This is a genomic window from Rhizobium leucaenae USDA 9039, from assembly GCF_000426285.1.
GTDB lineage: Bacteria > Pseudomonadota > Alphaproteobacteria > Rhizobiales > Rhizobiaceae > Rhizobium > Rhizobium leucaenae.
This window is the reverse complement of the sequence record NZ_AUFB01000010.1, coordinates 169,634-214,708: the sequence shown is the minus strand read 5'-3', so window position 1 is coordinate 214,708 and position 45,075 is coordinate 169,634. Positions and strand designations below refer to the sequence as shown.

The window sequence follows — 45,075 nt, the reverse complement described above, 5'->3', positions numbered from 1 at the left end:
CGACATGATCATCGGTGTCGACATCAACCCGGACCGCAAGGCCTGGGGTGAGAAGTTCGGCATGACCCACTTCGTCAATCCGAAGGAGGTCGGCGATGACATCGTTCCCTATCTCGTCAATATGACGAAGCGGCACGGCGATCTGATCGGCGGGGCCGACTACACCTTCGACTGCACCGGCAACACCAAGGTCATGCGCCAGGCGCTCGAGGCCTCGCATCGCGGCTGGGGCAAGTCTGTTATCATCGGGGTGGCCGGCGCTGGCCAGGAGATCTCGACGCGTCCCTTCCAGCTCGTCACTGGCCGCAACTGGATGGGCACCGCCTTCGGTGGCGCCCGCGGCCGCACCGACGTCCCGAAGATCGTCGACTGGTACATGGAAGGCAAGATCCAGATCGATCCGATGATCACCCACACCATGCCGCTCGAAGACATCAACAAGGGCTTCGAACTCATGCACAAGGGCGAGTCGATCCGCGGCGTGGTGGTCTACTAAGGCGTTCGCCAATCGAGCCCTTCGCCAATCGAGCCGGTACGGGAGAATCTTGCACGACTTTGAATGGCACACGGCCTTTTTACAAATCGATCTCGATTTGGGGCCGTGGGCAACTAAGGAGGAGGAAGCTGAACATGCCAAGTCAGGTATCGATACACCCGGCGCTCGACGGCGGAGTGAAGGCGGGACAGGCGAATTTCAGCGGTGGGACGCTCGTCTGCGCCTGCACCGATCGCCCCGTCAAAGTCGCCATCACCGGCGGGATTGCTCATAACCACGCCTGCGGCTGCACGAAATGCTGGAAGCCGAACGGCTCAGCCTTTTCGATCGTCGCCGTCACACCGCATGAAAACGTCAAGGTTCTGGAAAACGGCGACAAGCTCGCGGTGGTGGATCCAGACGCCTTGATCCAGCGGCACGCCTGCAAAGCATGTGGCGTGCACATGTACGGCCCGGTGGAACGGGACCATGCCTTCAAGGGCCTGGATTTCATTCATCCCGAACGTTTTCAGGAGAGTGGCTGGCCCGAACCCACCTTCGCTGCATTCGTTTCATCGATCATCGAGTCGGGAACGCCGCCATCTGCCATGCCCTCCGTTCGCAGCCGGCTGAAAGAGCTTCGTCTTGAGCCCTACGACTGCCTGAACCCGACGCTTATGGACGCCCTCGCAACCTGGGTGGCGAAAAAAGCGGGCACATTAAGGGAATAGGTCTGGCCCCTGATGGCGGACTTCGATAAACCGCGACTGCGCGTTCGGCCGGATGCGCAGCGCTCTCCAATGAAGCAGCTTCTGCTCCCATGATCTACGTCGATGCCGATGCCTGTCCGGTCAAGCCGGAAATTTTGAAAGTGGCCGAGCGCCACGGCATCGAGGTAACGCTCGTCGCCAATTCAGGCCTCAGGCCCTCACGCGATCCGATGGTGAAGAACGTCATCGTCTCCAACGCTTTTGATGCCGCCGATAATTGGATCGCCGAACATGCGGGTCCCGGCGATATCGTCGTAACCGCCGATGTGCCGCTCGCCGGGCGCTGCGTCGCCGGCGGCGCGCTGGTGACCGGACCGACCGGCCGTATTTTCGACAACACCAATATCGGCATGGTCACCGCAATGCGCGATCTCGGCGCACATCTGCGTGAGACCGGCGAAAGCAAAGGCTACAACGCCGCTTTCTCGCCACGCGACCGCTCCGCCTTTCTCGAAACCTTCGATCGCCTTTGCCGGCGTGCCAAAGCTCAAAATCCGCCTGGAGGCCAGCCTTGAACATCATTTCCCAGAACACCGCTTTCGGCGGCATGCAGGGCGTCTTTTCGCATGAGTCGCAGGCCTGCCAGTGCGAGATGACCTTCGCGGTCTTCGTGCCGCCGCAGGCGATCAAGGAGCCCTGCCCGGTCGTCTGGTATCTCTCAGGCCTCACCTGCACGCATGCCAATGTGATGGAAAAAGGCGAATATCGCCGCATGGCGGCCGAACTTGGCCTGATCATTGTCTGCCCGGACACCAGCCCGCGCGGCAATGATATTCCCGATGAATTGACCAGCTGGCAGATGGGTAAAGGCGCGGGCTTCTATCTCGACGCCACCGAAGAGCCATGGGCCGAGAACTACCGGATGTACACCTACATCACCGAGGAGCTGCCGGCCCTCGTCAGCCAGCAGTTCCGCATGGATATGAGCCGGCAAGGCATCTTCGGCCATTCCATGGGGGGCCACGGTGCGATGACGATTGCGCTGAAGAATCCGGAACGCTTTAAGAGCTGCTCCGCCTTCGCGCCGATCGTGCAGCCCTCGACCGCCGACTGGTCGGCGCCGGCTCTTGAGAAATATCTCGGCGCCGACAAGGCCGCCTGGCGCAAATACGACGCCTGCGCGCTGGTCGAGGACGGCGCTCGCTTTCCCGAGTTTCTGATCGATCAGGGCAAAGCCGATGGTTTCCTCGAAAACGGTCTGCGTCCGTGGCTGTTCGAAGAGGCGATCAAAGGCACCGGCATCGGCCTGACGCTGCGCATGCACGAGCGCTACGACCACTCCTATTATTTCATTTCCAGCTTCATGGACGATCACTTGAAGTGGCATGCAGAACGGCTGGCATGAAACGGGTGGCATAGCAGCCATGCGCTCCCCAACTTGAAAGCGCGTTTCAACTGAGGCATATATTTCCCCGCGCAGACGACTGCGGCGGTCGGCACTGGATTGCCGCCCGTAACACCGCGGGGACGGCCTCGCTCTTACAAGGGAGCGTAACATGGCTTGGTTCCTGCTTTTTCTCGCAGGTCTATTTGAAATCGGTTGGGCCATCGGCCTGAAATATACCGATGGCTTCACACGGCCGATTCCAACGGGTCTCACCGTCGTCTCTATGGTGACCAGCGTCGTGCTGCTTGGCGTGGCCGTGAAAACCCTACCGATGGGCACGGCCTACGCTGTCTGGACCGGTATCGGCACGGTCGGCACTGTTATGCTCGGCATCTGTCTGCTGGGCGACCCGGCTACCTTTGTTCGCCTGTTCTGTATCGGCCTGATCGTCGCAGGCATTGCCGGGCTCAAGCTCGTCGCCTGAGTCTCAGGTTGCGTCACTGGCGCTGGCGGTTGTCCAGCGCCCAGAGGCCAGATCCCGCAAACACCAGGAATAGGAAGATGAAACAGAATAAGATCGGGCCGTCGCCCTCGTTGTTGGCTGGAAAGAAGCCCATTTGTGCATGCACCGTGAAATAGGCGAAGGCCATTTCACCGCTGAGGATGAAGGCAATGGGCCGGGTGAAGAGCCCGACCAGAATCAGAATGCTGCCGACCAGTTCGATCAACCCCGCCACGAAAAACAATGTCGAGATTTCAAAGGCTGCGGGAGGGAAATCGAAGAGCTTTTGCGTGGCGTGCTCGAGGAACAACAGCGCGGTCACGATTCTAAGGACCGCAAGAGCGGCAGGCTGATACTGCGACAGGCGCTCGAAAGCCGGCATGAAAATCTCCGTTTGAAACGAGAAGGCGGCCGTACCTCTAGGGAACATGGTCGCTTTCCGCTGATATCGGAGTCAACACGCGAACAGCGAAATTATTCGCCGGGCTTGGATATCGATCCGAGCCCGGCGATTGCATTTATTTGCTGCGATTGTCGACGGCCAGAAGGCCCGGGCCTGCGAAGACCAGGAACAGGAAGACGAAGCAGAACAGAATTGCCCCATCGCCGCCATTGTTGACCGGAAAGAAGTCCTTCGGCTGATGCGCCATGAAATAAGCGACCGCCATATTGCCGCTCAGAATGAACGCAACAGGGCGCGTGAAGAAACCGAGGAGAATTGCAAGGCCGCCGAAGGCTTCCAGAATGCCCTGAACCAACATCAGTGTGGGCAGCGGACCATCAGCATGACCACCAGCAGGGAAACCGAAAAGCTTCTGCATCCCGTGTTCCATAAACAGCAGGCCGATTATGACGCGCAGCAAGGTCAAGGCATAGGGCTGATATTGGTTCAAGCGTTCGTAAAGTGTCATCTTTTACTCCAGTTTAGCTTCTTGGAGTCACCATTAGTTTGTATGTAGGCGAAGGTGAAGACACGGCTTCTGACGCGCGATCAATTTTCCGTGTAGAATCCGTGGCTTGTTGTCACATGCTTAAAGGGGAATATTATCGTGCTTCTTCCAGGGATTGGTCAGATCCTTGTTGCGCAGCATTCTGAGCCCCTGTGCCAGCCGCCGACGGGTCGAATGCGGCATGATCACTTCGTCGATATAACCGCGTTCGGCGGCGACGAAGGGTGACAGGAAACGATCCTCATACATCTTCGTATGCGCCGCGATCTTGTCGGGATCGGCAATATCCTTGCGGAAGATGATCTCGACCGCGCCCTTGGCACCCATGACGGCGATCTGCGCTGTCGGCCAGGCATAGTTCAGGTCGCCGCGAAGATGTTTCGACGCCATGACGTCATAGGCGCCGCCGAAGGCCTTGCGGGTGATGACGGTGAGTTTCGGCACGGTGGCTTCGGCATAGGCAAAGAGCAGCTTGGCGCCATGCTTGATCAGCCCACCATATTCCTGCGCGGTTCCCGGCAGAAAGCCGGGTACGTCGACGAAGGTGACGATCGGGATATTGAAGCAATCGCAGAAGCGCACGAAACGTGCCGCCTTGCGCGAGGCGTCGCTGTCGAGCACGCCCGCCAGCACCATCGGCTGATTGGCGACGAATCCGACCGTCGCACCCTCGATGCGGCCGAAGCCACAGACGATGTTCTTGGCGAAACTGGCTTGGATCTCGAAGAAATCGCCCTCATCCGCCACCTTCAGGATCAGCTCCTTGATGTCGTAGGGCTTATTGGCATTGGCCGGGATCAGCGTGTCGAGCGAGGCATCGGGATCTGTGACCGATTGGAAGCACTCGATCTCCGGAAGATCAGCGGTATTCGACTGAGGCAGGAAATCGATGAGCCGGCGCACCTGCAGCAGCGTGTCGATGTCGTTGTCGTAGGCGGCATCAGCGATCGAGGATTTCGTCGTGTGCACCGAGGCGCCGCCGAGCTGCTCCGACGTCACCGTTTCGTTGGTGACGGTCTTCACCACGTCCGGGCCAGTGACGAACATGTAGGACGTATCGCGCACCATGAAGATGAAGTCGGTCATAGCCGGCGAATAGACGTCCCCGCCGGCACAGGGCCCCATGATGATCGAGATCTGCGGAATGACGCCGGAGGAGAGCACGTTGCGCTGGAATACCTCGGCATAACCGCCGAGCGCCGCCACGCCCTCCTGGATGCGCGCACCGCCGGCATCATAGATGCCGATGATGGGGGCGCGGTTTTTCAGCGCCATATCCTGGACCTTCATGATCTTCTCGGCATGCGCTTCCGAAAGCGAGCCGCCGAAGACAGTGAAATCCTTGGCGAACAGGAAAACGGTGCGGCCGTTGACGGTGCCCCAGCCGGTGACCACGCCGTCGCCGGCGATCTTGGTCTTGTCCATGCCGAAATCGATCGAGCGGTGCTCGACGAACATGTCGAACTCTTCGAAGGAGCCTTCATCGAGGAAGATTTCGATACGTTCGCGCGCCGTCAGCTTGCCGCGCGCATGCTGCGCATCGATACGCGCCCGCCCGCCTCCGAGCCTCGCAATCTCACGGCGACGTTCCAATTCCTGCAGGATCTCTTTCATGATGGCCCTCTTCTCCGCTTATCCGGCTTAGCATGGCCTAGCCACAGTTTGAAGCCGCCGGCTCAGTGCACCAGCGGCGGCGTCTTCAGCACGAAGATGGAGCGGATGCGGGCGGCGATATCCTCGGCCGTCAGATTGTCTGCCGCAATCGGGTCTGGAGTAAAATTCGATGTATCGAAGGAGGCGATGGCAAGCACGGCGCCAGTATCGACCGAAGCCGCATCGATATTAATCTTGGCCGTGTTTCGGTCGTGGTTGAAACTCCCTGCCTTGCGAACGTCCGTCAGGCGGATGGTGAGCGCCACCTTCGGCAAGGATGTATCGCGGGTCGTCACGGCGATGGCAGCATTGACGCGTTCGTTGAGGCCTGAAATCAGCGCAGGAGAAATAGGCGGCACCGCCTGATCGGCAACGACAGTCGCACTGCGTATGTCATAGGCGGGGATCGACGGCTTCGGCGTGAGCGACCAGCTCGAGCATGCCGCCAGTGCCAAACATCCCGCGAGCGCCGATACCGCACCCGACCTCAACGATAACATGATTCGCGTCCCGAAATTCCCAACCCGTGAGATGCAGATTTCGATATAACGGACTGGAAATCAACAATATTCAACTACGAAGCGCGGAAAAAACATCCGTGGCCGCCTGAAACTCTTCGAAGCGCTGGGCGCGGCGCTGTTCGGCCTCGTCGTCGCGGCCCCAATGTTCGATCGTCCAATCCTCGTCGAGATGGGCGAGCGACCAGATATCGGCGAGCGGCAGCCGGCCTTCGGCGAAAGCGAGTGCCAGGATCGCCGAGCCCGTCAACGTCGTGATCGTGTGCAGGCTGGCGAGTTCCAGTGGCGTGCCGTATTTGCGCAGTGTCACGGCAAAGGCGGCGATCGCCTCGCGCGGCTGCTCCTGATGCATGACGCCCTCGGCCAGAATGAAACGGGCACCAAGTTCGTGGGCGGCCCAGTCGATCAGCGGGTTCCACCGCTCCGATTGCCGTTCCACCAGACGCTCCGGCCCATCGGCGCGATAGCAAAGCAGGTCAGTTGAGGAAAAGCGCAGGATGTCTTCGAATACCGCCTGGCTGTCTGTCGCTACACCGTCGAGCGCCGTGTTGACCAATCGCGTCACCGGCATGGTGGCGGGATCGATGACCTCAACCTGCCGCGTCCACTCGGCTGCGACCAGCCTTGCCAGCGCCTCGGTCGGCACGGCGAGCGATCGGCGTGCCGGCGTCTTCACCACCTTGCCGTCGAGCTCGATCACATGGCCGTCTTCGCTCTCGCCGATGCTCACATCCTTGTAGAAGCGCTTCGGCAGCGGCTTCTTCATCTGGATCTGTGCCCTGCGGATCGGGTCGGGATGGCTTAGGCCTTCGGAAAGGTCGTTCAACAGGTCGCGCATGGCGTCACCTCACAGAATATGGCTCAACAGGTCGTTCGGATGATGGGCGATCGTGTCGGCGCCTGCCGTCAACAACTCTTCCACCGAGGCGTACCCCCAGGCCACACCGATAGCGGTCGCACCCGCCGATTTCGCCATCTGCATATCGTAGACCGCATCGCCGATCACGATCGTATCATGCGGGTCCATGCCCGTTTCGCTGCAGCATTCCGTGACCATCGCGGGATGCGGCTTGGAAGGGCAGTCATCGGCGGTGCGTGAGACCACGAAATAGGGCGCAAAGCCATTCACTTCAAGAATATGCGTCAAGCCGCGGCGGGACTTGCCGGTGACGGCACCGATCAGCAATTCATCGTGGACGGCGAGCGTTTCGATCAATGGTTTAATGCCGTCGAAAAGCGGCGTCTGCATATCTGCCTCGTCGCGCACGCCTGTAAAGATCGACTTGTAGTGCGCCGTCATCGCGATCGCCTCCTCATCGACATGGGGCTTGCCCTGCATGCGTGCAATGGCGATATCCAAAGTCAGGCCGATGACCGATTTGGTGGAGGCGACATCGGGACGCTTGTAGCCGAAATCGACGAAAGTGCGCGCCATGACTTCATGGATCAGCCGCGCGCTGTCCACCAGCGTTCCGTCGCAATCGAAGAGCACCAGCTTCATTCGTCGTCAGGCTCCCCTGCCGATGCCTCATCAAAGCCGAGGAGATTCCAGGTCTGCACCATATGCGGCGGCAGCGGCGCGGTGATGCGCAGACGCCCGCCATTCGGATGCGGGATATCGATATGGCGGGCATGCAGATGCAACCGCTTCTGAACGCCGCCTGGAAAATCCCAATTCGGGTCATCCTCGAAATATTTGGGATCGCCGATGATCGGGTGGCCGATATGCAGCGCGTGAACGCGGAGCTGGTGCGTGCGGCCTGTATAGGGCTCCATTTCCAGCCAGGCGAGGCGCTGGGCGGCGGTTTCGACGACGCGGTAATAGGAGACCGCGTGATCGGCGCCCTCCTCGCCATGCTTGGCGATGCGCATCCGGTCGCCATCGGCGGTCGCTTCCTTCACCAGCCAGGTCGAGATCTTGTCCTCGTGCTTGCGCGGCACGCCCTTCACCAGCGACCAATAGGTCTTCTTGGTGTCGCGCTCGCGGAAGGCGGCTGTCAGCTTCTGCGCGGCACCGCGGGTGCGGGCGACCACGAGGACGCCGGAAGTGTCGCGGTCGAGACGATGCACGAGGCGCGGCTTCTCGCCCTTCTGGCTCGTCCAGGCCTCCAGCATCTTGTCGATATGGCGACTGACGCCGGAGCCGCCCTGCACGGCAAGGCCGGCCGGCTTATTCAGCACATAAACCTTGTCGTCCTCATGCAGCAGCATGCGCGCCAGAAGCTCGGCATCGCCGGAATGCTTCAGCTCCTTGCCGGCGATGGGGCCGCTCTTTGTGGCCTTTGCATCGACATCCAGCGGCGGCACGCGCACCATCTGACCCGGCTGCACGCGCGCATCCGTCTTCACGCGGCCGCCGTCGACGCGTACCTGGCCGGACCGCATCAGCTTCTGCAACTGCCCAAAGCCGAGCCCTGGAAAATGTACCTTGAACCAGCGGTCGAGGCGCATGCCGGCCTCGTCGGGCTCGACCTTGATATGCTCAATCCCGGCCATTCGTCTTCTTTCAAGAACCGCGGCATGATTCCAAAGCGCGAAACGGTTTCGGACAAGATCATGCCAAATCAAACGACTGGAGCAGCCTTGCCCCAGGGCCAAGTCATCCCGGCCTTTTGAGGTGGCTTTAGAGCATTTCGACGAAAAGTGGAAACCGGAATTATCTACAGCGGGAATTTTGTGTCAGCTGTGCGCCCGGCGCCCCGCAAACCTCATTTTGCGTTCGGCGCCACCACCGGCAGGTTGATATCGACCATACCCGCCTTATCGAACATCAGCATCACCGGCACCGTGCCGCCTTGCTTGAATGGCGTCTTCACCTGCTTGAACATCATGTGCAGGCTGTTTGGCGAAAGCGTCACGGTCGCGCCGGCGGGAATGGCGATGCCTTCCTTGATTTCCCGCATCTTCATCACCTCGCCTTGCATCTTCATCTCGTGCAGCTCCACCTTCCCGGCGGCAGAAGAGCTCACGGACGTCAATTTGTCGTCGCTGCTGCCGCCATTGTAGATGGTGATATAGCCGCCGCCGACGGGCTGACCCGGCAGCATGGCGCGGACATAACCGCCGCTGATGTCGAGATCACCGAGTTTGGCCGTCGCCGAACCCGCAGGCGCTTTGCCCGCATCCATGTGCATCCCGGGCATTTTGCTCATGTCGTCGCTTTGCTGGGCCGTGGCGGCCGCAGCGGAGATGGAAAGTGCGGTTGCCGAAATCAGCAATGCGGCGGCGAATCTGCGGTTCATCATTGTCTCCTGCCCGGCTCCTCGATTGACCTCATGGGATAGCCTCCCGAAGCGGGATTGCAAAGTCCCCGCATCGATCGGTCGCGCATATCTGTATTTGCTCAAACAAAGGACACGACAAAAATTTGTTTCAGGGCGACATTTGCCCCTTGCCATCTTTGGCGACTACCAGATAATGGCAGTCAATCTTGTTGGGAGAATCCGGCGCAAGCCGGTGCCGAAGGAGCAACCGCCCCGGAAACTCTCAGGCCAAAGGACCAACAAGGGGCAGACGGAACTCTGGAGAGAAGCGCGCAAGCGCTCGCCGAAGGGATAACAATCTCAGGCAAACCGACAGAGGGGGCTCATCGTAAGGCGCAGCCGCGCCGAAATTTTGAGCTCTGCGCTTTCAGCTAAGCGCAAACCCCGGAGGCGTCATTTGGACGAGACCGCTGCCCTCAAGAAAACACCCCTTCATGCCCTGCATCTGGCGCTCGGTGCCCGCATGGTGCCGTTCGCCGGCTATGACATGCCGGTGCAATATCCCGCAGGTGTGCTCAAGGAGCATCTCTGGACCCGCGCATCGGCCGGCGTGTTCGACGTCTCCCATATGGGGCAGGTCACGATCCGCGCCCGTTCCGGCAAGTATGAAGATGCCGCACTGGCGCTGGAAAGCCTTGTGCCGGTCGATATTGTCGGGCTAGCCGAAGGTCGTCAGCGCTACGGTTTCTTCACCGATGATAAGGGTGGCATTCTCGACGATCTGATGATTACCCACATGGACGATTATCTCTTCGTCGTCGTCAATGCCGCCTGCAAGGATGCAGATCTCAAGCATCTTCAAGACCATATCGGTGATAGCTGCGAAGTCACTTTACTTGATCGCGCCCTCATCGCACTGCAGGGACCGCGTGCGGTCTCCGTCCTCGCCGAGCTCTGGGCGGATCTCGCCCACATGAAGTTCATGGATGTCCGCCATTGCCGCCTGCATGACGTTTCTTGTCTCGTCTCCCGCTCCGGCTATAGCGGCGAAGACGGCTTTGAGATTTCCGTGCCGGCCAACAAAGCCGAGGATATTGCTCAGCGGCTGCTCGAACACCCCGATGTCCAGCCGATCGGCCTCGGCGCCCGCGATTCCCTGCGTCTCGAAGCCGGGCTTTGCCTTTATGGCAACGACATCGACCAGACGACGACGCCGGTGGAAGCAGCGCTCGAATGGGCAGTCCAGAAAGCCCGTAAAGCCGGCGGTGTCCGCGCTGGTGGTTTTCCCGGCGCCGACCGCGTCCTTTCCGAGTTCGACAATGGCGCGTCGCGCCGCCGCGTCGGTCTGAGGCCGGAAGGCAAGGCGCCGGTGCGCGGCCACGCCAAGCTGTATGCCGATGCCGAAGGCAAGACCGAGATCGGCGAAGTCACCTCCGGCGGTTTCGGTCCGAGCGTCGAAGGGCCCGTTGCCATGGGTTACGTGCCCGTTGGTTTCGCTAAGCCGGGGACGCAGGTCTATGCCGAGGTTCGTGGCAAATACCTGCCCGTTACCGTCTCTACCCTGCCCTTCGTCACTCCCACTTACAAACGCTGAAAACGTCATATTCCAGAGAGGATCCCCCATGCTGAAATTCACCGAAGAACATGAGTGGCTCAACATTGAAGGCGATGTCGCGACCGTCGGGATTACGGCGCATGCCGCCGAACAGCTCGGCGACCTCGTTTTCGTGGAATTGCCTGAAGTCGGCGCCAGCTTCTCCAAGGGAGACGATGCGGCGACCGTCGAATCCGTCAAGGCGGCCTCGGAAGTCTATTGTCCGCTCGATGGCGAGATCACCGAGATCAATGAAGCCATTACCGCCGATCCCGCGCTCGTCAATTCCGACCCGATGGGTGCCGGCTGGTTCTTCAAGCTGAAGCTTAAGAATATTGCCGATGTTAATGGTTTGCTGGATGAATCCGGCTACAAGGAGCTCATCGCGTAATGAATACGCCTACGGAATTCACATTCACCGACTACCAGCCCTACGATTTCGCCAATCGCCGCCATATCGGGCCGTCTCCGTCGGAAATGGCGGACATGCTGAAGGTGATCGGCTATGACAGCCTTGACGGGCTGATCGATGCGACGCTGCCGCCCTCCATTCGCCAGAAGGCTCCGCTCGCCTGGGGCGCGCCGATGACGGAACGCGAAGCGCTCGATAAGCTGCGCGACACCGCCAACAAGAACAAGGTGCTCGTCTCGCTGATCGGCCAGGGCTATTATGGCACGATCACTCCTCCGGTCATCCAGCGCAATATTCTTGAAAATCCGGCCTGGTACACAGCCTATACGCCCTACCAGCCGGAAATCAGCCAGGGCCGCCTCGAGGCGCTGCTGAACTATCAGACGATGATCTGCGATCTGACTGGCCTCGATGTTGCCAACGCTTCGCTGCTCGATGAAGCGACCGCTGCCGCCGAAGGCATGGCAATGGCCGAGCGTGTGGCGAAATCAAAGGCCAAGGCCTTCTTCGTCGATGCGGATTGTCATCCACAGACCATCGCATTGATCAAGACCCGCGCCGAACCTCTCCGCTGGACCGTTATCGTCGGCAATCCCTTCACCGATCTCGATCCTGTCGATGTCTTCGGCGCCATTTTCCAGTATCCGGGTACGCATGGTCACATCCAGGACTTTACCGGCCTGATCTCAAGGCTTCATCAGACCGGCGCCATCGCCGTCGTCGCCGCCGATCCGCTGGCGCTGACGCTGCTGAAGTCGCCGGGCGAAATGGGCGCGGATATCGCCATCGGCTCATCGCAGCGCTTCGGCGTGCCGGTCGGCTATGGCGGTCCGCATGCCGCCTACATGGCCGTCAAGGATGCCTATAAGCGCTCAATGCCTGGTCGCCTGGTCGGCGTTTCGGTCGATGCCCGCGGCAACCGCGCCTACCGCCTGTCCTTGCAAACTCGCGAACAGCATATTCGCCGCGAAAAGGCGACATCGAACATCTGCACCGCGCAGGTGCTGCTCGCCGTCATGGCGTCCATGTATGCTGTCTTCCACGGTCCGCAGGGGATCAAGGCCATTGCTCAGCAGGTGCATCAGAAGGCCGTATTGATGGCAAAGGGGCTGGAAAAGCTCGGTTACAAGATCGAACCGGAGACCTTCTTCGATACGATCACTGTCGAGGTCGGCCATATGCAGGGCCTGATCCTGCGCGCCGCTGTCGCCGAAGGCGTCAATCTGCGCAAGGTCGGCGAAACCAAGATCGGCATGAGTCTCGACGAGCGCTCGCGTCCGGCAACACTCGAAGCGGTCTGGCGGGCCTTCGGCGGCAACTTCCGCCTCGCCGACTTTGAATCCGGCTATCGTCTGCCGAAGAATCTGTTGCGCACCAGCGAATATCTGACGCATCCGATCTTCCACATGAACCGCGCCGAAAGCGAGATGACCCGCTATATCCGCCGGCTGTCCGACCGCGATCTGGCGCTCGACCGCTCCATGATTCCGCTCGGCTCCTGCACGATGAAACTTAATGCAACGGCTGAGATGTTGCCGATAAGCTGGCCTGAATTCTCGGATATTCATCCTTTCGTCCCGGCCGACCAGGCGCTCGGTTATCGCGAGATGATCGACGATCTGACGGAAAAGCTTTGCGCTGTGACGGGTTACGACGCCTTCTCTATGCAGCCGAATTCCGGCGCCCAGGGCGAATATGCCGGCCTGCTCACCATTCGCAACTACCACATCGCCAATGGCCAGGGCCACCGCGACATCTGCCTGATCCCGACTTCGGCGCACGGCACCAATCCGGCCTCCGCGCAGATGGCCGGCATGAAGGTGGTCGTCGTCAAAGTCAGCGATGACGGCGATATCGACATGGCGGATTTCCGCGCCAAGGCGGAGCAATACGCCGCCAACCTCTCCTGCTGTATGATCACCTACCCGTCGACGCACGGCGTTTTCGAAGAGACGGTGAAGGAGATTTGCGATCTTGTGCATATGCACGGTGGCCAGGTCTACTTGGATGGTGCCAATATGAACGCCATGGTCGGCCTCTCCCGTCCCGGCGACATCGGTTCCGATGTCAGCCACCTCAACCTGCACAAGACCTTCTGCATTCCTCACGGCGGCGGCGGTCCGGGCATGGGTCCCATCGGCGTCAAGGCGCATCTGGCGGCACACCTGCCCGGGCATCCGGAGACGGACGGTCGCAGTGGCGCGGTGTCTGCGGCGGCTTTCGGATCGGCTTCAATCCTGCCGATCTCCTGGAGCTACTGCCTGATGATGGGCGGTGAAGGGCTGACGCAGGCGACCAAGGTTGCGATTCTAAACGCCAACTACATCGCTGCGCGGCTGAACGGTGCTTACGACGTGCTCTACAAGTCGAAGACCGGCCGTGTGGCACATGAATGCATCATCGACACGCGTCCGCTGGTCGACAGCGCCGGCGTCACGGTCGATGACGTCGCCAAGCGCCTGATCGATTGCGGGTTCCACGCTCCGACCATGAGCTGGCCTGTTGCCGGCACGCTGATGATCGAGCCGACCGAATCGGAAACCAAGGCCGAACTCGACCGGTTCTGCGAGGCGATGCTGGCGATCCGCGAGGAAGCCCGCGCCATCGAAGAAGGCCGGATGGACAAGACCGACAACCCGCTGAAAAACGCGCCGCACACGGTCGAAGATCTCGTCGGCGAGTGGAACCGGCCCTATTCCCGCGAACAGGCCTGCTTCCCGCCGGGCGCCTTCCGGGTCGACAAATACTGGTCGCCCGTCAACCGTGTCGATAATGTTTACGGCGATCGGAACCTCATCTGCACCTGCCCGCCGGTGGAGGCCTACGCCGAAGCTGCGGAGTGAAAGTCTTTTCAAAAAAGTGAAGCGGCTCAGCCGCTTCCCTTGTGGCCGACATAAATCTATCGCGAAAAATCACTATGACAGCGCCGCGTGTCCGATCGGACGCGCGGCGTTTTTGACAATGTATGTCGCGTAAAAGTGTGCGGCGGTTTTGCGAAAACGACATGCACAAACAGGGAGCTAAAGCGCGGGAGCGAATCTGAAAGATCGCGACGAGCTTTAGCGCGACGAAAGACGGCGCTGGAAGTCGAATAGATGCCGGAACGGCCAGAATCTCATTTCATTGCCGGACGGGAAGGATTTTCTTCTCCGCCGATGCCCGGCCTGCCCGTCCTGATCATTGCAGGCGAACACGATCAGCGCCGGGAAGAAGCTGACGTCGTGCTCGTAAAAAATCAATTTGAGAACTGCCACGCGGATGTCAGCGCCTATGTGCTGCCCACGGGCCATGGCTTACATGAAAGCGAGCCCGCCCTCGTCCGCGACTGGCTTATACGGAAAGGCATATAGGATGGATGAGGAAAGCCCCATCAGCATGGACGCCACAGACGACTATATCGCCGCTGCTTTCGAAACCGACGATCCCTCTTCCATCGCCAAGGCACTCGGCGCAGTGGCACGAACGCGCAACATGAGCAAGCTTGCCAAGGACGTCGGCATGAACCGCTCGGCCCTCTATCGCGCACTCAGTGGCGATGGAAATCCGGAATTTGCGACGATTCTGAGGGTCGTGAGGGCGCTGGGCCTGAAATTGACGCCGGTGCCGGTGGTCGAACGGAAATCGGACGCCGCCTGATACCGAGGCGGCGCAAGGATTGTTCAGACAGCCGGAGCGGCCTGACGCTGTGCCGCCAAAGCCGCGAGATCGGCGGCCTTCAATTCGACGGATTCACCGCAGCCGCAGGCCGACGTCTGGTTGGGATTTGTGAAGGTGAAACCGGAGCGCAGCGTGGTGGTCTCAAAACCCATTTCGGTGCCAAGCAGATAAAGCACGGCCGACGGCTCGACCCAGACTTTGGCACCGTTGTGCTCGATCAGGTCGTCCTTGACATTCGGTTCGGTCACCAGATCGATGGTATATTCCATGCCCGCGCAGCCGCCCTTCTTAATGCCGACGCGAACGCCCTTGGCATCGGGACCGGAATTCTCGACGATTGCCTTGACGCGCGCTGCAGCGTCATCCGTCATGCTCATCACTGCAAAGCCCATGGGCCCATTCTCCTCTGGCATCGGCCCGAAAAGTGGATCCGGTTTTCGGACCAGCCGATGCCTAGTTAAATGCAACCGGGGTCAAGATCCGGTGCTTCGAGTCATAATGTAAAGCGAGCGGCTTAAAGCTTCAATACCAGCCGACGGCCACCTGCGCCTCTTCAGACATACGATCCGGCGTCCAAGGCGGATCGAAGGTCATCGCGACCTCGACGCCTGAAACCCCTTCGACCGCGCCCACCGCGTTTTCCACCCAGCCCGGCATTTCGCCGGCAACGGGGCAACCCGGCGCGGTTAGCGTCATGACGATCTTCACCATGCGGTCGTCTTCGATGTCGATCTTGTAGACCAGACCGAGTTCGAAGATGTCAGCCGGAATTTCAGGGTCATAGACCGTCTTCAGCGCGGCGATGACATCGTCGCTGAGGCGTGCCAGTTCGGCCTCGGGAATGCTGGAATGCACGATGCCCTCGCGCACGTCGATCTTCTGTTCGCTTTCATCGAGTGACATCGCTTGCCTCCTTAGGCAAAGAATTTACGCGCATATTCCAGCGCATCGGCCAGGGCATCCACCTCGGCACGCGTATTGTACATGCCGAACGATGCACGGCATGTGGAGGTCACGCCGAAGCGTTTCAAGAGCGGTTGCGCGCAATGCGTACCCGCGCGCACGGCAACGCCCTGACGGTCGATCACCATCGAAACGTCGTGAGAATGGATACCTGCAAGCTCGAAGGAGAAGATGCCGCCTTTACCGGGTGCCGTGCCGAAAACGCGCAGGGAATTGATCTCCCGCAACCGCTCCGCCGCGTAACCCGCGAGTTCGGCCTCGTGCCGCGCGATCGCTTCCCGGCCGACACTCTCCATATAATCGAGCGCGAAGCCGAGCCCGATTGCCTGGACGATGGGCGGGGTGCCGGCTTCGAAACGATGCGGCGGATCATTGTAGGTGACATTATCCTCAGTGACATCGAAGATCATCTCGCCGCCGCCCTGGAAGGGCCGCATCTCGCGCAACCTGTCCTTCTTGCCGTAGAGCACGCCGATCCCCGAAGGGCCGTAGAGCTTGTGGCCGGTCATGACATACCAGTCGCAATCGATGTCCTGCACGTCGACCGGCAGATGCACCGCGCCTTGCGAGCCGTCGATCAGCACCGGAATGCCGCGTTCATGGGCGATTCGGCAGACCTCCTTGACCGGGACGATCGTGCCGAGCGCATTCGACATGTGGGTGATCGCGACGAGCTTGGTGCGCTCCGTCAGGCTCTTTTCGAAATCCTCGATATGGAAAGCGCCATCGTCATCCACCGGCACCCAGACCAGCTTGGCACCCTGCCGCTCGCGGATGAAATGCCAAGGCACGATATTGGAGTGATGCTCCATGATGGAGACGACGATCTCGTCGCCCTCACCGAGTTTGGGCATACCCCAGCCATAGGCGACGGTATTGATCGCCTCGGTCGAGTTCTTGGTGAAGACGATATCATCTACCGAGGGCGCATTCAGGAAGCGGCGCACTTTTTCGCGCGCAGCCTCATAGGCTTCGGTGGCCGCATTGGAGAGGAAGTGCAGGCCACGGTGCACGTTGGCATATTCGCTGGAATAGGCGTGCGATATCGCATCTATCACGCTTTGCGGCTTCTGTGCTGATGCACCGTTGTCGAGATAGACCAGCGGCTTGCCGTGAACGGTCGTCGACAGGATCGGAAAATCCCGGCGAATCGCTTCGACGTCATAGGCGGTAGCTGGTACGATCTTGTCCACGAGCATTGCTCCAATCAGGCGTGATTTTCCAGCCAGGCCGAGATAACGCCTTCCAGCGCCTCGACCAAGGCTTCGTCTTCCAGCTCTTCGATAATTTCGGCCACGAAGGCATTGACCAGCATGGCGCGGGCCTTGTTCCGGGGAATGCCGCGGGCCATCATGTAGTAGAGATGGTTCTCGTCGATATCGGCAACCGTGGCGCCATGGCCGCACTGCACGTCATCGGCGAAGATTTCCAGCTCCGGCTTGACGGAGAATTCGGCATCATCGGACATCAGCAGCGTGTTGCAAGCCATGCGGGCATCGGTCTTCTGCGCATCCGGAGCGACCCGGATCATGCCTTGGAAGACGCCGCGAGCGCGGTCGAATACCACGTTACGAAGAATCTCCGTCGAACCCGTATGCGGCACGTCATGGCCGAGCACCAGCGTCACATCGGTATGCGTGTCACCACCGAGCAAATTGACGCCGCGCAGGACGAGGTCAGAGCCCTCGCCTGTGACTTTCACATGCAGCTCCTGGCGCACCAGCTTGCCGCCGGCATTGATGACGAACAGCTTCAGCTTCGCATCAGCGCCGAGGTCGACGCGGATCTGGCCGAGATGCGTATCTTCGCTTCCCTGCTCCTGCAGGATGATCCAGGTCACTTCGGCACCCTTGCCGATTTTGATGTCACTGACCGAGGAGACCAGCGCCGCAGCACCGGGTACGGCCTGATGGCGCTCGATCACGGTCGCCTTGACGTCTGCGCCGAAGGAGACCGGTAGCCGGCTGTGGATCTGGCCGCCGGCATGCACGAACTGGATCTCCAGCGGCGCGTCGAGTTCGGTCCCATCGGGAAATTCGATGACGTAGCCGTCGCGCACGAAGCTGCCGTTGATGCGGCCGATGGCGTCGTCCCTGCCGAGTGCCGTCAGTCTGGCGGCAGCGGTACCGTCGGCCAGACTATCAGCATAGCGGCTGACGACCAGGCCATCGACCGATGTCTTGCCGCTCGTGCTGCCCTGCAGAACCGGCAGCACGGCCGAACCGGGAACGGTCGGCGACAGGGGCTCGACGACGCCGGCGCCGAGCTCGGTCGGAACCGATCGCAGCAGGTTTTTGAAATCAGTATAGTGCCAAGCTTCGAAACGCCGCGTCGGCAGGCCGGCAGTCTTGAGATCATCCAGCAAACGGTCGCGGACGGCGAGCACATCGCCATCGCCCGGCAAATCGCCCAACTGGTTGTTATAAGCCTCGATCAGCGCCGTCTCAGCGGCGGTCAGACGGCTCGTCGTCTGAATGTTCATCGACGTATCCTTTCCGCCCCGATCAGGCCGCAGCCCCGATAATGTCGGCATAGCCGTTGGCTTCGAGTTCGTGCGCCAGCGTCTTGTCGCCGGACTTGATCACCTGGCCCTTATAGAGGACGTGCACGGTGTCCGGAACGATATAGTCGAGCAGACGCTGATAGTGGGTAATGACGATCACGGCGCGGTCAGGCGAGCGCAGCGCGTTGACGCCGTCGGCGACGATCTTCAGCGCATCGATATCGAGACCGGAATCGGTTTCGTCCAGCACGCAGAGTTGCGGCTCCAGGAGCGCCATCTGCAGGATTTCGGCACGCTTCTTCTCGCCGCCGGAGAAGCCGACGTTCAGCGGGCGCTTCAGCATCTCGGTGTTGATCTGCAGCTTGCCGGCAGCGTCCTTGACGCGGCGCATGAAGTCAGGCGTCGTCAGTTCGGCTTCGCCGCGCGCCTTGCGCTGCTCATTCATCGCCACCTTCAGGAACTGCATGGTGGCAACGCCGGGGATTTCGACCGGATATTGAAAAGCCAGGAAGATGCCCTTGGCGGCGCGCTCGGCAGCGTCGAGTTCCAGAATGCTCTCGCCGTTGTAGAGGATATCGCCTTCCGTCACCTCGTAATCGTCGCGGCCGGAAAGAATATAGGAAAGAGTCGACTTGCCGGAGCCGTTCGGACCCATGATGGCAGCCACTTCGCCCGCCTTCACCGTCAGGTCCAGGCCGCGGATGATTTCGGTGCCGTCTTCGGCGATACGGGCGTGCAGGTTCTTGATTTCAAGCATAGTAGAATCCTATCGAAGGAATGAAGGTGCGGCGCGCCGCTCGCGCGCCAAAAACATGTCTCTTGTCGAGGGCCTTACCCCACGCTGCCTTCCAGCGAGATGCCGATCAGCTTCTGCGCTTCGACGGCGAATTCCATCGGCAGCTCCTGCAGGACTTCCTTGACGAAGCCGTTGACGATCAACGCGATCGCCGCTTCCTCGGGAATGCCGCGCTGCAGGCAGTAGAACAACTGATCCTCGGAGATCTTCGACGTGGTCGCCTCATGCTCGAAATGCGCGGACGAGTTCTTCGCTTCGATATAAGGCACCGTATGCGCACCGCATTTGTCGCCGATCAACAGCGAGTCGCATTGCGTGAAGTTACGGGCATTCGTCGCACGGCGATGCGCCGAGACCTGACCGCGATAGGTGTTCTGTGATACACCGGCGGCAATACCTTTCGAGATGATGCGGCTCGACGTGTTCTTGCCGAGATGGATCATCTTGGTGCCACTATCGACCTGCTGATGGCCGTTGGAAACGGCGATCGAATAGAACTCGCCGCGGCTGTCATCGCCGCGCAGGATGCAGGACGGATATTTCCAGGTGATCGCCGAACCGGTCTCGACCTGGGTCCAGGAGATCTTCGAGCGGGCGCCGCGGCAATCGCCACGTTTGGTGACGAAGTTGTAGATTCCGCCCTTGCCGTGCTTGTCGCCCGGATACCAGTTCTGAACGGTCGAATACTTGATCTCGGCGTCGTCCAGGGCAATCAGCTCGACCACGGCCGCATGCAACTGGTTTTCATCGCGCTGCGGTGCCGTGCAGCCTTCGAGATAGGAGACATAAGCTCCCTCTTCCGCGATGATCAGCGTGCGCTCGAACTGGCCAGTGTTCTTCTCGTTGATGCGGAAATAGGTGGAAAGTTCCATCGGGCACCGGACGCCCTTCGGCACGAAGACGAAGGAGCCATCGGTGAAGACGGCCGAATTGAGCGTCGCATAGAAATTGTCGGTCGTCGGAACGACGGAGCCGAGATATTTGCGCACGAGGTCGGGATGCTCGCGGATCGCTTCGGAGATCGACATGAAGATCACGCCGGCCTTCTTCAGTTCTTCCTTGAAGGTCGTGACCACCGAAACCGAATCGAACACCGCATCGACAGCGATCTTCGGCTTCTCGACGCCGGCAAGAATTTCCTGCTCGCGCAGCGGAATGCCGAGCTTTTCATAGGTCTTCAGCAGTTCCGGATCGACTTCGTCGAGCGATTTCGGACCGGCGAACTTCTTCGGCGCGGCGTAATAGTGAATGTCGTTGAAGTCGATCTTCGGATAGTCGACGCGTGCCCATGTCGGCTCTTCAAGCGTCAACCAGCGACGATAAGCCTCGAGGCGCCATTCCAGCATCCATTCCGGTTCTTGCTTCTTGGCAGAGATGAAGCGGATAATGTCTTCGGAAAGACCCTTGGGAGCCTTTTCCACCTCGATGGTGGTTTCAAAACCGTACTTATACTGGTCCACGTCGATCAGGCGGACCTGATCAACCGTTTCCTGGACTGCAGGCATGTCGTTCTCCAATCTCGCCGGATCCAAGGTCCGGCAGCTTGTCAACGTTGCGGCAGACTGAAATGTCTACCCTCTATGTAGTCGGCCAAAAGGGACTTTTCAGCCCGCTTGGCAAGCGGAAATTTCTGTTTCCGCAAAATTGTGGCCGTTAGGCCGCAGCTCCGGCCGGTTTGCGCCTACCGGCAATTCGAGCAAACGCAGCAATCGCGCGCTCGACATCCTCTTCGGTCGTCGTAAATCCAAGCGAAATGCGCAGCGCCCCGAGCTTGGGGTCGCAGCCCATTGCCACCAGCACATGGCTTTCACCCACCTTGCCGGAGGAACAGGCGGAACCCGCCGAAATCGCCACTCCTTCAAGATCGAAGGCGATCTGTCCGGTTTCGGATTTCAGACCTGGCAGGGTGAAGAAACTGGTATTCGGCACACGTGGACCGCCTTCGCCATGTATGATGACATCGGGCGCAGCACGTCGCATGCCCTCCTCCAGCCGATCGCGGAGTTTCGCAACAGCCGCATTGCGGCTATCGAACTCGGCAATCGCGGCCGCCGCGGCAGCACCAAAGCCGACGACAGCCAGCGCGTTCTCGGTGCCGGAGCGATGCCCTTTTTCCTGTCCGCCGCCATGAATCAGCGGCTTCGGCATCAGTACTTCGCCGCGCGAGATGAGTGCGCCGGCCCCTTTCGGTCCGCCGATCTTATGTGACGAGACGATGAGAAAATCGGCGCCGATCTCATTGATATCGATCGGAACCCGACCTGCCGCCTGCACGGCGTCGACGACTAACACGCCGCCGAATGCCTGCACGATCTTAGCCGCTTCGTACACGGGCTGGAGAATGCCGGTTTCATTGTTGGCGAGCATGATCGCCACCATCGGCAGCCCACTTGCCTTGTCATGTGCCGAAAGCATCGCTTCCAGCACACCAAGATCGACAACGCCGTCCGATGTCACCGGCACTTCGTTGATCTTTTCCTTCGGGAAACGGCCGCCTTCGCGCAAAGCGGGATGCTCGATTGCCGATATATAGAGATGACCGATTGCAAGCGGCGTGCGGCCCATGCGGAATTCCGGCGTCAGCACCATATTGGCGGCTTCCGTCGCGCCGCTGGTAAAGACGACATGAGCCGGTTCGGCGCCAGTCAGGCTTGCGACCTGCCGGCGCGCGGCTTCGATCGCCGCCCGGGTGGCACGGCCCTCCCCGTGAACAGAATTGGGGTTTCCATAGAGGTCCAAGGCATGCAACATAGCGTCGCGCGCCGCCGGATGAAGCGGTGCGGTGGCATTCCAGTCGAGATAAAGGCGCGTTGCCGCCATAATCTTCTTCCTGCCTGACGAAGCCTTGTTGTGCCCGGCTCATTTTCCTTGAAATTTCAGTCGGGCATGCCTTATGACACGTTCCACAAACCGTTGCGCAAACAACGCGTGGAAGTTCGCGCCAAGTTTCGAATTGTTCTAAACTGCGTTCTAGAAAAGATGAGCGCAATAGTCAAGTCAACTTACTGCTTCCCACATGGTTTGAACGCAGAAAAAGAAGAGCCGGAGTATCGATGCCCGAAGTTATTTTCAACGGCCCCGCAGGCCGCCTTGAAGGCCGCTATCAGCCCTCCAAGGAAAAGAGCGCCCCGATCGCGATTATCCTGCACCCGCATCCGCAGTTCGGCGGCACGATGAACAATCAGGTCGTCTACCAGCTCTTCTATATGTTCCAGAAGCGCGGCTTCACGACGCTCCGCTTCAATTTCCGCGGTATCGGCCGCAGCCAGGGCGAATTCGACCACGGCGCCGGCGAATTGTCGGATGCGGCCTCCGCGCTCGACTGGGTGCAGAGCCTGCATCCGGATTCCAAGAGCTGCTGGGTCGCCGGCTATTCCTTCGGCGCATGGATCGGTATGCAGCTTCTGATGCGCCGCCCGGAAATCGAAGGCTTCATGTCGATTGCGCCGCAGCCGAACATCTACGATTTCTCGTTCTTGGCGCCCTGCCCGTCGTCCGGCCTGATCATCAACGGTGATTCCGACAAGGTCGCCCCGGAAAAGGACGTCAACGGCCTTGTCGAAAAGCTGAAGACGCAAAAAGGTATCCTGATCACGCACAAGATTGTGCCAGGCGCCAACCACTTCTTCAACGGCCAGGTCGAGACGCTGCTCGGCGAATGCGAAGACTACCTCGACCGTCGTTTGAACGGCGAACTGGTGCCGGAGCCGGCGGCCAAGAGGATCCGATAAATCGAAGAAACTACATTGCTGATTGACGATGCTCCGTTCAATGGCAGGCTCTCGAAATGAGAGCCATCATTGATACCAATGTTTTTGTCAGTGCTTGCATCGGTGCAGGCCCCGCCTCCTCGGTAGTTGAGGCGTGTATTGAAGGCCGTGTTCAACCCGTCATAGGCGCCAAGCTATTCCTTGAGTATGAGGATGTGCTGGCAAGAGGAGCGCTATTTGCAAATGCGCGTCTCAGCGAACCCGAAAGACAATTGCTCTTCAACGTATTCGTTAGCAAATGTGAGTGGTGTCCTATATATTTTCTTTGGCGACCCAATTTGCGAGACGAGGGAGATAATCACATTGTCGAACTGGCGATCGCGGGGAACGCAGACTACGTCGTGACTAGCAATGTAAAGGACTTTCGAAACCCGAACTTGCGTTTCGATAATGTCATTGTTGTAACGCCCGAACACTTTGAGCAGGAGTTGGGCAAATGAATGCCGTAACAATTCAGATTCCCGACGATATGCATGAAAGCGTGAAGGCGATTGCGGCTGAAAAGGGTGTTGATGTCGCAACATTATTGATCGATGTGACGGAATCAATCATTCGCGAACACGACGCAGAAATGCGCTTCCGTAAAAGGGCCGAATTCGGTGCAGGTCACGACGACGAGGCTCTGGCCTTGCTGCGCCGGAAATAACAATCCCTCACCGCGACATCTCAAAACAAAGACCTGCGACGCCATCGATGACGATCGGCGAGCGGTATTGCATCCCTATTTTGCGGAGAACCCGCTGCGACGCGGTGTTTTCCGGATGGGTGAAGGCGATGAAACGGCGGGCGAAACCGCGTTGGAAGAACCAGTCGGAAAGCGACCCTGCAATCTCGGTCGCGTAGCCGTTTGCCCAGGCGTCCTTGCGAATGGAATAGCCAAGTTCGAATTCGCCGCGGTCGCGCTCCTCCTGAAACCGGGAGAAGCCGGCACGGCCGATGAAACGGCCATCGTCGCGTCTAAGCATCTTGTATTTCGTTACGCCGTCGCGTGCCTGCTCGCCAAACCAGCTTTTCAAGCGATCCTCAGCCTTTTCCAGCGTCCAGGGAGCGGCGCCCGAAAGATAGCGCGTTGTCTCGACGGTCGAATGCAATTGTCTAATAAGCTCGGCGTCGCCCTTGCCCCACATCGTCAAGATGAGCCGTGGTGTCTCCAATATAATTTCGCCGCTCATCGGCTTACCTCATCGTTCGGTACCGAAAATATCAGGCGCGTCCCGCGAACAATCAACCAAATGTTGGCTAGTCACTAAATCAGTGCTAAACGCGCCGCGACGGTTCAACAATAGCGATTTCGCCGCATGCTCCACGTGCGGTGCCCCGAGAGACCAAGATCATGGCTGAGTTCAAATCCGATTTCCTGCGCACCCTGCAAGAGCGCGGCTTCATCCACCAGATTTCCGATGAAGCCGGCCTCGACTCTTTGTTCGCCAAGGAAACCGTGACCGCCTATATCGGCTTCGACCCGACGGCGCCGAGCCTGCATGCGGGCTCGCTGATCCAGATCATGATGCTGCATTGGCTGCAGGCGACCGGCCACCGCGCGGTCTCGCTGATGGGCGGCGGTACCGGCATGGTGGGCGATCCCTCCTTCAAGGAGGAATCGCGTCAGTTGATGACGGTCGATACGATCGAAAGCAACATCGCCTCAATCAAGCGCGTCTTCTCCAACTACCTGACCTATGGCGAAGGCCCCAAAGACGCATTGATGATCAACAACGCGGAGTGGCTGCGTTCGCTGAACTACCTCGAATTCCTGCGCGATGTCGGCCGGCACTTCTCCGTCAACCGCATGCTGTCCTTCGACAGCGTCAAGACGCGCCTGGATCGCGAGCAGTCGCTGTCCTTCCTCGAATTCAACTACATGATCCTGCAGGCCTACGACTTCGTCGAACTCGCCAAGCGCTATGACTGCCGCCTGCAAATGGGCGGTTCGGATCAGTGGGGCAATATCGTCAACGGCATCGATCTCGGCCACCGCATGGGTACGCCGCAGCTCTTTGCCCTGACCTCGCCGCTGCTGACCACCTCTTCCGGCGCCAAAATGGGCAAGTCGGCTTCCGGTGCAGTCTGGCTGAACGCCGACCTGCTCTCGGCTTACGACTTCTGGCAATACTGGCGCAACACCGAGGATGCGGACGTTTCCCGCTTCCTGAAGCTCTATACCACGCTGCCGATGGACGAGATCGCCCGCCTGTCTGCGCTCGCCGGCTCGGAGATCAATGAGGTCAAGAAGATCATCGCGACGGAAGTCACGGCGATCCTGCATGGCCGCGAGGCTGCCGAGCTTGCCGCCGAGACGGCACGCAAGACCTTCGAGGAAGGCGGTCTCTCCGAAAACCTGCCGTCCGTCGCCGTTCCCGCATCCGAACTCGACGCCGGCATCGGGCTGCTCTCGCTGATCGTCCGCGCGGGGCTCGCCGGTTCAAATGGTGAAGCCCGCCGTCACGTCCAGGGTGGCGCCGTGCGCATCAACGATCAGGCGATCAGCGACGAACGCAAGGTGATCGGCAGCGGCGAAGTCACCGCAGATGGCGTCATCAAGCTGTCGCTCGGCAAAAAGAAGCACATTCTGATCCGCCCTGCCGCCTAAGAGATCGCTTATTGAAGCACAACAAGCCGGCGCACCCCGCCGGCTTCTTGCGTTTTCAAAGGCTTGGCACCCGAGGGCCGCACCTCCAGATAGTTGCCGAACAAGCCGCACTGACGAAATACCGGCGCCGGAAGCAATTTTGTGCTCGGTCATGTCGGACCACTGCATTTCCATTCGTCTCCTGTAGAGATCAGCTTTGGAGGTGAGTTATGGGCGAACTGCCGGTGATCAAAACAAGGCGTAAGGGTAGAAGCCTCACGCAGCGTATGCTGATTCCCAGCGAGGAGATGGTTGCGGAGGCGCTCCGGGCGGCCACTCCAGGCGAGTTGTCAGACATTGCGGAGGTAAGACGGGCGCTCGCCAGCAAACATGGTGCGGACGCCTGCTGCCCCGTCACCGTCCAGAGACACTTGGTGCAGATCAGTCAAGACGGCACCGCTCCCTTTTGGCGCGTCGTAGATCCCGATCGACCTTTCGCCCGACGCATGGTCGGCGGGCCCGAACGCATACGCGAGCGATTGGGGGGTGAAAAATAGTTCAATCTCTCCAATGCCGGCCGATGGAAGGTGGCGGCGCATTGGTGGTAATCGAAGCGGTATGGACGTAGCCGAGGGCGGCCGCCGTTACTCCATAAGCTTTCTCAGAACTCGAAGATCTGCCGGAACACGCCCGGCGCTATGATCGACAGCGGATTGATCTGCAGGTTCGGCTTCTCAAAACTGCCGGTCAGCCTGAATGTAATCCCGATTAGGCCGCGGTCGCTGCCGTTGCCAAGGATGAAGCCGACGATCGGCACTTCGGCGAACAGGCGGTTGAGGCCGTAGGCGGGCATGAAGGTGCCGGTCAGGTCCATATTGCCGTTGGCGTCCTTCACCGTGCCCTGGAAAGTCGCCCCCACCTGCACGCCGCGAACAACGCCATTTTCCACCGCAAGTGTCCCCTTGCGCAGCACCAGCCGCGCAAAGCCACGCTCGAAACTCTGTGATCGCGTGTCGATATTTTGTTTGACGGCCGAATTCAGGCTCCGCCCGTTTTTGCCGCTCGGCGTCGAAACGATGGTCGAGAGCTTCTTTTCGTCGATGACGGCGAAGTTGCGGATATCGAGCGAACCGTCCCAGGCGTCCGTCCCCGTGGAGCGTAGCGACAGATTGAGCAGGCCGCCCTGCAGATGCTTGTAGAGATCAGCAAAACGCGCTACTGCGCCGGCATCGCCGCTGGTGATGCGAATAGTCCCGCCGTCTCCGCCCTTGCTCATCTGGCTGACGACAGCCTCGCCGCTGCGCGTGAGGCCGGAGAAATCCGCAGCTATGGTACGGCCGCCAGCGACGGAATAGACACCCTTGAGATTCCCGATCGCCTCATCGTTAAAACCGACGACCTTGTCCAGATTGGCGCGGATCGTTGCGCCGGTCGAATCATCCTTGTCGTCGCCTTTGCCGCTTGACGATGTCTTCAATCGCGCCAGGACTGGCCGAAGATCGGCCGAGTTGCCGGCGACGGAGATATCGTAATTGCCATTTCTGCCATGCTTGATCGACAGAGCGAAATCATCGAGTGCGGAAAGCTTGACGCTGTCGAAACTTGCCGAAGACAGGCCACCTTTGCTGACGACGAGATCGCCGCTGACGCCGAAGCCGTCGCCTTTGAGGACGAAATTTTTCAGCGCCGTCTGACTATCCGGCCCGGAAGCCTCGAATTGGGCGCTGGCGGGAATGCCGCTGCCCTTCGACCAGCCGACCCACGGCACCGTCAAAGCCGCTTTGGCGAGGTCGACCTTGACGCCCTGGCGGTCGTCATCGATGCGCGTGAGTTCTATCTTGATCGGGCCGTCGATAATATCGTTGAGGCCCGGCATGACGCTGTTGCGCTGGGCATCGGTGAGCGTCGCAGTGATCACGCGGCTGCGTTTGACTGTTGATTTGCCGTCCGTTGGTTCCACCATATCGATCTGTGCAGGAATGCCATCGATCTGCGCCTGGGCATCCAGATGCACGGACTGGGGATCGGCATCGATCTCACCGGTAAGATTGGAAATCTTGCGATTGTTCATCGGCTTCAGCAGATCGACGTCATCGAGCTGCAGGTTCGCCTTCCAGACCGGCGGCGGCGGCTTTTGGTCGCTGATCAGGCCGATTGCCGCGTCCACCTTGGCGACGATTTTGCCGTTGAAATTCTCCGGCTTGAATTCGGTTCGCTGCAGCACTTCCAGCGGCTTATAGGTCAACAGCTCGCCGATCGAATCGCCCGAGCCGGATATTTCCAGCTTGAGTTCAGCCATCAGCGGCTTGTCATAGGCCGAAGGGATCGAGAAATTGCTGTTGGTCAGCGTCACGGAACGGCCGGTCGGGAAATAGGAAGTGCCGCTCGCAATATCGACGCTCATGGTCGGGCCGGTCAGATCGAAATGCGCCCTGGTATCGCGGATCGGCGGAATTTCGCCGGGCACATCGAGGCGCGCGTCGTCTATATCGAAGGCGATATGCAGTTCGTTCTTGCCGAGTTGCAGCTTGCCGGTCTTTGCCGCCTCCGCCAATCGTCCGGCGGGAATGAAGACTGAAATAGCCCCGTTAGTCACCGTGCCGCCGAAGAGGTTTTTTTCCACCCAGGCCCGGGGTTTCGAAGCCATCCAGAATGGCCAAAGCTGCTTGATCGCGGTCGTATCGAGCTTGTCGGCGCGACCGCCGAAGCTGATCTCCGGCGAGCTGTCTCCAAGCTTCAAGTGCAGAGAGCCGAACAGCGCACCGAGCGGCGTCGAGATGCCGAGATTTTCGAACTGCAATTCCTTGGTCGCTGCCAGGAAACGCCCCGTCGCCTGCCCGTCGAAGCTGACCGCCTGTTCGCCCGAAATAGCGGATGCCGCCGTGCCGCCGCGGATCAGGAAATCGATGCCAAAGCCCTTGCCGGCATTGGCGTCGATCCGGTCGAGGTCGATCAGCGCGCCGGAGAATGGCACCATAGTGCCGACGAACTGAGCTTTCGACGGCGCGATCTCAAGCGTTTGGTGATCGAAGTTATAGGCGAGATTGATGTTGGCCCGCGTCAGTTCTTGCGGGTCGCGGTCCATATAGAGCGTCCCGGGCTGGACATCGATGGAGGCGCTGAGCTTCGGATAAGTGCCCGAACCGCCACGAATGGCGGTCACCGTCATTCCCGCGAAACTCATGAGGCCTTGGCGCGGCGTGCCGTTCTGATCATAGGCCATCGTCAGCGGCTTCAGGTCGAGATTGGTGACCTTTGCGATAAGCGAAGAGCTGCGGCCGGCCTCCGGTTGATCGGCAACGACATCAAGTGTGGCGATGGAGCCGTTGACGGCGACCTTTCCGTAAAGGTGCAGCGATGACGGTCCGCTGCGCTCGAAGGTGAGGCTGTCGACCACCAGCGAAATCGGTTCGCCGCCCTCCTGACGTGCCAGCTTGACGGCAAAGCCGGAAATGCGCACCGAATTCGTGCCGCCGCGCTCGACGAAACGTTCGAGGAAATCGAGATTGTCGAAGGCTGATTTGAGCGCTTTCGGCAGCCCATCGACGCGCAGCGCCGTCAGGTCGACGGGATCGCCTTGCGGCAGCAGCGACGTGTCGAGCGCGATGCCCTGCGCTGCCACACTGGCCACTTCGACACGGCCTTCGACAAGCGCCAGCGGATCGAGCACCATGCTTACCGCCGACATGGTCGACAGGTGCTTGCCGCTTTCCTGGTCGACTACATTGACGTTGCGGGCTTCCAGCTCCAGCCGCAAGGTGGGCGTGAAACGGACCACGGTCGAGCCGACTTCCGCCTTGTAGCGCGGGCCGATCGCCCGATCGAGGGCTAGCTGCGCCTTCTGTGACAGGGGCTCATCGAAAATGCCGCCCTCGATCGTCGCGATGACTGCGCCGGCGATCAGGGCGAGAAAGGCAATGAAGACAAGGGTGATGCGGCAGACATGCCAGACATGCGAGCGCTTACGCCGTTTGCGTTCAGGGACATGCACGATCATAGGATCGTCGACCTGAGCGGAAGGCAAATGGTCGAGCGAGACGAGATCCTTCTTGCGGAATATAATCTTTTCGCCTCGGATCACTCCCGTGCGTCCCTTTCGTTTTTTGCAATTTTGTTGGTGACGCTGCGTCCGATGTGGACGGCATACCGGTCCAGTATATATGGCTGGTATTTAGTGTCATCCAAAATCCCGGCAAAAGAAAGGTTTTCCCGTGACCGAAATCTCTGTGGTTGAATTGGGCATCGGCGACAGAGCGCCGGATTTCGATCTTCCGCGCGACGGCGGTGGCCGTGTGCGCCTCACCGATTTTGCCGGCAAGCCGTTGGTGCTGTTCTTTTATCCCAAGGACGATACGACTGCCTGCACCGCCGAATCAATCTCCTTTACCGCGCTTGCGGCGGAGTTCGAAAAGGCCGGCGCAGCCATCCTCGGCGTGTCGCCGGATTCGGTCAAAAGCCACGACAAATTCGTGAAGAAGCATGCCCTATCCGTGCCCCTCGCCTCAGACGAGGAGAAGACCGCCGCGGAAGCCTATGGCGTCTGGCGGGAAAAGAGCATGTATGGCAGGACCTTCATGGGCGTCGTGCGCTCGACCTTCCTCATAGAGGCGGACGGCAGGATCGCGAGGATTTGGAGTAAGGTCAAAGTGACCGGCCATGCCGAAGAGGTTCTGGCCGCCGTCAAGGAACTCTGATGCCCATCGCCATGCCGGCGGAAATCGAGACCATCACCTCGCTGCGCGGCGGCGCTGTCGCCGCCATCCGCTCGGCCGATCTCGACCGCAAGACGGCGCTTGCCCAGGAATCGGCAACGCGCTGGTTCGCGCGCACCCTGTCGCTGCGCTCGCCGCTTGACCCGGCACTGGCCGATCGCCCCGGCCGACCGGAAAGGCCGGAGCTGGTACCGCCGAAGCACATGGAGAAGCGCTCGCTGCACACGGTCAAAGGCCGCATCGCGCTGCTGCATGCCATCGCCCATATCGAACTCAATGCTGTCGATCTGGCGCTCGACATCGTCGCGCGCTTCGCCACCGAACCGGTGCCCAATTCCTTTTTCGACGGCTGGATGCAGGTTGCTTTCGAGGAGGCGAAGCATTTCCGCATGGTGCGGACGCGTCTGCGCGATCTTGGCGCCGACTATGGCGACCTGCCTGCCCATGACGGCCTGTGGCAGGCCGCGCACGCAACCCGCAACGACCTCACCGCTCGTCTCGCCGTCGTTCCGCTCATTCTAGAAGCCCGCGGTCTCGACGTCACGCCGGCGCTACAGGTAAAAATGCGCGAGACGGGCGACATGGAGAGCGCCGCCGTCCTCGATGTCATCTATAATGATGAGAAGGGCCATGTCGCCGTCGGCGCCAAATGGTTCCGTTTTCTATGCGCCCGTGAACGGCGCGATCCGGCCCGAACGTTCCAGGATTTGGTGCGCGCAAATTTCCGCGGTTCGCTGAAGGCGCCGTTCAATGACATTGCCCGCGCCGAAGCCGGCCTGACGCTTACGTCTAAAAGTAATTCATAACATACTAAATTATAAGAGTTTTTCTGTTTTCTAGGGGTAGGACGGAAAGTAATCGTTAACCATAATTCCGTGTAGTCCTCAGTGGATGCCGATGCGCATCGATTGGGAGATTCTCGGTGACAGCCAAGCCTCAGAACCGGGTTTTCGGCAAACAAAAACGGCAGCACACCATTATCGTGGCGAGCGGCGATACAGTGCGCCACATGACCGTGCGCCCGTGGATGGCGGCGCTTGTCGTTTGCCTCATCGGCGTCTTTTCCATCGGCTATCTCCTCGCGACATCCTATCTCGTCCTGCGCGACGACTTGATCGGCGCCACCATGGCCCGGCAGGCGCGCATGCAATATGACTATGAGGATCGCATTGCGGCGCTGCGCGCCCAGGTCGACCGCGTTACGTCGCGCCAACTGCTCGACCAGCAGGTCGTCGAGGAAAAAGTGGACAAGCTGATGGAGCAGCAGCAGGCCCTGTCATCGCGCCACGGCAAGCTGGATGCACTGCTTGACCGCGCCGAGAGTTCCGGCCTGATGAACAAGGATGCGCCTGGAGATGCAAGTGCGGTCGCCAAAGGCGATCACGCCAACAAGGGTGATCACGCGGAACTGACGGGAGGGCTTAAGTCGATCGAGACGCTTCTGTCGAGCGGCAAGCCCGCCGACGCGACCCCCGACAACTCCACCCTCGCCTATGTGCCCGCCCCTGAAACCGTTGCAGACCGGGCCGATCGGGTATTCTCGAAGGTTACATTGTCGCTGAAACATATCGAACAGGATCAACTGACTCGCGTTCGGCATCTGACCTCCGGCGCTTCGGAAACTGCCGATGAGATCCAATCGATCATGCAGAATGTCGGCGTCAAGGTTCCAACCGCAATAGCCAGTGCCGCGAGCAAGAATGACATCACCAAAAATGATGATGGGGGCGTCGGCGGCCCTTATGTCGCCCCGGAAAATGTCGATCAATTCGATCAGTCCATGGCCGATCTGGATACGGCACTGACGCGCCTTGAGACGGTGCGCGGCGCAGCCGAAAGCCTGCCCTTCCGCAATCCCGCGCCGGGCAAGCTGATCACAAGCCCCTTTGGCAATCGCAAGGATCCGTTCTTCGGCAAGCTGGCGCTTCATACCGGGACTGATTTCCACTTCAGCCCGGGCGAAAAGGTCAAGGCGACGGCGCCGGGCAAGGTCGTTTCCGCCGGCTGGACGGGCGGTTACGGCAACATGGTCGAGATCGATCATGGTGATGGCATTTCGACGCGTTACGGTCATATGGAAGAAGTGCTGGTCAAGGTCGGCGATACGGTCAAGAGCGGCGACGCCCTCGGTCTTGCCGGCAGCACGGGACGTTCGACCGGGACGCATCTTCACTATGAAGTGCGTGAAAACGGCCGCGCGATCGACCCGATGTATTTCATCAATGCAGGCGCGAAGCTCGCAAGTTATATCAATGGGCTAGGGACAATTTCACCGCGAGAATTGTGACAAACGAGCAACAAAGGTGGCGCTAATCTAAAAATTGCGTTATCTATTGGTCTGAAGCTTTCTGAACCACCCGCTTTCCTTGACTTCGCGGGTATTTGGTTCTATGTCGCGCTGCATTGCGGCATGCTAGGGCATGTCGACTCACGAGTGTTCGACCGAACCGGAACGGAAATAGTTTTCCCTTTGACAACATTTGCTGACCTTGGCCTGAGCCAAAAAGTCCTATCCGCGGTAACAGACGCGGGCTACACCACACCGACTCCGATCCAAGCCGGCGCAATTCCCTTTGCGTTGCAGCGCCGCGATATCTGCGGGATCGCCCAGACGGGTACCGGCAAGACTGCCTCCTTCGTTCTGCCGATGCTGACGCTCCTCGAAAAGGGTCGTGCCCGTGCGCGCATGCCGCGCACGCTGATCCTCGAGCCGACGCGCGAACTCGCCGCGCAGGTCGCGGAGAACTTCGAGAAATATGGCAAGAATCATCGCCTGAACATTGCATTGCTGATCGGCGGCGTTTCCTTCGAAGACCAGGACCGCAAGCTGGAGCGCGGCGCCGATGTGCTGATCTGCACGCCCGGCCGCCTGCTCGACCATTTCGAGCGCGGCAAGCTGTTGATGAGCGCCGTCGAAATCTTCGTCATCGATGAAGCCGACCGCATGCTCGACATGGGCTTCATCCCCGATATCGAGCGCATCGCCAAGCTCATTCCGTTCACGCGCCAGACGCTTTTCTTCTCGGCCACCATGCCGGGCGAAATCCAGAAGCTGGCAGACCGCTTCCTGCAAAATCCGGAACGTGTCGAAGTCGCCAAGCCTGCTTCGACGGCAAAGACGGTCACGCAGCGTTTCGTCGCCTCGCACGGCAAGGATTACGAGAAGCGCGCCACGTTACGCGATCTCATTCGCTCCCAGACCGATTTGAAGAACGCCATCATCTTCTGCAACCGCAAGAAAGATGTCGCAGATCTCTTCCGTTCGCTGGAACGCCACGGCTTCTCGGTTGGCGCACTGCACGGCGATATGGATCAGCGTTCGCGCACGACCATGCTGCAGAACTTCCGTGACGGCAACATCCAGCTTCTCGTCGCTTCCGATGTTGCGGCGCGCGGCCTCGATCTTCCCGACGTTGGCCACGTCTTCAATTTCGATGTTCCGATCCATTCGGAAGATTATGTCCACCGCATCGGCCGCACCGGCCGTGCCGGTCGCTCGGGTGCCGCCTTCACCATCGTGACGAAGCGCGACACAAAACATGCCGATGCGATCGAAAAGCTGATCGGCGAAGATGTCGAATGGCTGAATGGCGATCTGTCGGCCTTGCCCCCCGCTGAAGAAAGCCGGGACGACGACCGTTCTTCCCGTCGCCGGGATTCCAAGGGCAGAGGCCGCGATCGCGATCGCAGCCGCGGAGGCCGGAGTGCCTCGAGTCATAAATCTGATATCGACGTCGAGGATAATGGCGTTGACGTGATCGAAGCAGCACCAGCAAAGGCCGAAAGCGTGAGAAACGAGCGCAAGTCTGAGAACAACAACAAGTCCCATAACGGTTCTCGCAACAATCACCGGCCTTTCCCTGCTGCCAACGACGACAACCGCGAGCGCCGCAATCGCTACCGCGATCAGGACGACGGCCCGACACCGGTCGGCTTCGGCGACGACATCCCCGCTTTCATGCTGATTGTTGCCAACGCCAAGGCCTGATGGGCCCGCTGCGCATGGGGAAACCCGGCATCGATTTCCCAGGATTAGGAACCGGTCTCGCAATTTTGCGAGACGGGAAGCTGCTGCTCTATAAGCGTTTGAAAGCGCCGGAAGCCGGCTTTTGGAGCATCGTCGGCGGTAAAGTCGACCACATGGAGCGGGCCGCGGACGCGGCTATTCGCGAGGCGGAAGAAGAAAGCGGCCTTTCCATCGGTAGGATCGATTATCTCTGCACGACAGAGGCTATCGTCGAAGCCGATCGCCAGCACTGGATTTCTTTGATCTACATCACCAGTAACTTTTCCGGCGAACCGCGTCTGATGGAGCCTGACAAGCTCTCCGATTTCGGCTGGTTCGGCCGCAACGAACTGCCGCAGCCGCTTTCGGCCTTTGCGCAAGCTGCGATCGCGCATCTAAGCGAAGATGATTTTCGCTGAACTCTATTTCTCCGCCCGCACCGCGGCCTCGTAAGCAAGCCTGACCCAGCGAGCCATGATATCCGGATCGTCGAAAGCATCGTCCGGGATCGACCAGTAGGGCATGTTGACGGGTTTGCCTTTCTTCCCCTCATAGGCCCAACGCCGGGCGCCCGCCGCTTCGAATTGCGGCGCGCTGACGTCGTCTGCCTTCAGCAACATCTCGTCGCTTACTTCGACGGCGACGATACGACCCATGTGATAGACGCCCTTGCCTCCGAACATACGCTTGATCGTCACCGGGCCGAGCGCCTGGAACATCTCTTCGATCTCGATATTGTCCATCCCCTACCCCTTCAAAATGCCACCGGCGGCTATTACGGCGTCGGGCGTATCCACATCAAGATGGGCTGCATCGCCGATGTCGACATCGATGACGGGAAGCCCCGCAGTTTCGATAATATGCCGCGCGCCGACATCGCCCTCAAGCCGCATCACGGCGTCGAACACGGCGCGTGGCAGGATGACGGGATTGCCGCGTTTGCCGCGCGACACGGCACGGACGATCGCCTGCCCATTTGCCTTGCGGAAGGCCGCAATCAAGGTCTTGAGGTCGTCGCTGGTCACACCCGGCATGTCGGCGAGCATGACCAGGACGCCGTCGGCGCGTTGCGCGACCGGCGCGCTGATGCCGGCGACCAGTGAGCTCGCCATACCGGACACATAGTCGGGATTGTGCACCCGCTCGATCGCCAGACCGGCTAGTGCCTGTACGATTTCCCCGTGGCGATGACCGGTGACGGCAACGACGGCCGAGCCTACGCCTGCCAAGGCGGTCATGGCCGAGCGCCGCACGAGAGGTATGCCGTCGAATTCCGCCAATAGCTTGTGCGGCCCACCCTCGCCCATGCGGCGCGCTTTACCGGCGGCAAGAAGCACGACGGCGACGGAAATCTGCGCTTGCGGTTTGACGGCGATATCGCGCGGTCTTGGCCGCGACTGTATTTCCATGAGAAGCCCCCCGACACCCATGCCGCTGATCTCCTGCGGCGTCGGTTTTTCGCCGGCAAGGATACGATCCAGCACCCAGTCGAAACCGTTTTCCTTCGGACTGCGGGCGCAGCCGGGTGCCCCCACGACATGGACATCGCCCACCCTGCCAAGCACCAGCAGATTGCCGGGATCGACCGGCATGCCGACCTGAATCACCTGGCCGCCCGCAAGCCGGATTGCCTCGGGGATCACATCGCCCGCATCGATCACTGCAGACGCACCAAAAACGATGACGAGCTTCGACGATTGATCCGCTGCCTGCAACGCCTTGCCGATCGCTTCCGCTACATCGGGCGCGCGGTGTGCCACTCGCTCTTCCCTCTCGAGCGTGCTGCCGGCAAGCTGCAGCCGTTGCGAAAGAATACGCGCTGTCTTGTCCATCACCGAGGTCTTCAGTGACGGCAGTTCGGTCGCGACCAGCGATACCGCATGCGGCTTGAATGGCTTGACCTCGAAAACAGTCGTCTGCTGCAGGATGTCGGCGCCCGCAGCAACCTTCTCGCCTGAAACTGCCAGCGGAATGATCTTGAAGGTCGCCACCATATCGCCGTGACGCACCGGCACATGATCGGCAAGACAGGCAAGCGTGATGGCCGGATCGACACTGTTCAGCCGGTCGACGGCGGCGCGGTTCGCAACGAACAGGCCATCGACTGCGCTATGAACATTGACGCGCCCCGTCGCCGCTTCGGAAAACGTCAGATGATCCGGGGCAATCGCCCGCGCCAATCGCGTCGCGGCCTCATTTTCCATAAGATCGTCAGGCTCGATTTTGGCGGCGGTGACATGGACGATATTGGCCGCAGCGAGGCGATCGAGATCGGCGCGGTCAAGCACATGCCCCTTGGCGAGGCTGCCATCGGACAATCGGATGGAATGCGCAAGCACGGCGCCTTCGGCTTCCGCTGTGGCAAAATCACCGAATTTCATCGCTTGTCACCCTTCGGTGATGAGACGTCGCGGCCGCGCAGCGCGGCGATGATCTCGGCCAAAATGGCAACGGCGATTTCCGCTGGGCTCGATGCGCCGATGGGAAGGCCGATAGGAGCATGAATCCGGGCAAGGTCGGCCTCCGTCAAACCCTCGCGCTTCAGTCGTTCCACGCGACTCGCATGTGTCTTACGACTGCCGAGCGCCCCGACATAGAAACAGCCGACCTTCAGCGCCTCGGCAATCGGAAAATCATCGATCTTCGGATCATGGGTGACCGCAACCAACGCCGTATAGGCATCGAGCGGTCGCTCCTTCAGGACATCCACCGGCCAATCGGCAATAAGATCGGCGCCATCGAAGCGCTCCGGCGTCGCGAAAGCGGTGCGCGGATCGATGATGCGGATGTCAAAGCCCGCCAGCTCGGCCATGCCAGCCAAAACCTGGCTGATATGCACAGCGCCGATGACGACGATTTGCGGCGGCGGCAGATGAACATTGAGGAAGAGGCTTTGCCCTCCAATCTCCGCTATAGAGGATTTTCCCGAGCGGAAGGCGGACGCGACGGCGTCGGCAAACGGGCCGTCGATGGCGTCACCCTCGACGATCAGCCGATCTTGCCCGCCGGAGAGTTCGGTCGCCAGGATCACCGCTTGCCGCGCGCGCCGCAGCCTGTTCAGTTTCGTCAGTACCTGACGGTCCATCAGACAAGCCTCTCGACATAGACGCGAATTCGGCCGCCACAGGACAGACCGACGCGCCAGGCGGTTTCATCCGCGACGCCGAACTCCAGCATGCGGGCCTTGCCGCTTTCGATCACGTCCAGCGCTTCGGTAATGACGGCACCTTCCACGCAGCCGCCAGAAACCGAGCCGTGAAAATTGCCCTCGTCGTCGATGACGAGATGGCTGCCGGTCGGGCGCGGTGCGGAACCCCAGGTGTCGACGACGGTCGCCAGCGCCACGTTGCGGCCAGCGGACGCCCATTCCTCTGCAATGACAAGCGGATCAAGGCTTTCGGGTGCATGTGTCATGGGTGCCTCACAGCTTGGCGAGAAAACGGCGTGGATCATAGGCGCCGGCGCGACCAGCGCTCAGGGCCGATACGAGATCGGCCAGAGATAATAGATTGTGAACCGGACGGAATTCGTCAACATGCGGCAGCATGGCGCGAACGCCGCGGGCGCGAGGTTCGAAGCCCTCGAAGCGCAGAAGAGGATTGAGCCAGATCAGCCGTCTGCAGGAGCGGTGTAGCCTGTCCATTTCGCTTTGCAGAAGCTCCACGCCCTCCCGCTCCAATCCATCGGTGATGAGCAGCACGATTGCACCCTGCCCCAGCACCCGCCGCGCCCAGAGCCGATTGAACTCCTTCAGCGTCTCGCCGATCCGTGTGCCGCCCGACCAGTCGCGGACGGCGGCGGCGCATTCATCAAGCGCCTCATCCGGATCCTTGTGACGCATCTGGCGGGTAACGTTGGTGAGCCGCGTGCCAAACAGGAAAGTATGCACCCGCCGCCGCTTCTCGGTAAGCACATGCAGGAAATGCAGGAAGATGCGGGTATATTGGCTCATGGAGCCGGAAATATCGGCAAGCACCACCAAGGGCGGCTGCATTTCCTTGGGTTCGCGATAACGCGGCAGGATCAGCGTGCCGCCGGTGCGAAGCGCGCTCCGCATCGTCGCGCGTGGATCGACCTTGGCGGAGGCGTGCGACGGCGCGAAACGGCGGGTGCGGACGCTATCGAGCGGCAATTGCAGCCGCGCCAGTTCTTTCTTCGCAGCGGCAATTTCCGCAGCCGACATCTGGGCGAAATCCATCCGGCGCAGGAGTTCGTTACCCGATGTCGTGAAGCGGGCATCGATCTCGACGTCCGGTGCCTCGCGCTGCGGCCGGCGGTCGTCGCGCTCGCCAAGCAGAGCATCGCCGGCGCGGAGCTCGCCCGGCCTCGGCTTTTCTTTTTCACGATGATCAGGCGCGACCGGCGACATCATCGCGATCATCTTCTGCACGAGATCGCGCGAGCGCCAGAACAGCCGGAATGCCTCATCGAAAACCGCAAGATCCTCATGCCGTTTGACGAAGATGGAAGACAATGACGCATGAAACTCGTCGCGCGAGCCGATGCCGATCGTATCGACGGCTTCGATGGCGTCGGCGATGGCCGCCGGCCCGATCTTCAGGCCGGCCTTGCGCAAGGCACGGGCGAAGAAGACGATATTATCGGCCAGACGGCCGTCACCGGGCGGTGACGACGGCGCTGCGATGCCGTCTTGCATTGCCGGTTCCATGGTCTCATCCCGTCGCCAGCAGTTCGGATTTGACCTCATCCAGCACCCGCTTGCCCTCGCCGCCCTGGATGCGGGCAATATCGTCCTGGTATTTCAGCAGGGTGCCGAGCGTATCGGAAATCGTCTCGGGATCGAGCGCCAGCCGGTCGAGCTCGGTCAGCGCCGTCGCCCAGTCGATGGTTTCGGCGACGCCGGGATTTTTGAAGAGGTCGAGCGTGCGCAGCTTCTGCACATAGGCGACAATCTGGCGCGACAGCGCCTCATTGCAGCCGGGCACCTTGCGGCGGATGATATCGAGCTCCTGCTCCGCCTCGGGGTAGTCGACCCAATGGTAGAGGCAGCGCCGCTTCAGAGCGTCGTGCACCTCGCGGGTGCGGTTGGTGGTGATGATGACGATGGGCGGCTCGGCGGCGCGGATGGTCCCGAGTTCGGGAACGGTCACCTGGAAATCGGAGAGCACTTCGAGCAGGAAAGCTTCGAACGCCTCGTCGGTGCGGTCCAGTTCGTCGATCAGGAATACCGGGGCGCGGCCGCCCGTGTCCGACAAAGCCTGCAACACGGGCCGGCGGATGAGATAGCGCTCGGAAAAGATATCGGCCTCGATCCGGTCGCGATCGGTGAGTCCGGACGCCTCGGCCAGGCGGATTTCCAGCATCTGCGCCGGATAGTTCCATTCATAGACGGCGGAGGAAACGTCGAGCCCTTCATAACATTGCAGGCGGATCAGCGGCCGGTCGAGCGCCTTCGACAGCACTTTGGCGATCTCGGTCTTGCCGACGCCGGCCTCGCCTTCGAGAAAGAGCGGCCGTTTCATTTTCAGCGCCAGAAACAAAACCGTACCGAGCGCGCGCCCCGCGAGATAATCGTGGGCACCGAGCAAGGCTATTGTTTCGTCGATCGAACTCGGCAGTGAAGGTGCGTGATGACGATCAGGCATAATCTCTCCCGTTACTGTGCCACGTGTCCCACCGGACGCGCTGAGGACGCAGTAACACTTCAAACTGCCACATAATCCTCTCCTTGGATCGATTCCGATCTAAGGGGTTGTGCTCGATGAGGGTTATAACGTGTGATAGTCCCGGTTCATATAGAGCAGCGCCGGCTTTGTTTCATCGAAATGCACGGCCACGACTTCGCCGAAGATGATGTTATGCGTCGAAGCCCGCTTGATTTCGGTGACGCGGCAATCGAAGGCTGCCAGTGCGTCGGCGAGTACCGGGGCGCCGGTCACCAGCGTATCGAACTTGCCCGTCGCGAAACGCTCGTCGGTGGTCAGATTCGTCTTGCCGGAAAAAGCATCGGCGAGCGCCTGATGGTGGGCACCTAACGCGTTCAGGGCGAAGATGCCGCTTTTGAAGAAGATTTCGTTCTTGGCATTGTTGTTGTTGAGGCAGATCAGGATCGTGGCGGGATTGTCCGAAACCGAGCACGCAGCCGTAATCGTTACCCCGCGCCGTTCGTTGCCAAGCGCGGTGGTCACTAGCTGCACATGCCCCGCATAACGGCTCATGGCGTCGCGATAATGCGCCGGATCCATACGCTGCTTGTCTAGCACGATTGCTTCCCTCGTTTTCGTCATTTCTCGTTTTCATTCAATATGGCGGGCAGACGTTAGCTTTTCTACAATAGGAATATTGAAATCAGACAGATTTCGTTGCTTTTTCTTTGACGGCGACCTTCAGGCGGATAAAAGGGCCTGAGAATTGTCCAGGATACCATGTCGATGAACGTTCTGCGTCGTACACCGCTTCTGATCGCGCTGCTTCTGGCGGCAGGCAGCAGCCATGCTGCGGGCGTCAATATCGGCATCGTCGCGCCGCAGAACGGAAACTTTGCATCTCTCGGCGCCCAGATTACGGCGGGCGCCAATTTCGAAGTGCAGGCATTGCAGGACTCCGCCACCGTCGTCGACGAGCCCTGCACCGAAGATGGTGGCCGGGCGATCGCTGAGTCGTTGATCACGGCCAAGGCGCAAGTCGCGATCGGCTTTCTCTGCAGCGAGACGCTGGAAGGCGCGCTGCCACGACTGAAGGAAGCCGGCATTCCCGCCATCACCGTTTCGGTACGTTCCCATATCGTGATGGAGGATGCGCTGAAGAATGGCTGGCCGCTTTTCCGTCTCGCTCCGGTTGACAGCGCCGAGGCTTCGATGGCGGCCGACGTCATCCTGAAGAACTGGGTGGCCGAGCCGATAGCGCTCATCGAAGACGGCACGATCCACGGCCGTGAGCTGGTGGAAGTGGTGCGTAATGCATTGGAAGAGAAAGGCCTGAAGCCTGTCTTCACCGATACCTATCGTCCCGGCCAGGAACAGCAGATCGCGCTCGTCCGCCGGCTGAAGAAGGCCGGCGTCAGCCGTGTTTTCATCGGCGGCGACCGCAGCGACGTGGCGATCATCGGCCGCGATGCGCGCAACGAGAACATTCCCTTGACGCTGATGGGCGGTGACGCGATGCGCGCCACCAATCAGCCGGTGCCTCTGGCAGACGGCGTGCAAGCCATCGCCCTGCCCGATTACGCCAGCTTACCCGCTGCCCAGGCGGCCGTGCAGGCGATGCGCTCCAAAGGTATCGAACCGGATGGCTATATTCTGCCGGCTGCGGCCGCCGTGCTGATCGCCAACCAGGCTGCGGAAAGTGCCAAGGCGGAAAACAAGCCGATTGCCGACAAGCTGATCGGTACGACATTTCAGACGCCGATCGGCCCCGTCACCTTCGGCCAGAACCACGAATTGACGGAAAATCCCTATCGGCTGCTGGAATGGCGCGGTAGCGCCTTTGTCCCGGTGACATCGCCGTCGAACTGATATGGTCCGTGCAAGGCTGGCGGATTAGGTTGTTTGCCTGCCGAACCGGTGATAAGCCAAGCGCGATAAAACCAGACGGAGTTCAGCCATCCCATGACATTGCCGATCCGCATTGCGCCCTCCATTCTCGCGGCCGATTTCGCCAAGCTCGGACAGGAAGTCAAAGATGTGACCGCAGCCGGGGCGGACTGGATCCATCTCGACGTCATGGATGGCCATTTCGTACCGAATATTTCCTTCGGTCCCGATGTCATCAAGTCGCTGCGCCCCTATACATCAGCCACTTTCGACTGCCATCTGATGATCTCGCCGGCCGATCCCTATCTCGAAGCTTTCGCCAAGGCCGGCTGCGACCGCATTACCGTTCACGCTGAAGCCGGCGCGCATCTGCATCGCTCACTGCAAACCATTCGCCATCTCGGCAAGAAGGTCGGCGTCACCCTCAATCCGGCGACACCCTTGTCGGTTCTGGAAAACGTGCTGGATGATATCGACCTGATCCTGATCATGTCGGTCAATCCCGGTTTCGGCGGTCAAAAATTCATTCCCGCCATGGCCGACAAGATACGGAACGCCCGGCTGCTGATCGGGGACCGCCCGATCGAACTCGAGGTCGACGGCGGCGTCACCGTCGACACGGCTCCGATCGTCACTGCCGCCGGCGCCAGTGTCCTCGTCGCCGGCTCGGCGATCTTCAAGGGCGAATCCGTCGACGCCTATCGACAGACGATCTCCAACCTGCGCACTGCGGCAGAACGAGGCCGCGTTGGATCAAATTAATCCGGCCAGCGCTGTCGCGACCACCGGACGGCTGCGGGCAGCCTTTCCGTCCTATCGACAGCTCCTGCTCGGGGCGCCCTGCTGGGGCATGGCAATGGCGAGTTCCGCATTGTTCGCGCTCTATCTGCGCAACGGTCTGCTGACGAGCCATCTGCCCGCGCTCATGGCGGTCTACTTCTTCGGCGGCTCGCTTGCCTGGCCGTTTACGCTGCCCCTCGCGCGGCTGCTTGCGCATCGCAGGCCGATCGAAACACGTTTTGCCGCTTTCTTTCTGGCGCTGTCGCTCGGCACCGTCGCCATGACCGCGTTTCTTTTCGCCATGGACTATCGCTGGTTCTATGCACGCTGGCATGCGCCGTTCGGCACGCTTGTCTGGGCTTTTCAGTTTGCCTTCACCAGCGCGAGCGCCGTCTATCAGTTCGCCATCCTCGGTCTTGGACTGTTCCTGCCGGTCGGCTTCATCTTTTTGGGTTTGGCAAGCTTTTATCTCGCAAGAGATACGCGTTGAGTTGAAGCAAAGATTGAACCAAGAAACATTGAGATTGCTGCCCGTCTTTGTTATGGGGGCGCCAAGCATTCGTTTCTCCTTACCTAAGAAAGCTTGAGCCCATGATCCCGCGCTACTCTCGACCGGAAATGGTCGCCATCTGGTCGCCCGAAACCAAGTTCCGCATTTGGTTCGAGATCGAGGCCCATGCTTGCGACGCGCTGGCCGAGCTCGGCGTCATTCCGAAATCCGCAGCCGAAACCATCTGGGAAAAGGGCGGCAAGGCGACCTTCGACGTCGCCCGCATCGACGAAATCGAAGCCGTCACCAAGCACGACGTCATCGCCTTCCTCACGCATCTCGCCGAAATCGTCGGACCGGATGCCCGCTTTGTGCATCAGGGCATGACCTCTTCGGATGTTCTCGACACCTGCTTCAACGTACAACTCGTCCGCGCCAGCGACCTGCTGCTGGCCGATATCGACAAGCTTCTGGAAGCCCTGAAACGCCGTGCCTTCGAGCACAAGGACACCGTCACCATCGGCCGCTCGCATGGCATTCATGCCGAGCCGACCACCTTTGGTGTCAAGCTGGCGCTCGCCTATGCCGAGTTCGAGCGTTGCAAGCGGCGCCTGATCGCAGCCCGCGAGGAGGTTGCCACCTGCGCTATCTCCGGTGCGGTCGGCACCTTTGCCAATATCGATCCGCGCGTCGAGGAACACGTCGCGGCGGCACTCGGTCTGAAGCCGGAGCCCGTGTCCACGCAGGTCATCCCGCGCGACCGTCATGCCATGTTCTTCGCCACGCTCGGCGTCGTCGCCTCCTCGATAGAGCGTCTGGCTACCGAAATCCGTCATCTGCAGCGCACCGAAGTGCTGGAGGCCGAGGAATATTTCTCCCCCGGTCAGAAGGGCTCGTCGGCCATGCCGCACAAGCGCAATCCGGTGCTGACCGAAAATCTGACCGGGCTTGCCCGCATGGTCCGCTCCTACGCGATGCCCGCAATGGAGAACGTGGCCCTGTGGCATGAGCGCGATATTTCCCACTCCTCCGTCGAGCGCATGATCGGCCCCGATGCGACGGTGACGCTCGATTTCGCTCTGGCCCGCATGACCAGCGTCGTCGACAAGCTGCTCGTCTATCCGGAAAATATGATGAAGAATCTGAACAAGTTCCGCGGGCTTGTTCATTCGCAGCGTGTACTGCTGGCACTGACCCAGGCAGGTGTGTCCCGCGAGGATTCCTATCGCCTCGTCCAGCGCAACGCCATGAAGGTTTGGGAACAGGGCAAGGACTTCCTCGAAGAACTGCTCGCCGACCAGGAGGTCCGCGCAGCGCTTTCGGAGGAAGATATCCGCGAAAAGTTCGATCTGGGTTATCACACCAAGCACGTCGACACGATCTTCAAGCGCGTGTTCGGCTGATCGACCTCACTGATCGAGATTTGACGGGGCGGCGCCGGCAACGCGCCGCCCTCCCTGTTTTATGCGAGGCTCGCCGACAGTTTCATCCTCTTCGATGACGTGAACCGGCCCTTCTCCATCACGCTTGGCTGCCTTCGCCACCAAGCGATCGAGATGTTTCAAATCTTCTTCGTCGAGATTTTCTATGCCGATAAAACGGTTCTCGGCGGCGCTGGTCAGGATAAGTTCGTTGAGCTTGGCTTGAATGGCGCGGGTGTCGCGCGTTTGCGAATTCTGCAACAGGAAGACCATCAGAAAGGTAATGATGGTCGTGCCGGTGTTGATGACCAGTTGCCAGTTTTCGGAATATTCGAAGATTGGTCCGGTGATGCCCCAGATGACGACCGACAGCAGAGCCAATATGAAGACGAGCGGTTTTCCCGTCCACTCCGAAACTCTGGTGGCGAAACGGGAGAAAATATGCCTGAGCCTTGCCATGATCCGCATCTCCGGCTTGGACTTTTGTACGCTCAGAATGGACACGCAAAGG

General features: G+C 60.0%; 49 protein-coding genes and 1 riboswitch. Of the genes, 23 read left to right on the top strand and 26 right to left on the bottom strand.

The window, feature by feature from the left end; translation table 11 throughout:
• The 5 genes from K290_RS0117415 to sugE form a co-directional block, all read left to right on the top strand.
• Positions 1-496, top strand: a 496-nt coding sequence (locus K290_RS0117415) for a zinc-binding dehydrogenase (protein WP_028753124.1), incomplete at its 5' end; no start/stop codon positions are given.
• 134 nt (positions 497-630) lie between these two features.
• On the top strand, positions 631-1,206 hold the full coding sequence (gfa, locus tag K290_RS0117410; RefSeq protein ID WP_028753123.1) for an S-(hydroxymethyl)glutathione synthase: 576 nt from the start codon (positions 631-633) through the stop codon (positions 1,204-1,206).
• Positions 1,207-1,295: 89 nt separating this feature from the next.
• Positions 1,296-1,760, top strand: a complete 465-nt coding sequence (locus tag K290_RS0117405; protein WP_028753122.1) for a YaiI/YqxD family protein — start codon at positions 1,296-1,298, stop codon at positions 1,758-1,760.
• The gene (fghA, locus tag K290_RS0117400; protein WP_028753121.1) at positions 1,757-2,590 is read left to right on the top strand and encodes an S-formylglutathione hydrolase; all 834 of its coding nucleotides are present in this window, start codon (positions 1,757-1,759) and stop codon (positions 2,588-2,590) included. Before K290_RS0117405 ends, fghA begins: the two co-directional genes overlap by 4 nt.
• Positions 2,591-2,741: 151 nt before the next feature.
• Positions 2,742-3,056: a quaternary ammonium compound efflux SMR transporter SugE gene (gene sugE, locus K290_RS0117395; RefSeq protein WP_028753120.1), complete on the top strand. Its 315-nt coding sequence runs from the start codon at positions 2,742-2,744 to the stop codon at positions 3,054-3,056.
• 13 nt (positions 3,057-3,069) lie between these two features.
• Here sugE and K290_RS0117390 read toward each other — a convergent pair whose 3' ends face one another.
• The 8 genes from K290_RS0117390 to K290_RS0117355 all read right to left on the bottom strand — a co-directional run bounded on the left by K290_RS0117390 (position 3,070) and on the right by K290_RS0117355 (position 9,437).
• Entirely contained in the window at positions 3,070-3,456 is a 387-nt protein-coding gene (locus K290_RS0117390) for a DoxX family protein (protein ID WP_028753119.1), read from the bottom strand.
• A gap of 136 nt (positions 3,457-3,592) precedes the next feature.
• Entirely contained in the window at positions 3,593-3,985 is a 393-nt protein-coding gene (locus tag K290_RS0117385) for a DoxX family protein (protein WP_028753118.1), read from the bottom strand.
• Between the two features lie 120 nt (positions 3,986-4,105).
• Positions 4,106-5,638, bottom strand: coding sequence for an acyl-CoA carboxylase subunit beta (locus K290_RS0117380; protein ID WP_028753117.1), 1,533 nt, complete (start codon positions 5,636-5,638; stop codon positions 4,106-4,108).
• Between the two features lie 62 nt (positions 5,639-5,700).
• Positions 5,701-6,177: a hypothetical protein gene (locus K290_RS0117375; RefSeq protein ID WP_028753116.1), complete on the bottom strand. Its 477-nt coding sequence runs from the start codon at positions 6,175-6,177 to the stop codon at positions 5,701-5,703.
• 70 nt (positions 6,178-6,247) lie between these two features.
• A complete protein-coding gene (locus K290_RS0117370) occupies positions 6,248-7,033 on the bottom strand; it encodes an ATP12 family chaperone protein (RefSeq protein WP_028753115.1) in 786 nt (261 codons plus the stop codon).
• A gap of 9 nt (positions 7,034-7,042) precedes the next feature.
• Positions 7,043-7,696, bottom strand: coding sequence for an HAD-IA family hydrolase (locus tag K290_RS0117365; protein WP_028753114.1), 654 nt, complete (start codon positions 7,694-7,696; stop codon positions 7,043-7,045).
• Complete coding sequence (locus K290_RS0117360; RefSeq protein WP_028753113.1) at positions 7,693-8,691, bottom strand: RluA family pseudouridine synthase; 999 nt, start codon at positions 8,689-8,691, stop codon at positions 7,693-7,695. The genes K290_RS0117365 and K290_RS0117360 overlap by 4 nt, the downstream gene beginning before the upstream one ends.
• 212 nt (positions 8,692-8,903) lie before the next feature.
• The gene (locus tag K290_RS0117355) at positions 8,904-9,437 is read right to left on the bottom strand and encodes a copper chaperone PCu(A)C (RefSeq protein ID WP_037135624.1); all 534 of its coding nucleotides are present in this window, start codon (positions 9,435-9,437) and stop codon (positions 8,904-8,906) included.
• A 182-nt stretch (positions 9,438-9,619) separates the two neighbouring features.
• Positions 9,620-9,707: riboswitch (glycine riboswitch) on the top strand.
• A 148-nt stretch (positions 9,708-9,855) separates the two neighbouring features.
• On the opposite strand from K290_RS0117355, the gene gcvT reads away from it, so the two are divergent.
• From gcvT to gcvP, 3 genes are read left to right on the top strand one after another with little or no spacing between them, the layout of a single operon-like run.
• The gene (gene gcvT, locus K290_RS0117350; protein WP_028753111.1) at positions 9,856-10,992 is read left to right on the top strand and encodes a glycine cleavage system aminomethyltransferase GcvT; all 1,137 of its coding nucleotides are present in this window, start codon (positions 9,856-9,858) and stop codon (positions 10,990-10,992) included.
• A gap of 28 nt (positions 10,993-11,020) precedes the next feature.
• Positions 11,021-11,383 (top strand): glycine cleavage system protein GcvH, encoded by a 363-nt coding sequence (gene gcvH, locus K290_RS0117345; protein WP_028753110.1) that lies wholly within the window; start codon positions 11,021-11,023, stop codon positions 11,381-11,383.
• Entirely contained in the window at positions 11,383-14,247 is a 2,865-nt protein-coding gene (gene gcvP, locus K290_RS0117340; RefSeq protein WP_028753109.1) for an aminomethyl-transferring glycine dehydrogenase, read from the top strand. The genes gcvH and gcvP overlap by 1 nt, the downstream gene beginning before the upstream one ends.
• 216 nt (positions 14,248-14,463) lie before the next feature.
• Here gcvP and K290_RS37365 read toward each other — a convergent pair whose 3' ends face one another.
• Positions 14,464-14,658, bottom strand: a complete 195-nt coding sequence (locus K290_RS37365) for a hypothetical protein (RefSeq protein WP_154668626.1) — start codon at positions 14,656-14,658, stop codon at positions 14,464-14,466.
• Positions 14,659-14,779: 121 nt separating this feature from the next.
• Here K290_RS37365 and K290_RS0117330 point away from each other — a divergent pair, with 121 nt between their 5' ends.
• Positions 14,780-15,040, top strand: a complete 261-nt coding sequence (locus tag K290_RS0117330) for an addiction module antidote protein (protein ID WP_425337598.1) — start codon at positions 14,780-14,782, stop codon at positions 15,038-15,040.
• A 23-nt stretch (positions 15,041-15,063) separates the two neighbouring features.
• Here K290_RS0117330 and sufA read toward each other — a convergent pair whose 3' ends face one another.
• From sufA to K290_RS0117295, 7 genes are all read right to left on the bottom strand, one after another.
• Positions 15,064-15,453 (bottom strand): Fe-S cluster assembly scaffold SufA, encoded by a 390-nt coding sequence (gene sufA / locus K290_RS0117325; protein WP_028753106.1) that lies wholly within the window; start codon positions 15,451-15,453, stop codon positions 15,064-15,066.
• 130 nt (positions 15,454-15,583) lie between these two features.
• Positions 15,584-15,964 carry an SUF system Fe-S cluster assembly protein gene (locus K290_RS0117320; RefSeq protein WP_028753105.1) on the bottom strand — a complete coding sequence of 127 codons (381 nt, stop codon included), beginning with the start codon at positions 15,962-15,964 and terminating at the stop codon, positions 15,584-15,586.
• An 11-nt stretch (positions 15,965-15,975) separates the two neighbouring features.
• The gene (locus K290_RS0117315) at positions 15,976-17,217 is read right to left on the bottom strand and encodes a cysteine desulfurase (protein WP_028753104.1); all 1,242 of its coding nucleotides are present in this window, start codon (positions 17,215-17,217) and stop codon (positions 15,976-15,978) included.
• A 14-nt stretch (positions 17,218-17,231) separates the two neighbouring features.
• On the bottom strand, positions 17,232-18,506 hold the full coding sequence (sufD, locus tag K290_RS0117310; RefSeq protein ID WP_028753103.1) for a Fe-S cluster assembly protein SufD: 1,275 nt from the start codon (positions 18,504-18,506) through the stop codon (positions 17,232-17,234).
• 22 nt (positions 18,507-18,528) lie between these two features.
• Positions 18,529-19,284, bottom strand: coding sequence for a Fe-S cluster assembly ATPase SufC (sufC, locus tag K290_RS0117305; protein WP_028753102.1), 756 nt, complete (start codon positions 19,282-19,284; stop codon positions 18,529-18,531).
• Between the two features lie 74 nt (positions 19,285-19,358).
• Positions 19,359-20,828: a Fe-S cluster assembly protein SufB gene (gene sufB / locus K290_RS0117300; RefSeq protein ID WP_028753101.1), complete on the bottom strand. Its 1,470-nt coding sequence runs from the start codon at positions 20,826-20,828 to the stop codon at positions 19,359-19,361.
• 148 nt (positions 20,829-20,976) lie between these two features.
• Positions 20,977-22,143, bottom strand: a complete 1,167-nt coding sequence (locus K290_RS0117295; protein ID WP_028753100.1) for a cysteine desulfurase family protein — start codon at positions 22,141-22,143, stop codon at positions 20,977-20,979.
• Positions 22,144-22,376: 233 nt separating this feature from the next.
• On the opposite strand from K290_RS0117295, the gene K290_RS0117290 reads away from it, so the two are divergent.
• The 3 genes from K290_RS0117290 to K290_RS0117280 are packed head-to-tail and all read left to right on the top strand — an operon-like array spanning position 22,377 to position 23,739.
• Entirely contained in the window at positions 22,377-23,054 is a 678-nt protein-coding gene (locus K290_RS0117290) for an alpha/beta hydrolase (protein ID WP_028753099.1), read from the top strand.
• Between the two features lie 56 nt (positions 23,055-23,110).
• A complete protein-coding gene (locus K290_RS0117285) occupies positions 23,111-23,533 on the top strand; it encodes a putative toxin-antitoxin system toxin component, PIN family (RefSeq protein ID WP_028753098.1) in 423 nt (140 codons plus the stop codon).
• Entirely contained in the window at positions 23,530-23,739 is a 210-nt protein-coding gene (locus K290_RS0117280) for a hypothetical protein (RefSeq protein ID WP_081670344.1), read from the top strand. The genes K290_RS0117285 and K290_RS0117280 overlap by 4 nt, the downstream gene beginning before the upstream one ends.
• 7 nt (positions 23,740-23,746) lie before the next feature.
• On the opposite strand, the gene K290_RS0117275 is transcribed toward K290_RS0117280, so the two are convergent.
• Positions 23,747-24,265 carry a GNAT family N-acetyltransferase gene (locus tag K290_RS0117275; protein WP_028753096.1) on the bottom strand — a complete coding sequence of 173 codons (519 nt, stop codon included), beginning with the start codon at positions 24,263-24,265 and terminating at the stop codon, positions 23,747-23,749.
• A gap of 161 nt (positions 24,266-24,426) precedes the next feature.
• Between K290_RS0117275 and tyrS the strand changes: the two genes are divergently transcribed.
• On the top strand, positions 24,427-25,683 hold the full coding sequence (tyrS, locus tag K290_RS0117270; protein WP_028753095.1) for a tyrosine--tRNA ligase: 1,257 nt from the start codon (positions 24,427-24,429) through the stop codon (positions 25,681-25,683).
• 209 nt (positions 25,684-25,892) lie between these two features.
• Complete coding sequence (locus K290_RS38375) at positions 25,893-26,219, top strand: hypothetical protein (RefSeq protein WP_028753094.1); 327 nt, start codon at positions 25,893-25,895, stop codon at positions 26,217-26,219.
• A gap of 104 nt (positions 26,220-26,323) precedes the next feature.
• Here the strand turns inward: K290_RS38375 and K290_RS0117255 are convergent, their stop codons facing one another.
• Positions 26,324-29,743 carry a YhdP family protein gene (locus K290_RS0117255; protein ID WP_028753093.1) on the bottom strand — a complete coding sequence of 1,140 codons (3,420 nt, stop codon included), beginning with the start codon at positions 29,741-29,743 and terminating at the stop codon, positions 26,324-26,326.
• Between the two features lie 130 nt (positions 29,744-29,873).
• On the opposite strand from K290_RS0117255, the gene K290_RS0117250 reads away from it, so the two are divergent.
• The 5 genes from K290_RS0117250 to K290_RS0117230 all read left to right on the top strand — a co-directional run bounded on the left by K290_RS0117250 (position 29,874) and on the right by K290_RS0117230 (position 34,799).
• On the top strand, positions 29,874-30,356 hold the full coding sequence (locus K290_RS0117250) for a peroxiredoxin (RefSeq protein ID WP_037135621.1): 483 nt from the start codon (positions 29,874-29,876) through the stop codon (positions 30,354-30,356).
• 11 nt (positions 30,357-30,367) lie between these two features.
• The gene (locus tag K290_RS0117245) at positions 30,368-31,180 is read left to right on the top strand and encodes a ferritin-like domain-containing protein (protein ID WP_028753091.1); all 813 of its coding nucleotides are present in this window, start codon (positions 30,368-30,370) and stop codon (positions 31,178-31,180) included.
• 116 nt (positions 31,181-31,296) lie between these two features.
• Positions 31,297-32,661, top strand: a complete 1,365-nt coding sequence (locus K290_RS0117240) for a M23 family metallopeptidase (protein WP_028753090.1) — start codon at positions 31,297-31,299, stop codon at positions 32,659-32,661.
• Between the two features lie 183 nt (positions 32,662-32,844).
• Entirely contained in the window at positions 32,845-34,362 is a 1,518-nt protein-coding gene (locus K290_RS0117235) for a DEAD/DEAH box helicase (RefSeq protein WP_028753089.1), read from the top strand.
• 14 nt (positions 34,363-34,376) lie between these two features.
• Entirely contained in the window at positions 34,377-34,799 is a 423-nt protein-coding gene (locus tag K290_RS0117230) for an NUDIX domain-containing protein (protein ID WP_028753088.1), read from the top strand.
• Between the two features lie 3 nt (positions 34,800-34,802).
• Here the strand turns inward: K290_RS0117230 and K290_RS0117225 are convergent, their stop codons facing one another.
• The 7 genes from K290_RS0117225 to K290_RS0117195 all read right to left on the bottom strand — a co-directional run bounded on the left by K290_RS0117225 (position 34,803) and on the right by K290_RS0117195 (position 40,628).
• Entirely contained in the window at positions 34,803-35,123 is a 321-nt protein-coding gene (locus K290_RS0117225) for a TfoX/Sxy family protein (protein ID WP_028753087.1), read from the bottom strand.
• A 3-nt stretch (positions 35,124-35,126) separates the two neighbouring features.
• The gene (locus K290_RS0117220) at positions 35,127-36,761 is read right to left on the bottom strand and encodes an NTP transferase domain-containing protein (protein ID WP_028753086.1); all 1,635 of its coding nucleotides are present in this window, start codon (positions 36,759-36,761) and stop codon (positions 35,127-35,129) included.
• Positions 36,758-37,465 carry an XdhC family protein gene (locus K290_RS0117215; RefSeq protein WP_028753085.1) on the bottom strand — a complete coding sequence of 236 codons (708 nt, stop codon included), beginning with the start codon at positions 37,463-37,465 and terminating at the stop codon, positions 36,758-36,760. The genes K290_RS0117220 and K290_RS0117215 overlap by 4 nt, the downstream gene beginning before the upstream one ends.
• Entirely contained in the window at positions 37,465-37,794 is a 330-nt protein-coding gene (locus K290_RS0117210) for an XdhC family protein (RefSeq protein ID WP_028753084.1), read from the bottom strand. Before K290_RS0117210 ends, K290_RS0117215 begins: the two co-directional genes overlap by 1 nt.
• A gap of 7 nt (positions 37,795-37,801) precedes the next feature.
• Positions 37,802-39,049, bottom strand: a complete 1,248-nt coding sequence (locus K290_RS0117205) for a vWA domain-containing protein (RefSeq protein WP_028753083.1) — start codon at positions 39,047-39,049, stop codon at positions 37,802-37,804.
• A 4-nt stretch (positions 39,050-39,053) separates the two neighbouring features.
• Entirely contained in the window at positions 39,054-39,986 is a 933-nt protein-coding gene (locus K290_RS0117200; RefSeq protein WP_028753082.1) for an AAA family ATPase, read from the bottom strand.
• 123 nt (positions 39,987-40,109) lie between these two features.
• On the bottom strand, positions 40,110-40,628 hold the full coding sequence (locus K290_RS0117195; protein WP_172831019.1) for a flavin reductase: 519 nt from the start codon (positions 40,626-40,628) through the stop codon (positions 40,110-40,112).
• A 144-nt stretch (positions 40,629-40,772) separates the two neighbouring features.
• Between K290_RS0117195 and K290_RS0117190 the strand changes: the two genes are divergently transcribed.
• From K290_RS0117190 to purB, 4 genes are all read left to right on the top strand, one after another.
• Positions 40,773-41,855 carry a branched-chain amino acid ABC transporter substrate-binding protein gene (locus K290_RS0117190; RefSeq protein WP_028753080.1) on the top strand — a complete coding sequence of 361 codons (1,083 nt, stop codon included), beginning with the start codon at positions 40,773-40,775 and terminating at the stop codon, positions 41,853-41,855.
• A 93-nt stretch (positions 41,856-41,948) separates the two neighbouring features.
• Positions 41,949-42,635 (top strand): ribulose-phosphate 3-epimerase, encoded by a 687-nt coding sequence (gene rpe, locus K290_RS0117185; RefSeq protein WP_028753079.1) that lies wholly within the window; start codon positions 41,949-41,951, stop codon positions 42,633-42,635.
• 88 nt (positions 42,636-42,723) lie between these two features.
• Positions 42,724-43,143 carry a hypothetical protein gene (locus tag K290_RS0117180; protein WP_245276570.1) on the top strand — a complete coding sequence of 140 codons (420 nt, stop codon included), beginning with the start codon at positions 42,724-42,726 and terminating at the stop codon, positions 43,141-43,143.
• 101 nt (positions 43,144-43,244) lie between these two features.
• Positions 43,245-44,546, top strand: a complete 1,302-nt coding sequence (gene purB, locus K290_RS0117175) for an adenylosuccinate lyase (RefSeq protein WP_028753077.1) — start codon at positions 43,245-43,247, stop codon at positions 44,544-44,546.
• A 6-nt stretch (positions 44,547-44,552) separates the two neighbouring features.
• Here purB and K290_RS0117170 read toward each other — a convergent pair whose 3' ends face one another.
• Positions 44,553-45,023: a low affinity iron permease family protein gene (locus K290_RS0117170; RefSeq protein WP_028753076.1), complete on the bottom strand. Its 471-nt coding sequence runs from the start codon at positions 45,021-45,023 to the stop codon at positions 44,553-44,555.
• Positions 45,024-45,075: the final 52 nt, after the last annotated feature.

Bases quoted from the DNA above. Each gene is read 5' to 3' on its own strand.
- gfa (WP_028753123.1), top strand. From the start codon at position 631: ATGCCAAGTCAGGTATCGATACACCCGGCGCTCGACGGCGGAGTGAAG.
- K290_RS0117405 (WP_028753122.1), top strand. From the start codon at position 1,296: ATGATCTACGTCGATGCCGATGCCTGTCCGGTCAAGCCGGAAATTTTG.
- sugE (WP_028753120.1), top strand. From the start codon at position 2,742: ATGGCTTGGTTCCTGCTTTTTCTCGCAGGTCTATTTGAAATCGGTTGG.
- K290_RS0117390 (WP_028753119.1), bottom strand. From the start codon at position 3,456: ATGCCGGCTTTCGAGCGCCTGTCGCAGTATCAGCCTGCCGCTCTTGCG.
- K290_RS0117385 (WP_028753118.1), bottom strand. From the start codon at position 3,985: ATGACACTTTACGAACGCTTGAACCAATATCAGCCCTATGCCTTGACC.
- K290_RS0117380 (WP_028753117.1), bottom strand. From the start codon at position 5,638: ATGAAAGAGATCCTGCAGGAATTGGAACGTCGCCGTGAGATTGCGAGG.
- K290_RS0117375 (WP_028753116.1), bottom strand. From the start codon at position 6,177: ATGTTATCGTTGAGGTCGGGTGCGGTATCGGCGCTCGCGGGATGTTTG.
- K290_RS0117370 (WP_028753115.1), bottom strand. From the start codon at position 7,033: ATGCGCGACCTGTTGAACGACCTTTCCGAAGGCCTAAGCCATCCCGAC.
- K290_RS0117365 (WP_028753114.1), bottom strand. From the start codon at position 7,696: ATGAAGCTGGTGCTCTTCGATTGCGACGGAACGCTGGTGGACAGCGCG.
- K290_RS0117360 (WP_028753113.1), bottom strand. From the start codon at position 8,691: ATGGCCGGGATTGAGCATATCAAGGTCGAGCCCGACGAGGCCGGCATG.
- K290_RS0117355 (WP_037135624.1), bottom strand. From the start codon at position 9,437: ATGAACCGCAGATTCGCCGCCGCATTGCTGATTTCGGCAACCGCACTT.
- gcvH (WP_028753110.1), top strand. From the start codon at position 11,021: ATGCTGAAATTCACCGAAGAACATGAGTGGCTCAACATTGAAGGCGAT.
- gcvP (WP_028753109.1), top strand. From the start codon at position 11,383: ATGAATACGCCTACGGAATTCACATTCACCGACTACCAGCCCTACGAT.
- K290_RS0117330 (WP_425337598.1), top strand. From the start codon at position 14,780: ATGGACGCCACAGACGACTATATCGCCGCTGCTTTCGAAACCGACGAT.
- sufA (WP_028753106.1), bottom strand. From the start codon at position 15,453: ATGGGCTTTGCAGTGATGAGCATGACGGATGACGCTGCAGCGCGCGTC.
- K290_RS0117320 (WP_028753105.1), bottom strand. From the start codon at position 15,964: ATGTCACTCGATGAAAGCGAACAGAAGATCGACGTGCGCGAGGGCATC.
- sufD (WP_028753103.1), bottom strand. From the start codon at position 18,506: ATGAACATTCAGACGACGAGCCGTCTGACCGCCGCTGAGACGGCGCTG.
- sufC (WP_028753102.1), bottom strand. From the start codon at position 19,284: ATGCTTGAAATCAAGAACCTGCACGCCCGTATCGCCGAAGACGGCACC.
- sufB (WP_028753101.1), bottom strand. From the start codon at position 20,828: ATGCCTGCAGTCCAGGAAACGGTTGATCAGGTCCGCCTGATCGACGTG.
- K290_RS0117295 (WP_028753100.1), bottom strand. From the start codon at position 22,143: ATGGCGGCAACGCGCCTTTATCTCGACTGGAATGCCACCGCACCGCTT.
- K290_RS0117290 (WP_028753099.1), top strand. From the start codon at position 22,377: ATGCCCGAAGTTATTTTCAACGGCCCCGCAGGCCGCCTTGAAGGCCGC.
- K290_RS0117285 (WP_028753098.1), top strand. From the start codon at position 23,111: ATGAGAGCCATCATTGATACCAATGTTTTTGTCAGTGCTTGCATCGGT.
- K290_RS0117280 (WP_081670344.1), top strand. From the start codon at position 23,530: ATGAATGCCGTAACAATTCAGATTCCCGACGATATGCATGAAAGCGTG.
- K290_RS0117275 (WP_028753096.1), bottom strand. From the start codon at position 24,265: ATGAGCGGCGAAATTATATTGGAGACACCACGGCTCATCTTGACGATG.
- tyrS (WP_028753095.1), top strand. From the start codon at position 24,427: ATGGCTGAGTTCAAATCCGATTTCCTGCGCACCCTGCAAGAGCGCGGC.
- K290_RS38375 (WP_028753094.1), top strand. From the start codon at position 25,893: ATGGGCGAACTGCCGGTGATCAAAACAAGGCGTAAGGGTAGAAGCCTC.
- K290_RS0117245 (WP_028753091.1), top strand. From the start codon at position 30,368: ATGCCGGCGGAAATCGAGACCATCACCTCGCTGCGCGGCGGCGCTGTC.
- K290_RS0117230 (WP_028753088.1), top strand. From the start codon at position 34,377: ATGGGGAAACCCGGCATCGATTTCCCAGGATTAGGAACCGGTCTCGCA.
- K290_RS0117225 (WP_028753087.1), bottom strand. From the start codon at position 35,123: ATGGACAATATCGAGATCGAAGAGATGTTCCAGGCGCTCGGCCCGGTG.
- K290_RS0117220 (WP_028753086.1), bottom strand. From the start codon at position 36,761: ATGAAATTCGGTGATTTTGCCACAGCGGAAGCCGAAGGCGCCGTGCTT.
- K290_RS0117215 (WP_028753085.1), bottom strand. From the start codon at position 37,465: ATGGACCGTCAGGTACTGACGAAACTGAACAGGCTGCGGCGCGCGCGG.
- K290_RS0117210 (WP_028753084.1), bottom strand. From the start codon at position 37,794: ATGACACATGCACCCGAAAGCCTTGATCCGCTTGTCATTGCAGAGGAA.
- K290_RS0117205 (WP_028753083.1), bottom strand. From the start codon at position 39,049: ATGGAACCGGCAATGCAAGACGGCATCGCAGCGCCGTCGTCACCGCCC.
- K290_RS0117200 (WP_028753082.1), bottom strand. From the start codon at position 39,986: ATGCCTGATCGTCATCACGCACCTTCACTGCCGAGTTCGATCGACGAA.
- K290_RS0117195 (WP_172831019.1), bottom strand. From the start codon at position 40,628: ATGACGAAAACGAGGGAAGCAATCGTGCTAGACAAGCAGCGTATGGAT.
- K290_RS0117190 (WP_028753080.1), top strand. From the start codon at position 40,773: ATGAACGTTCTGCGTCGTACACCGCTTCTGATCGCGCTGCTTCTGGCG.
- rpe (WP_028753079.1), top strand. From the start codon at position 41,949: ATGACATTGCCGATCCGCATTGCGCCCTCCATTCTCGCGGCCGATTTC.
- K290_RS0117180 (WP_245276570.1), top strand. From the start codon at position 42,724: ATGGCAATGGCGAGTTCCGCATTGTTCGCGCTCTATCTGCGCAACGGT.
- purB (WP_028753077.1), top strand. From the start codon at position 43,245: ATGATCCCGCGCTACTCTCGACCGGAAATGGTCGCCATCTGGTCGCCC.
- K290_RS0117170 (WP_028753076.1), bottom strand. From the start codon at position 45,023: ATGGCAAGGCTCAGGCATATTTTCTCCCGTTTCGCCACCAGAGTTTCG.